This window comes from Chitinophaga sp. MM2321 (assembly GCF_964033635.1).
Lineage (GTDB): Bacteria > Bacteroidota > Bacteroidia > Chitinophagales > Chitinophagaceae > Chitinophaga.
In genome coordinates this window covers 461372-519042 of record NZ_OZ035533.1, presented here as the reverse complement: position 1 = coordinate 519042, position 57671 = coordinate 461372, and the positions used below count along the sequence as shown (strand labels likewise).

Here is a 57671-nt window from a genome sequence, read left to right as displayed (position 1 = left end):
TATTATCAGTTGCTCACCCACCGCTTCCCATCCCTCAAAATGCTGGAAGTAGGCACTACAGACGCCGGATTCCCCTTACACCTCGTTATTTATTCCCCGCAGCGGGATTTTGACTTTAATAGTCTGCATAAGAAAAACAAACGCATTATATTAATAAATAATGGTATACATCCCGGCGAGCCGGACGGCATTGATGCCAGCATGATGCTGCTGCGCGATCTGGCCCAGGGCAAAATCACCCTCCCGGATAACATCATATTAGCCGTTATCCCCGTTTATAACATTGGTGGCATGCTCAACCGCTCCCCCTGGTACCGGGTTGATCAGAACGGCCCTGACGCCTTTGGCTCGCGTGGAAATGCACAGAACCTGGACCTCAACCGCGATTTTATCAAAGCCGACTCCAGAAACGCCCGGGCATTTCAACAAATCTATCACCTCACCGACCCCGACGTATTTGTGGATAACCATGTCAGCAACGGCGCCGACTACCAGCATATCATGACCCTCCTCAGTACGCAGCACAATAAACTGGGCGGCGCCATGGGTGAATTTATGCACAATACCTTTGAACCCGGACTATACACGCTCATGAAAGCAAAAGGATACGACCTCGTACCCTATGTGAACCATTTTGGCGAAACACCCGACAGCGGCTGGGTGGAATTTTCTGATGTACCCCGCTACTCTTCCGGCTACACTACCCTGTTTCATACTTTCGGTTTTGTACCGGAAACACATATGTTAAAACCTTATCCGCAACGTGTAAAAGCAACCTATGCCCTCCTGCAATCTTTTATACAATTCACCAGTGAACATAGTGAGCAGATAAAACAATTACGTGCGCAGGCTAAACAAGCTGCTATCACACAAAAAAGTTTCCCGCTCTCCTGGCGTTTTGATATGAGCAAATACAGCCTGATCACTTTCAAAGGGTTTGCAGCTGGTCATAAACCCAGCACCATTTCCGGATTGCCCCGCCTTTATTACGATCGCAGCAAGCCTTATGAAAAACAGGTCAGGTTTTATAACCATGCAGATCCGGTTAACTTTGTGGATAAACCCGAAGCGTATATTATACCGCAAGGTTGGTGGGCAGTCATTGATCTGCTGAAAAATAATAAGGTCCGTATGCAACGCCTGGAAAAAGATACCACCATCCTGGTAGCAGCATATCATATTACAGACTTTCAAACGTATCCCACCCCATTCGAAAAACATTATCTGCACACGGATATTAAAGTAACCAGCAGCAAGGATTCTATACATTTCCGCAGGGGAGATTATTACATCCCCATGAATCAGACAGCCAACCGATTTCTCATGGAAACACTGGAACCTACAGCAGGTGATTCTTACTTTGCATGGAACTTTTTTGACGCCATCCTCGGACAAAAAGAAGGATATTCTCCCTATGTTTTTGAAGATACCGGCGCTGAATATTTAAAAACGCACCCCTCATTACAGGCATTACTCGAAAAGAAAAAAACAACAGATACCGCCTTCGCTAATAGTGCCAGCGCACAACTGAATTTTATATTTAAGAACTCACCATTTGCAGAGCCCGAATACAGAAGATACCCGGTGTATAGGGTGGTGAAAGACTAACTGATATTTAATAGTTATTATAGCGGAGATATAAGCGGAGCTTGTGTTTCCGCTTTTTTTATAAAGATGATCAAAGCTGCTTCGCGTACAAGGAAATCAGGCCTTCACATTTTGTGAATGAAACTGAATAGCGAAAAGTACAATGGATAAAATGGATAAGCATAATTAAGGTATCTCCGTTATATATTTGCGTTTTAATTGTTTCGCCCCGCCTATAACCCTTTACCAACAAAGATTTCATTTCAATATTAATCATATCAAAATGATATGAGATCATAAAAGATGTAATTATTTATTAGCAATGATCACTCTAGGTCGATAAGATTTAAAAAGCATCATTTATAATTTGGCAGTCAGTGACTGCCAAATTATAAATGATTGATAATGAATTAATTATATAAAAAGTATTCGGATTTTTTGTGTAAAAATTTATTCACTTTATTTTAGAATTTAAATAAAATGGAAACAACTATTTCTTACAAAGAACTTGTACTTGATATTAAACAGCGTATTATACGAAGCAGATACATCGCTTCAAGATTAGCCAATCAGGAGCAACTGATCCTTTATTTCCAATTGGGACAGATGATTTCTGTAAAAACGGCTGAAGAAAATTGGGGTATAACTGTAATTGATCAAATAGCAAATGATCTCCAACATGAGCTGCCAGGATTAAAGGGATTCTCTTCCAGGAACCTGAGGAACATGCGTCAATTTTATGATTCTTACCGTACTCTCCCAATTGGGCCGTCAGTGACGGCCCAATTACAACACTCCTTTTATGGCATCAGTTTCACACACCACATACTGATATTAAACAAATGTGAAAAAGAAGCCGAACGCCTCTTCTACATCTCCGAAGCCGCAACTCAATTCTGGTCTGTACGGCAACTGGAGCATCACATTCATGCACAACTCTTCCTGCACCAGGGAAAAATGCCCAATAACTTCAATAAAACCTTACCGGAAAAAATACAGGCAAAAGCGTTAGAAGTTTTCAAGGATCAATACCTGCTGGATTTTGTGGTATTGGAAGAAGATGAAGATGAGCACCTACTCGAGGCCGGAATAGTCAATAATATCAGGAAGTTCATCATGAGCATGGGTAAAGGATATTCCTTCATTGGCAATCAATACAAACTAGTGATAAATACGCAGGACTTTTATGTCGACCTGCTTTTTTTCAACCGTCATCTGCAATGTCTTGTTGCAATTGAGCTTAAAAGAAAAAAGTTCAAACCTGCGTATGCCGGGCAACTTAATTTTTATCTGAATGTACTGGATGACATGGTGAAATTACCGCATGAAAATCCCAGCATTGGTATTGTATTGTGTAAAGAGAAAGATAATATGGTAGTTGATTATGCCATCAGATCTATTGATAGCGCCATGAGCGTTGGCACTTATACACATTCCAAAGAAGTACCCAAAGAAATGAAAGATATTTTACCTGATGCGGATACTTTGTCAAAAATGCTGGAGACCGAAGTGGGATTAAAAAATAACAATATATAAATTGGGCAGTCAGTGACTGCCCAATTACAAATAATTAATAATCAATAAATTAAGATGCAATAACCCTTAAACCCGTTCCAGCAATATCATGGCATGTTGCTCACCATAAAAGTGGTTGTACAACAGAATAGAATTGATATGCACAGGCACTTGCTGTAGCATGGGAAACCACTGTGTCGGCACCTGTTGCGCCTTTAAAATATGCGCCGCCAGCCATAACCCAAAAGCACCCGCTGTATCATACTCCCCACAAAGATGTTTGAATGGAAGCTGCGGGGTATCGGGAAAAAGCTGGTCCACTTCCGCATAATAATGCTCATGGGTACTATCCCCATTCCGGCCTGTAATAATGAGATCAACACCAGTGGTAAAAGCCCGCAATGCTGCCGAAAGCTTTCCCGGAACAGGTTTATACAACATTTTAAAGCCGGCAATGGCGGCATAACTATTTCGTGTGGGCGTAGCCGTTAGCGTAAAAAAAGTAGCGCCTTCTCCTGCTATAGTACCGGGCGATAGCTCGTCATACAAAGCACGACTGTCTGTAGCTACTGATTTCCAGTAACCGATGCGGCTCTTGATATAAAAATGTTCGGCTGTAATCTCTTCAAAAGCTCCTGTAAGCGTATTGGTGGCCCCTTCTGCCAGTAGCATCATACTATCCAGCAGCGCGTTTTCAAAAGAGAAGCCACGATGAACAAAGGTATTGTTGTAAGCGGTACACTTCTGCTGTAAAGCAATCAGACCGTTTACTGAATTATAAGTGGACTGGATAAATGGTGTGGGATTCAGCGCCGTTTCTTTATACTGTTCTATCTCCCTGATAAATTTCTCGGTATCCTGCAAACTCCCTTTACCGGTGCCGGTAACAATAGGGCCGGGAATATCTACCGCGCTTTCCTGTATGCATTTAAGTGCAGTGGCTAATCCCATTTTTAGCACCCGTGTCATACGACGCAGACTGTTGCCAGGGATAAACGGCTTGTAATCAGGTTCTATACAGGCAAGCAGATTACTATCTGTATGTACCAGCGGTGCAGAAAAAATATCCCCCTCAAATGATTGTTGCGGGGAAATAGCCGCCATTCCTTGTATGTAACACTTATCCTTCATATTTGCTGATCACCAGGGATGCATTATTGCCCCCAAAGCCAAATGAGTTTGAAATAACATTATTTACCGGATGGCCTTCCATCAGTGCTGTTACCGGCGTGATGTTCAGTTCTTCCATTTTCTCTGTGAAATTGAGATTCGGAAATATCAGTCCATGTTGTATCGCCAATACAGAAAAGATAGCTTCAATGGCGCCGGCCGCCGCTAAGGTATGCCCCGTAAAGGGCTTGGTAGAGCTGAATAAGGGAACATGCTCCCCAAACAACCGTTCCAGTGCTTTCCCTTCGGATACATCATTATTTAAAGTAGCTGTACCATGTACATTGATGTAGTCCACTTCTTCCAGCGTCCTGCCACTCATGGCCAATGCCGCTTTCATGGCTTCATACGCCCCATCTCCTTCAGGGGATGGCGAGGTAGGATGAAATGCCTCGTTGGTATTGCAGTAACCGCTTAACTCCGCCAGGATCCGGCTGTTGTTGGCCCTGGCAAAAGATTCACCTTCCAGTACCAGGAAAGCCGCGCCTTCTCCCAGGTTCAGCCCCGTACGCTGCTGATCGAATGGACGGCAAAACTGCTTATCCACATTCTTCAGTGAGTTGAAACCATTGAGGGTAAACCGTGTCAGTGCTTCCGTACCACCACAAACCATCCGCGGCAAAATGCCTTGTTTGATCATTCGTGCACCAAACATCATGGCGTTGGCAGAGGAAGAACAGGCCGTACTGATGGTCGCAATATGTTCACTGAATCCTACGATGTCGGCTATACGTTGTGTACAATCTGCACAATCCAGCGTATCTATATATTGTAGAAATGAGCCCGTTTTTTCGGGATTAATGATATCAAAATATATTTTCTCTGTATCGCACATACCGCCTACCGTGCTGGCATTGATAAAGCCGGTGGGCGCTGATTGTACAGTGGTAATGCCTGCCTGTTGTAATGCTTCCCGCATGGCTATCATCCCCAGCAATGTGGTACGTGTATACCCTTCCTGTACGGGAATGTCTGCCATGGCAAACAAAGAATGACTGCTATGCTTTACTTCAGCTACGGGCAATACATGCTTGTAAATGGTATCAATGTAACTGGTGTAACCAAGTCCACTGTGCTGTAACCGCAGATTTTGCAGATTTCCGGCTACGTCATCACCTATGGCGGTGATCATTCCCATCCCTGTTATAAACACTCTTTCCGCCATGCAACCTATTTACTTATGCCGGTTGTTTGGATTGGATATAGGCTGCCATAGACTCAACACTCTGAAGGATCTTACGACCTTCCCGCGGATCTTCTACTTTAATCTGATACTGTCTTTCCAGCAGTACCATCAATTCCAGTGAATCTATGCTATCGAGTCCCAGTCCTTCCCCAAATAACGGCGCATTGTCGTCGATGTCTTCCGGTTTGGTATCCTGCAGATTCAAAGCCTCGATGATCTGCACTTTCAGTTTCTTTTTTAATTCTTCCATAATGTTGTAGGTTTATCACCTGTTGCTCACAGCAGGCGAACGCCCTTGTGGGGAGTAAAAATACAGCTTTACTATTGTTTTGAAAACATTTATCAGTTCATTCTTCTTTTTTCGACCCACCCTGCTATAGCCAGCATGGCCAGCCCTGTAAGGACCAACCGTAACACGTTCTTCCACACATAACCAATGGCGCCGTTTCGTAAATAAATATCATTGATGGCATCCAGTCCCCAGCTGAGTGGGGATAAATGTCCTACGGCCTGCATATTGGCCGGCATCACTTCCAGCGGAATCCAGATACCGCCGATGGCCGACAGGATAACAATGGAAATAGCGCCGAAATTCAATGCCTGGTTGGGGGTCTTGAAAACTGTGCCGATAAGTATCCCATATGCCGTGGCCGCCAGCCCTATACCTGCTGCTACCAGCAAAGTGGCGCCCTGGTGATGTCCCATCACCAGCTGCGGCAAGTCCATCCAAGGCATTACATATATCCCCACCAGCATCATCAGGTAAAACTGTAAGATACAGATCCCTACAAAAAACAGCATCTTACCGGCCAGGATAGCCAGGTAAGACCCCGGTATCAGCTTCATCCGCAACAAACTGCCATCTTCCCTTTCACGGATCATATTACCTGCTATCGGGATCACAATAAAGAACATGGCAAAAATGCTCCACGCGGGCACATTATGCTGCACAGAGTTGGAAATCACATCCAGTTGCTTCCCGGTGCCGGTACTATGTTCTTTCAACCCCACCGCCTGCAGGCGGATAGCCAGCGTATCTGTACTGGCTTCCGGTACATCCTTGTTACGCAACTGCTGCCGGATCCTGTCCAGCAACATATCCGTTTCCACCTGCGTCAGGAAGTTATCCAGCGCCTGGTGTATGGCGCCTTTAAATGCTTTTTTTGCCGCCGGATCAAAATAGATGATCACATTCAGCGAATCATTGTTCTTTTTCACAGGCAGGGAAACCGTCATCCCCATCCGGTGCGTAATATCATTCACAATCCGGTTGGCATTGCTCACAATCGCTGCGGTAGCGCCTGCCGGCACAATGATACTGATCTTGTACCTGCCTTCATTTACCAGCTGCTTCGCCTTCTCTGCAGTTACCGGCTTACCATCCAGCGAGTCAATGATATTAAATTGTCCACCTGTCTCCAACCCTTCTTTGATATGGCGGCCCAGTCGTCCATGGTCATTATCTACCGTTAAAATATCAAACCTGATTTCCTGGTAATCTTTAAAGGGCGCATCCTGGATCAATGCCATCACGGTAATTAATACCACGGGCATCACAAACAGCAGGATTAATCCCATCTTGTCACGTAACAGCAGTTGCCATTCTTTTCTTATGGTAGCCAATAATCTTAGCATAGCTGTTGGCAGTTCGCTTTTAGTATTTTATGTGTTATTAATCAGCTAATCTCTTAACGCATGCCCTGTAAAATGTAAAAAAACATCCTCCAGGTTGCGGCAGTCGGGGTGTTGCCGGATCAGTTCCAGCGGCTGTCCCTGCACAATCATTTGTCCTTCGTCCATAATCACCACCTCTTCGCAGATGGACTGCGCCTCTTCCAGAAGGTGAGAGGTATACAGGATACTGGCGCCCTGGCGGTTATAGTCGCGCAGGAACTGGAGGATCATACTGCGTGACTGTACATCCACACCGGCAGTAGGTTCATCCAGTATTAATAACCTGGGGTCATGCAGGATCCCGGCAATAATGTTGGCGCGTCTTTTCATCCCCCCGGAATATTTATAGATCTCTTTATGTGCACTCTTTTCCAGGCCAAATAACTCCAGGTAACGCATGATCTTCTGTTGCAATGCTTTGCCCCTGAAGCCATACAGGTTACCAAAGTAGGTAAGGTTTTCCACTGCCGATAACTGCGGATACAATGCTATCTGCTGCGGCACAATACCGATCATCTGCTTGATATCTTCCCGGTGCGCAGCATCCTGCAACTGGTTGTGAATCCTCACTTCCCCGCTGTCTGACTTTACCAGTCCGCACAAAATAGAGATGGTCGTTGTTTTACCTGCACCGTTAGGCCCCAGCAAGCCGGCAATCTTACCTTCAGAAAATACGAATGACAGCCCCTTTAAAGTAGGCGCTTCGGATCCCCTGTAGGTCTTATACAATTCGTTCACAGATATGCTGGCCATAATAATATTTTGTCATTTTATGATGTAGAGATGTAGTTATTTGGTTACCGATGAAAATACTTATCTGTAACTAAATAACTACATCTCTACATCATAAAATGCTTAAATTTTTGTCAGTGCCAGTTTGCGGAAAAATGCTTCTTCCGAAGCCGCGCATTCCAGCAGCATTTCACTGAGTTCTTTGTAAGATATATTATCTGCTGACCTGCTTTTACAAACGCGGCCTGCTGCGAAAGCAAAGTTGCGCCACAGATCGCCGGTTTTTGTGAGATCACCAGCCAGTTTGCTCAGTTCGTCTTTTTGCAATACTGCAGCAGCTTCCTGTAAAAAGGCGGCATACACAAACCGGAAGCCTGCGCCACCGGTGCCTATCTCTTCCTGCATGCGGATAATATTACCGAGATATAATGCGGATTTACGTTCGCCTACTTTTTCCGGGTAGTTCTTCACCCTGTTGGATAAATAACGGATACCGCTTACCCCAAACATAGGGAAAGGTACTTTCAGCATATAATGACATGCCTGCTGAATCCCCTCTTTGATGGGCCGGTGCAGCGAAACTTTGTCCGGTACATGCACGGGATAATACATTTTCCCTTTGGGAGCCGGAAACCCTTTCGCAAAACGCGCCTGCGCCAGACTTTCGGGGTCTATTTCCGTTACCACATCCATCACCGGATCGCTTACCAGGTACTGACCATCCCGCTTTCCATAAACGACCAGGTTGTGGGCATTAAAGTGAAAACGATAGGAAGGAGGAAAATAGGGCAGGTAATAAACACTGGAAAGTAATCCTACAGGCGTACCTGCTGCAATTACCTGGTCCAGTGCTGCCATTCCTTTTTCGGGAGAAGAAAATTTTGCTGATTCCATTTTCACACCGAGACGCTTGCATACCCGCTGGAATATAGCGCCCGGCCATATCCTGTAGGTGGTACCTGGTACGCCATTCACCTTCACAAAAGGAAGATGTGCAAAGAAAATACCCGCACCAATACCGAAAGCCATTGGTTCACTGATCTGCAAACCGTAGTGCCCCAGCAGATTTGAGATGACGCCACTCTCACAATGTGCAGTTTGCGTGTGATGGAATTGATGATCGCTCATAATATTTTATAGTAGCTGCCCGCAAAGGCGCCTTCGTGGGTCTATTTTATATGCAGTAAGTTGTCTATGCTGATCTTGAATGCCTCCGCATAACGTTGCAGCATTTTTTCATTCAGGCGTTTAAATACACCCGGCTTCATATGCCGTTTTACCTGCCATTGGAATTTGCCTACATAACTTGCCAGCAGTGGCAGGTCCATCAGGTTTTTTTCCATATAATAGGCTACAGGGCTTATCTCTCCCGCTTCCACACGGGCGCGGGCTGTTTTCACTTTTTCATTTACTTCTTCCCAGGCTTGTCCCAGGGCAATATTTTCCGGTTCCCATCCTGCACTTTGCACCTGCACATAATTGCCGGAATTATCCACCGCATACATAATCTGCCTGAACGTACCTTCGTGCAGGTTATCTCCATCCTGGGGTACTTCATCTTGTTTCATAGCAGCAGTTTTTAGAAGTTAACGGATAGTTATACTACCGTGATTTGTGCATATGCATAAGAAAAACGCGCGCTCTCCGGAACCATCATAATAACTTTCTGTCCTTTCTTAAAGCGGCCGCTGTTCATCAGCTCTTCCAGCATCAGGTAAGGCGACGCCGTGCCTACGTTGCCTACACTTGCCAGATTGGTGAACCATTTTTCCAAAGGAATAGGTACGCCCAACCGGGTAATTTCTTCGTCTATCTTCAAGCGGAAAAATTCAGATGACAGATGTGGCAGGAAAAAATCTATTTCGTCCAGGTTTACCTGGTGGCGTTCCACCAGTTCTTTCCACATTTGTGCGCCGGAGGGAACTATATTTTTACCCAGGAGGCGGGTATCCTGTTTGAAAGAAAATACACTATGCTGTGCCCATTCTTCCGGCGTCATATCAATCCAGCCAATGGTGCTGCCATCGGGTTGTTTGATAGCGCCTGCATACATACAGGTGTCCAGCTCATTGGCATAAGATAAAATCTCTACCCAGTCTACACGCAGCGATAAGCCGTCTTCATTGGGTTTATCCTGGAATAGTGCAGCACTGGCGCCATCAGATAGCATCCAACGGAGAAAATCTTTTTCAAAAGCGATGATCGGATTTTCATCCAGACTTTTCAGGTTCTCTGCTTCCGGTTGAAATTTTTGTGCGAGCATCCAGGCAGAGAATTTCTCTGAACCGGTACTCACGGCGTTGGTTGTGTTACCACAACGGATAGACATCCACGCATATTTAAAAGCCTGCATACCTGCTGCACAAGCGCCCGTAGCCGCAATAAGCTCTACAGGCTGGCATTTCAGGATGCCATGTACCATAGCAGCATGGTTAGGCAACAACTGATCCGGAGAAGTAGTGCCGCAAGCCAGTAATTGTAATTTGCTGATAGGAAATTTCTCGTCAAACAATTCCCTCACGGCTGTTGCAGTCATCTCTGCATTGGAGTGCGTGGATTTCCCTTCTTTATCTAAAGAGTAATAACGCGTTGTGATCTTGTTATTGCCCAGGATCTTTAACCTCGCACGGGAAGCTTTTCCATCTACCATTCCGAGGATGCTCTCCATTTCATCATTTTCAACAGGCTTGTTGGGTAAAAATTTAGACAGCCTGGTAATATAAACTTCGTTCATTTGAGAATAATTCGTCTAATATTTACAATTATCACGCCACCGGAAGACCGGTATTTGTAATTCCTGCAAAGCTACCTACTATTGCCGGAATTAATAGGTTCAACGCAAGGTTATCCCCTTATAGTATTCCACTTCACGCTGTAGCTGATTTTTTTTCAGGTTTAGTTTTATGAGAGAAGATATAAGCGTAATGGGTGTCAAAACAAAAATCCCTACCAATAGCAGGCCCCTGTACATAAACACGCGGCCCTGACGGGCAGGTGCGCCTGGTCCGCCTTTGGCGCTGATGAATTTAGCCCAGAAACGGAATGCGCTGATGCCATTCCCTTCCAGTACAACCAGGTTAGGAATAAGTTCCACTGCATTCAGGGAAAGCAACTGCGGTTGCAGCTCATTCCATTGCTTTTCTGCCAGCGCCTTTTCTATGGGTGCGGCAAAACGGGCGGCTGTTACAATTTCATTTTCCTGTACACCCGCCTGTGGCAGAAACCTAGTGGCTTCCTTCTTTCCCTTGAATGCCCAGCGCAGAATGGTGATCAGTGAAACCAGGTTGGGCGATTTATCTACCAACACAATATTACCTACCAGTTTAGCGCCGGCTTTCTCCAGGTACCCTTTTACTTTTTCCTGTGCATTGAGCCACATATTACGGCTGCCCAATAAGGTCAGTACCGGCTTATCTTTCAATAAACGCGCAGCTGCTTCACTTTGCAGAAAAGCGGCTGTTGGTTGTGAAGGAGATAAAAACCAGGGCTGATAAGCCAGGATAACCAGGTCGAAAGGGGTGTTCACATCCACTTTCAGGGGCTGAATACCGCGCGGGGTACCCTGTACCGTTTCCGGCATTGTATCGTAAAACTGCTGCTTTCCCCATGGGAAAGGAAATGGCGTTACCGGTACCAGCTGCTCGAATGTTATATCAACCTTGCCCTCCAGGGGAGCCAGCACATGATCAATAATCCTTTTCAGTTGCCCGGTTTGCGTAAAATATACAACCAGGATCTTCCGTCTTTCGTTCATAAAAGGAATAGGAGTTCAACAATTCAAACCGTAAACATACAAAAAAAGAAGAATCATTCATGTCATTTAATGATAATTTGACATGGGTAGTGGGGAGAAGAGAAGAAAATCAGGAGGGATAAAAATTTGTGCCCCAGCCAGATACTGCCTCAGCCGGCTTTGTGTGCTGTGGCAGTATCTGGTCAAAAGGACTTGTGTTTTTAAAAACCAATCTATTAACAGATAAAGTGGCCTTTATGTGATAAAAAAAGTGTTAAAAATTTGTAAATATTCTGGTTAATCTTTTTTAACAGAACCGGAACCCGCCACTGAACTGGATATCTGCGGATTACCCTTATATTTAACATCACCGGAGCCGGCAATCTTAGCATCCAGCTTTACACTGGCATGTACGCTGGCATCACCGCTACCGGCAATACTCACGGCTACATTTTCCGCCAGCAGGTCATCACCATCAAAATTACCGCTGCCGGCAATAGAAAGACTAACATCTTTCGTTTCTCCTTTCAGGTCCATATTACCGGAGCCGGAAATAGCCGCTTTCACCGCAGGAGCATTGATACTACCTTCTATATTACCAGAACCGGATAAGCTGAGCTTTATATCCTGCTTCGCATTAAATTTACCGTTCATCTTCAGATCACCGGAGCCGGACAGGCTCAGTTCATCCACTTCCGGCGTGGTTAAATATACTTTTACATCTTTATGGGTAGAAACAGAGGTGTTTCTTTTGTAACGTACTTTCAGCTGGTCACCTTCCATCAGGATCTCAATCACCGGAATGATATTATCTTCTGCCTCAATAACGGCGGCCTTTGCAGGCCCCTGCGACAGGTATACATCCATGCTCCCTTCTACTTTCAGCTGATGAAACGGTGGTATTGATCTTTCTTCGGTAATAACATTACCACTCCCTTTAATACGATTTTGGCCGATTACATTGCAGGCGTCAAAAAAACAAATGGTGGCCACTGCCAACGCAGCACTACATAGGAATTTTCTGGTTTGCATAAGTTTAGATTGTATAAGAAAGATACGATTAGATTTTCAATTTTCGAATTTCAGAATCCGAATTTGACGGAAGGACTTTATCTTTGCACCACCATGACAGAAAAGATACTTATTCTCGATTTCGGTTCCCAGTACACACAGCTGATTGCACGCAGCATCCGGGAACTGAATGTTTATTGCGAAATTAAACCTTGTCTTCAGCCCATTGCCTGGGACGAAACTATCAAGGGCGTTATTTTATCCGGCAGCCCCTGCTCCGTCAACGACGAAAAGGCACCTAACATAGACATCGCCGCCATAGCTGCGAAAGTACCCGTACTGGGCATCTGCTACGGCGCTCAGATGATGGCCAAAAATTTTGGCGGAGAAGTGGCTAAAAGCAATATCCGTGAATACGGTCGCGCTTTTATGGAACACAATGACAAAGAAGAAAAATTATTATACGATATCTCCGGCAAAAGCCAGGTATGGATGAGCCATTCCGATACCATCAAACATATTCCGGAAAGCTTTGATATCATTGCTACAACAGAAAACATCCCGGTTGCTGCCTTCAAAAGCACTACCGTAGCGGCTAACCCTATCTTTGGTTTGCAATTCCACCCGGAAGTAACCCACTCCATCGAAGGCAAGCAGATCATGCGTAACTTCCTGGTACACATCTGCGGTTGCGCCCAGGACTGGACACCGGCAGCATTTGTTCAGGAAACGGTTGAAAAAATCAAAGCACTGGTAGGCGATAAAAGAGTAGTAATGGCCCTCAGCGGCGGTGTAGACTCTACCGTGGCAGCAGAGCTGGTGCATAAAGCTATCGGCAAAAATCTCTTCTGCATCTTCGTTGATAACGGCCTGTTACGTAAAGATGAATATGCCACCGTACTGGAATCCTATAAACATATGGGCCTGAACGTGAAAGGCGTGAATGCAAAGGATATGTTCTTCAGCGAGCTGGAAGGCGTTTCCGATCCTGAACAGAAACGCAAGATCATCGGCCGCCTGTTTATCGAAGTATTCCAACAGGAATCCACACAGTTAACCGATATTTCTTTCCTGGGTCAGGGTACCATCTATCCCGATGTAATTGAATCCGTTTCTGTTAACGGTCCTTCTGTTACAATAAAATCACATCATAATGTAGGCGGGTTACCGGAGAAGATGAATATGCAACTGGTAGAACCATTGCGTTTCCTCTTTAAAGATGAAGTACGCCGCGTAGGCCGCGAAATAGGCATCAGCGAAATATTCCTGGGCCGTCATCCTTTCCCCGGACCGGGCCTCGCTATCAGGATACTCGGCGCTATCACCCCGGAAAAAGTGACTATGCTCCAGGAAGCAGATGCGGTTTATATAGATGGATTACGGGAAGCCGGCTTATACGACAAAGTATGGCAGGCCGGTACCATTCTCCTCCCCGTGCAAAGCGTTGGGGTTATGGGCGATGAACGTACCTATGAATTTACCGTAGCACTCCGCGCAGTGACTTCTACTGACGGTATGACCGCCGACTGGGCGCATCTGCCTTATGAATTCCTGGCCAAAATGTCTAACGACATTATTAACAGGGTGAAAGGCATCAACCGGGTAGTATATGATATAAGTTCCAAACCACCTGCTACTATTGAGTGGGAATAATATAAAGGAATAACCAATTAATAAATTACGGAGTTGTGGATAGCTATAAGCGAGGATCAATCGCTCTTATCTACCTGCAACTCCGTAATTTATTAATTGGTAATCTGCCATTCATATTTGAAATCTTCCTCATCGGAATGATTTTTGTAAATTAGCGCAAGTTATGAGCCACTTAGTTTCAATAAAGTATCTGTTTGCGGGGATAGCTATAGCTGTAGTGATCAGTGCCTGTTCATCATCCAAGAAGTCAGCCGGTCGTGTAGATGGTCCTCCGCCCGCTCTCAGCAAACCTAAGCCGGAAAAGAAACCGGAAGACAAGAAAGAAGCTGCTAAAGCACCCTTCAATGTGCCGGCATTCGGAAAAGAAGTAAAGAAATCTACCTACAATATTGCACTCCTGGCACCATTGTACCTCGATTCCGTATTCGCCAACTCTTCAGATATTCCCGGCCGCACCATGCCCCGGTATGTACTACCCGGACTTGAATTTTATGAAGGCGCACAACTGGCACTGGACACCCTGCAACAACAGGGCTACAACCTGAAAGTAACCGTTTACGACAGCAAAGCCAGGCAAAATGTAAGTACCCTGATCCATAATAAAACACTGGAAGGTACCGACCTCATCATCGGCGCTGTCAGCAATCCGGAACTGAAAGAACTCAGCGATTTTGCAAAAGAGAAAGAAATAAATTTTGTATCGGCTACTTTTCCAAATGATGCCGGCATCAACGACAACCCTTTCCTCTTTATCTCCAACAGTACGCTGAAAACACATTGCGAAGCCCTGCAACAATATGTACAGGAAGCATTCGCCACCAAAAATATTGTTCTCTTCCGCAGGAATACCGCCTTTGAAAGCCGCCTGGCAGCGGATTTCAAAACATCCTACGACAAGATGGAGAGCGACAAAAAATCAAGAATCAGGGAAGTGGTGTGGAACGATGCTACCACCCCGGAAGAAATTTCAAAATACCTGCTCACCGACCGTCCAAACGTGATCATCATCACTGCACTCGATGAAACCGGCGCCAAAAGCCTGCTGCGTAAACTCAGCATCTCTGCGGTTACCTATCCGTTACAGATCTTCGGTATGCCTACCTGGGATATATTCAAACTGAAAGATCCCGAGTTTAAAGGCTTACAGGTGTATTATTCATCTCCCTATTTCAATGATAAAACAGATGTATACAGCCGTTACGTAAATGATTACTTCCGCAAAACCTATAGAGCACGCCCGTCTGACATGGCTTTTAAAGGCTTTGATCTGACCTACTACTTTACCCGGTTACTGCAAACAAACGGTGTATATTTCAACGGTGAAGTGAGTGCATCTCCCAAAGTGATCACCAACTTCAACTTCCAGCCGGTATACTTGAAAGAAGGAGAACAAACACCCTCCTACTTTGAAAACAAAAACATCTTCATCATTCAAAAAGGTGATAGCGTAGATATAAAAATGAACAGATAATTTATACTGCATCAACTAACTGATCGTGCCGTGGCGTTTGCTATGGCACGATTTTTTTTTGCGTAAATTCATTTTATGAGTGTGCTACAATTTACCGATAACGGCATTTATTGTGCAGCCGGCGATTTCTATATAGATCCCTGGAAACCAGTACAGCGCGCTGTTATCACGCACGCACACTCAGATCATGCCCGATGGGGAAGCCGGCACTACCTCTGTGAAAAAAGCGGAGTCCCTATACTTCAATTAAGATTAGGCAATGATATACAGGTGCAGGGCGCCGCTTACGGAGAAACGATCTATTTCAATGGCGTAAAAGTATCCCTGCATCCTGCAGGTCATATCATCGGTTCCGCCCAGGTAAGCGTGGAGCAAGCCGGCGAAGTGTGGGTAGCCAGCGGTGATTATAAACTGGAAAATGATGGTTTATCCACCCCCTTTGAACCGGTACGCTGCCATACTTTTATTACCGAATCAACGTTTGGATTGCCCATCTACCGCTGGGAACCCCAACAACAACTGGCAGACAACATCGCCCGTTGGATCGCCGCCAATCAGCAGGCCGGCAAAGCCAGTGTATTGCTGGCTTACAGCCTGGGTAAAGCACAACGGCTTATCTATCTGCTGAAAGATAAAGTAGATCACTTTCTCGCACATGGCGCCATCTTCACCGTGCATGAAGTTTTACGTAAACAGGGATATCCATTACCCACCATTGAAAGGATTACGCCTGATACGCCCAAAGCAGCTTTTAAAAATGCCGTGATCATTGCCCCGCCATCTGCTGCCGACTCCATATGGATGCGTAAATTTTTGCCTTATGCGTTGGGTATCTGCAGTGGCTGGATGCAGGTGCGTGGAAACATGCGCAGGCGCAATGCGGACGCCGGCTTCGCATTATCTGATCATGCCGACTGGCCCGGTTTATTACAGGCAGTGGCAGCTACCGGCGCACAACAGGTATATGCCACACATGGCTTCAGCAGCGTGTTTGCGCGGTATCTCAATGAAACAGGAACTGCCGCAAAAGAAGTAACAACCGCATACGGAGAAGGAGAAGAAGAAAACATTATTAACACTGAACCTTAAAGCCCGTGCAGCAATTCGCCCAACTGGTCAGGCTGTTAAGTAACAGCACTAAAACCACGGAGAAACTCGAAGCTCTCAGCCAATACTTTGCCACCGCACCGGCGAAAGATAAAACCTGGGTGCTGGCATTATTTTCAGGACGACGACCAAAGCGCACGGTCAATAGCACTCAGCTGAAGAATTGGTGTATCCAAGCCACCGGTTTACAGGAATGGTTATTTGAAGAATGCTATCATACTGTAGGAGATCTGGCAGAAACCATTTCCCTCCTATTACCTCCACCACATGAGCCGGTGGCGGCTCCGCTTCACTATTGGCTGGAACAACTGCAACGCCTGGAAAAAACAGATGAAGCCACCAAACAACAATTCATCCTGCAATCATGGAATACACTCAGCGATAGTGAACGGTTTGTATTCAACAAACTTATCACGGGCGGTTTTCGTATAGGCGTGTCACAAAAAATGATGGTGAATGCGCTGGCGAAAACATATAATATTCCTGCTGCCACCCTCTCCCATATGATCAGTGGTTCCTGGGACCCCGGAAAGGTTACCATCGAAGAACTGCTGCATCAAAGCACTACCGGCGCTGATGCTTCCCGCCCCTATCCTTTTTATCTCGCGTATCCCCTGGAAGGCGCGCCTGCATTGCTTGGCGCCATCACCGACTGGCAGGCGGAATGGAAATGGGATGGAATCCGCGGACAAATCATCAAGCGCGAAGGACAACTGTTTGTATGGTCGCGCGGGGAAGAACTGATCACAGATAAATTCCCTGAATTTACTCCGCTGCTCGCAGCACTGCCGGATGGTACCGTTATCGATGGAGAAATCCTCACATTTGCCAACGGCCTCCCACTACCTTTTCAAACACTACAGACACGCATTGGCAGAAAAAATGTTACACGCAAACAACTGCTTGAAGCCCCCGTTATATTCCTGGGTTACGACCTACTGGAATGGGAAGGCGCTGATATCAGGGAACAACCGCTGATAGTACGCAGGGCGTTGCTGGAGCAACTGGTGGTCACTGTTCAACAGCCAACATTGCAGCTGTCGCCGGAAATAATTTTCGACTCATGGGAGCAGCTGACCGCACTCCGTTTACAATCCCGCGAAAAGGTCAGTGAAGGACTGATGCTGAAGCAACGCAATGCCACCTACCAGGTAGGACGCAAACGCGGTAGCTGGTGGAAATGGAAAGTAGATCCGTATACAATTGACGCCGTTATGCTGTATGCGCAGAAAGGACATGGCCGTCGTGCTGATCTCTATACTGATTATACCTTTGCGGTGCGTGATGGCGACTTACTGGTGCCCTTTACAAAGGCCTACTCCGGGCTTACAGACAAAGAAATTGCGGAAGTGGATAATTGGATTAAACGTCATTCCCTGGAGAAATTCGGCCCTGTAAGGACCGTAGAACCCGTGCTTGTATTTGAAATCGCATTTGAAGGCATCGCTGCCTCCAACCGCCACAAATCAGGTGTAGCCTTACGTTTCCCACGGATCAACCGCTGGCGGAAAGATAAACCGGTAACAGAGATCAATACCCTGGAAGATCTGAAGATCCTGTTACAGTTAAGCAGCAACCTGGGAGAAAAGCCCGCGCAATAGCCTGACAAATAAGTGCAATCGCCGCAAAAGATATTTCTCACTACATTTTACTACCAAAGCCTATAAATAAAGAATATTTCTTGTCTAAATTTAATATTTTTGGAAAATACAACTATCAATTATCTCTCTAAAAGATATTATTTCTAAAGATATAGTGAAATGATACAGAAAAAAGAAAATACGGCGGATGTGCAATTGTCGCTCGATGAAAAAGATATGGGCATTCTGAAGCTGTTGCAAAAAGATGCCAAGATGACCATCCGTGATATAGCCGGCCAATTGAATCTCAGTACGACCCCTGTATACGAGCGTATCCGCAAAATGGAACAGGCCGGGGTAATCAAACAATACGCTGCCATCGTAGATCCACGGAAAATAAATAAAGGACTCACAGTACTGTGCTATATAACGTTGAAAGAACACAATAAAAAATGTGGTAAAAAGTTTATCCAGGAAATCATCTCTTTTACAGAGGTAACAGAATGCCTGAACATCTCCGGTGAATTTGATTTTATGATTAAGGTACAGGTAAAAGACATGGATGAATACCGAGAATTTTATGTCAATAAACTGGGTGAATTGGATAACCTGAGCCATACACAAAGCATCTTTGTTATCTCTGTCATCAAAGCCACCCACCAGGTTGTGTACTAGTACACAGCACATTTTATACAATACTTCGTGTTCTCAACTTATCACCGACGTTAAAGAAATTTTAAAAAAGCTTTCTAAGGATTTCCTTAACATTTACCCACCTATTTTTACACCAGCAACGTATTACTACGGTAACCTATAAACGTATTTTTCAAAGCACAATTATCACAGCATGGGAAATGCTATTTGTATGGCTGCTAACAGAAAACAGCCGGCCTTCATCCATTCATCCCCACTACAGTCCATCAGGGAATAAATTCCCTGGTGGGCTGATAATTTTACTTTGATCCCATAGCGCGTTTGCCAAATAATGCTTACTTTAATTGCATGAACCGCAAGCATTTCCTGTCATCCATACTTACTGCGGGCGCAGGTTTACCCGCCCTGCAAAGTCTTGCTGCTATAGGCGCTGCTGCTGCACCGGCAGCTAAAGAACCTTTGGTACCACCCTATCTCAGACCCGGCGATACCATCGGTATTACCTGTCCCGCCGGATATATAAAGAGAGATGAAATTCAGGCGGCCATCCGTATCATGGAACGCTGGGGGTTTAATATTCGTATAGGCAAAACCGTAGGCGCCCGTGATTACAGCTTCGGCGGCACCGATACAGAAAGATGGCAGGACATGCAGGCCATGCTGGATGACAATAACATCAAAGCCATTATGTGTGGCCGTGGTGGCTATGGTACAGCAAGGATCATCGACAAACTCGATTTCTCAAAATTCAGGAATAAACCCAAATGGGTGATCGGTTTCAGCGATGCAACCGTATTGCATTGCCACATCAGCAGGCACTTTGGCATCGCCTCCCTGCATTCAAAAATGTGCAACAGTTTCCCGGATGATTTCAACAAATCAGAACCAATCGTGCAGGATACGATCATGTCTATCTACCAGGCACTCACCGGTAAAAAGATGCAGTACAGCGCCGCACCCGATCCCAACAACCGCAAAGGCACTGCCCGCGGCGTACTCACAGGCGGTAATCTTTCTATCATCCAGAGTATGTCTGCTACAGATTCAGAAATAGATACCAACGGCAAAATATTATTTCTCGAAGAAGTGGGCGAATACCTGTATAGCCTGGATCGTATGTTGGGCACCTTACAACGTTCCCATAAACTGGACAACCTCGCAGGCCTCATCATTGGCGGGTTTAACAGGATCAAGCCCGATGATCCGGGTGAAGAATTTGGCAAATCGGTGTACGATCTCGTACTGGAAAAAGTGAAAGACTTCCGGTATCCTGTATGCTTTAATTTTCCGGTAGGGCATCAGAAAAATAACTACGCCCTCAAATGCGGTATGATGCACACGTTGAGCGTAGATGATAATAACGTCTCTTTAAAAGAATAATTATTTTACCAGGAATGTAACGATAAATAATCCTGCCAATACATACATCACAGGACTGATCGTTTTGTACTGTCCTGTTAATACTTTCAGGAGTACGTAGGACAACATCCCAAATACAATCCCTTCTGCAATGCTGTAAGTGTACGGCATCATTACAATGGCGAGGAAAGCCGGTATGGCTTCCGTCACATCATTGAAATCTATTTTGGTAACAGCCCCCATCATCAACATACCGACTATGATCAAAGCCGGTGCGGTAGCCGCTTGGGGGATCATGGCAAATACCGGTGCAAAGAATAATGCCAGTAAGAACATGATGGCAACTGTCAGAGAGGTGAGCCCTGTTTTACCACCGGCGGCAATGCCACTCGCACTTTCCACGTAGGCAGTCACTACGCTGGTGCCCAGCAAACCCGCAGCGGTAGTGCCTACCGCATCAGCCATAAGCGCCTGCTTGGCACGTGGCAAACACCCGTTTGCATCCAGTAATCCCGCCTTGTTACATAAGCCGATCAAAGTACCAACGGTATCAAACAGGTTTACCATCAACAGGGTGAATAAGATCACCACCATATCCAGCGTAAAGATCCGGTTGAATTCCAGCTTGAAAGCTATCGGCGCCAGGGAAGGCGGCAAACTGATAAGATGTCCTGCCGGCAGATGCGTGATACCCATAGGAATACCGATCAATGTAGCTGCCAGAATGCCTATCAGCAAAGCTGCATTTACTTTCCGGTACATCAATACGGCGCTTACAATCAATCCTGTTAAAGCAATCATGGGGCCCATGCTGGTAATGTCGCCCATTTTCAGGATCACACCATCCAGCCTGCCATCGCCCACATGGTGCATACCCGTTTCTATAATGCCTGCATTGGCCATCCCAATCAGTGCGATCAGCAATCCTATGCCCACAGAGATGGCATGCTTCAGGTTTTCAGGAATACTATTAATGATCGCTTCCCGGATCCGGAAAAGTGATAGGAATATAAAGATGATCCCTTCCAGGAAAACCGCCGTGAGTGCAAATTGCCAGCTATATCCCATAGATGCAACAATGGTATAGGCAAAGAAAGCATTCAATCCCATGCCCGGCGCTACCCCTATCGGGAGCTTCGCATACAGCGCCATCACCAGCGTACCAATAGCGGCTGCCAATGCAGTGGCGGTGATCAGCGCATTAAAATCCATTCCTGTCCGGGATAATATACTGGGGTTTACCGCCAGGATATAAGCCATCGTAGAGAAGGTGGTCAAACCTGCCAATACCTCTTTCTTAACGGTGGTATTATGCGCTGAAAGCTGAAAGAATTTTGCGAGCATGCCACAAAAATAAACGATTCAGCATTTTGTCCTAATTTCAATACTATGCAACAACGCTCTCAGGGCTGGAAAGTGGTTATCAAATGGCTGGCTGACAAAGAACAAAAGCCTTTCAAATTCCAGGAAGATGCCTGGAAGGCTTATCTGCAGGGACAATCAGGACTCGTGAATGCACCCACCGGCTTCGGCAAAACGTTCTCTCTTTTCCTGGGTGCGGTGATTGCATGGATCGACGCCCACCCAAAAGACTATCACCATAAAACAAAAAACGGCTTACAATTACTGTGGATCACGCCGCTGCGTGCGCTGGCAAAAGACCTGGGAAGGGCAATGGAAGCCGTTTTACAGGAGCTGGATATCGCCTGGCAGGTAGGCATCCGTAGCGGGGATACGCCGGTAGCTACCCGAGCGCAACAAAAAAAGCAGATGCCGGAAGTACTGATCATCACCCCGGAAAGCCTGCACCTGCTGCTGGCACAGAAAGAATATCCCACTGTATTCAAACACCTGCACACCGTAGTCGTAGATGAATGGCATGAGCTGATAGGCAGCAAACGCGGCGTGATGACCGAACTGGGACTGAGCCGTCTCAAAGGATTAACGCTGCAGGCAGGCAGACCGCCATTAAAAATATGGGGGATTTCTGCTACCATCGGCAACCTCGACGAAGCCCTGGAAGTGTTGCTGGGCCCCTCTCACAATAACGGTATTATCATCCGTTCAAAACTAAAAAAGAACATCGTTCTTAAAAGCGTGATTCCGCATGAAATGGAAAACTATCCATGGGCCGGGCATCTCGGCACTAAAATGTTGCCGCAGGCATTGCCTATCATCGAGGCTAGTCAGACCACGCTCATCTTTACCAATACACGCTCCCAGTCTGAAATATGGTACCAGTCGCTCCTGCGGGAAGACCCCATGCTGGCTGGCGTACTGGCTTTACACCATGGCTCCATCGATATGGAGCTGCGGATCTGGGTGGAAGAAGCATTGCATAACGGCATTCTCAAAGCGGTGGTGTGTACGGCCAGCCTGGATCTGGGCGTGGATTTCAGGCCGGTAGATAATGTGATCCAGGTGGGCAGCCCCAAAGGAGTGGCGCGTTTTCTTCAACGGGCAGGGCGCAGCGGTCATCAGCCCGGCGCCGTCAGCAGGATCTTTTTCCTGCCTACGCATGCGCTGGAGCTGGTAGAAGCAGCCGCCCTGAAAGCAGCAATGGAAGAGGACCTTGTAGAAAGCCGCATGCCGGTTTTGCTTGCTTACGATGTGTTGTTGCAATACCTGATGTCACTCGCCGTATCTGATGGTTTTCATGCACCGCAGATCTGGGAAGAAGTACGCCATACCTTTTGCTACCAGGCTATTACAGCAGACGACTGGCAATGGATACTCTCCTTTTTAACAACCGGCGGCGATGCACTGGCCGTCTACGATGAGTTTAAAAAGCTGGAACGCGAAGGTGACTTTTATATTTGCAGAAGCCGCATGCTGGCCATGCGCCACCGTTTGCATATAGGCACCATCGTTAGTGATGCCATGCTCAAAGTAAAATTCATGACAGGTGGTTACATCGGTGTGATCGAAGAAAGCTTCATCTCCCGCCTGCAACCCGGCGACAGCTTCACACTCGCCGGCCGTAACCTGGAATTTGTGCTGATCAAAGACATGACGGTACTGGTACGGAAGTCCAACGCCAAACGTACCATTGTACCCAGTTACCAGGGAGGCCGCATTCCGCTGTCATCCAACCTGGGTAGAATGTTGCGGCAGAAATTCAATGAGGCGCTGTCCGGGGTAACAACTGATCCGGAGCTGATTGCGTTACAGCCCTTATTCAACCGGCAGAAAGAGCTCTCGCATATTCCAAAAGATGATGAACTGCTGATAGAAGAAATACAGACAAAAGACGGCTTCCATCTTTTCGTATATCCGTTCGAAGGCAGGCTGGTACACGAAGTAATGGCGGCGCTGCTGGCCTACCGGATCAGCCGTATACAGCCCATCACCTTCTCTATTGCGATGAATGATTATGGTTTTGAATTGTTGTCTGATCAGCCGATTCCCGTTACCGACGACAATGTGCAGGCATTGTTCTCTACAGATAACCTGCTGCTGGAATTACAGACCAGTGTCAACGCCACGGAAATGGCCCGCCGCAAATTCCGCGACATTGCGGTGATTGCAGGGCTGATCTTCCAGGGCTATCCCGGCAAACACAAGGCCAACAGGCACTTGCAGTCGTCATCATCACTGTTGTTCAATGTATTCAAAGATTATGATCCGCAAAACCTGTTACTGAAACAGGCGTTCAACGAAGCCTTCTTTTACCAGATGGAAGAAGCCCGGCTTCGTGAAACCCTGGAGCGGATCGGACAAAGTAAAATTGTAATCACATCTCCCAAAAAACTTACGCCTTTCTGTTTCCCTATCAAAGTAGACAGCCTGCGGGATACCATGACCAGCGAAAAGCTGGAAGACCGGATTAAAAAATTGATTGCGGTCAACGGCTAAGAATTAATAATTTGCAGCTCAATTAAAAACAGTAGATGTAGTGGTGGCGGAAATATTTCATTTTCAGGAGCAGCATTGGCATTTGTTGCCCGAGCGGGCAATTTTCTGGGAAGAAGAAAAAGCATTGATCCTTTCAGATCTGCATCTGGGAAAGGCTGCTCATTTCCGCAAAGCCGGCATTGCTGTACCAGCGGGTATTGTACAGGAAGATCTTTTCCGGCTGCAACAGCTGATTACCCGCTTCCTGCCAGCCAGGATCATTATTGTAGGCGATATGTTTCACAGCAGGGAGAACAACGAAGTGCAGTATTTCAGGCTGTGGCGCGGACAATTCCCGCACATCCGGATAGACCTCGTAAAAGGCAACCATGATATTATGCCGGAAGATGTGTATGGGGAGATCGGAATAAACACCCATGCCACCCTTACTGTAAAGGGCATCCACTTCATTCATGAGCCTTGCGGGGAAGATAACGGGTATCGATATACGTTTTCCGGGCACCTGCACCCCGGCATTATCATGGAAGGGGTTGCCAGGCAAAGGCTTCGGCTACCCTGCTTTTATTTTGGCCGGCATTGCGGCATTTTACCCGCTTTCGGGCACTTTACCGGCCTGGCCACACTTCACCCCTCCCCCCAGGAGCCGGTGTTTGTAATCGCCGGGAAATCGATTATACGCGCACAATGAATTTTTTTGATTTTATCAACAAATCATATCTCCGCTGCATTTCAAATTCCTAAATACGTAAATCAAAAAATCCCTAAATAATCTTCCCGTCTTTCATCAGGAGTTGCCGGTCGCTGAGCGGGGCCAGTTCTTCGTTATGGGTAACGATGATAAAGGTTTGCTGAAATTTGTCGCGCAGTTCCAGGAACAGGTTATGCAGTTCCCGGGCGTTGCGGGAGTCCAGGTTACCGGTTGGTTCGTCTGCCATCACTACATCGGGATTATTGATCAGGGCGCGGGCCACGGCTACACGCTGCTGCTCTCCGCCGGAGAGGGCATTGGGTTTATGCTCCATCCGGTCCTGCAGGCCGAGCGTTTCCAGCAGGAAGATGGCTTTTTCCTTTACATCCTTTTTTTTGGTACCGGCAATATAACCGGGGATACTGATATTTTCGAGTGCGGAAAATTCCGGTAACAGGTGATGGAACTGGAAAATGAAGCCAATATGACGGTTCCTGAAATCGGCGAGGGTATTACCCTTTAAACCGGTCAGATTGACATCATTCAGCCAAACTTCGCCCGTAGTGGGCATATCCAGGGTTCCGAGTATATGCAACAAGGTGCTTTTGCCGGCGCCTGACGATCCAACGATGGTGACAATTTCCCCTTTACTGACAGTAATGTCGACCCCCTTTAAAATAGGTAAGTTGGAATAATTTTTGGTAACATTGCGAGCGGTTAGCATAACCCAAAGAAAAGTAATTAACCGATAAAAATAGTAAAAGTTGTTTATTTCAAATTAAATAATACTTTTGCGGAAAATTAAAAAGTAAAAATTTTAATAAGATGTACTGGACATTAGAATTAGCTTCATACCTGGAGGACGCTCCATGGCCAGCTACGAAAGATGAACTCATTGATTACGCTATTCGTTCCGGTGCACCGATCGAAGTAATCGAGAACTTACAGGAGCTGGAAGACGAGGGAGAAATTTATGAGGGGATTGAAGATATCTGGTCTGATTATCCGTCTCAGGACGACTTCTTCTTCAACGAAGACGAATATTAGCCCGATTGCAGGCTGCCTGCCATCCCAGGCATCCTATGCCTGATAAAAAAATTAAGCCGTTACCAACAACTGGTAACGGCCTTTTTATTTAGTCATTTAATTATTTAGAGATGTAGCTATTTTGTTTCAAAGGATGATATACCACTGAAACAAAATAGCTACATCTCTAAATAATTAAATGACTAAATGGTTATTATTTGTCCATCTGATCAATCACTGGCTTGGATACGCCGGTAAATGAGAAGCCGCCATCATGGAACAGGTTCTGCATGGTCACCATTTTGGTGAGGTCAGAGAACATGGCCACGGCGTAGTTGGCACATTCATCGGTAGTAGCATTGCCTAATGGGCTCATCTTGTCTGCATAAGCCATAAAGCCGTCAAAACCTTTCACACCACCACCAGCAGTAGTTTTTACCGGAGACTGAGAGATCGTGTTTACACGTACTTTCTTGTGGGTACCATAGTGGTAGCCGAAGCTGCGGGCAATAGATTCCAGCAGTGCTTTGGCATCCGCCATTTCGCCGTAGTCAGGGAATACCCTCTGTGAGGCAATGTATGACAGCGCAATTACAGACGCCCACTCGTTCAGCGCATCCAGCTTGTAAGCTGTTTGCAATACCCGGTGCAGCGACATTGCGGAGATATCGAATGTTTTATGATTGAAATCGTAATCCAGGTCGGTATAGCTTCTGCCTTTACGGATATTCATACCCATTGCCACGGAATGCAGTACAAAGTCCACTTTGCCACCAAAATGTTCCATGGATTTGTTGAACAGGTTAGCCAGATCATCCATATTGGTAACATCCGCCGGAATAACCGGTGCCTTACACGTTTCAGCAAGTTTGTTGATCTCACCCATACGCAGGGCAATAGGAGCATTGGTAAGCACAATTTCAGCGCCTTCTTCCACACAACGCAGTGCAGTTCTCCAAGCTATAGACTTTTCGTCCAGTGCGCCAAAGATGATACCTTTCTTCCCTTTTAATAAGTTATGAGCCATGTGGTCAAAATTAATTTCGGCAAAAATAGTCGTTATAGTTGAAAAAAAAAGTTATTAAGTAGGGCTTTTGGCCCTGCCCACTGGTAAGATACACTAAAGGATGGCTAAAAGCCACTATTAATCGTCTTATCTGACCATTTCCCGGGCGTTTTCCAGGGCAGCGGCGGTAGGCTTCTCCCCACTCAGCATCTGCGCTATTTTGTCGATCCGCTCTTCCTGCGACAACAAACGTACGCTGGTAGTTACTTTATCTGCCTTGGCATCTTTATATACAAAGTAGTGCGCATCCGCTTTCCCCGCTATCTGCGGCTGATGAGTGATACAGATGATCTGGTGCGCTTTGGCCAGATCTTTCAGGATAATTCCTACCTGCCGGGCCGCTTCACCGGAAATACCGGTATCTATCTCATCAAAGATCAGCGTAGGAAGGGCTACCGACTTTGCCACCAGCGATTTGATGCACAACATCAGCCGGCTCAATTCCCCGCCGGAAGCTACTTTCCCCACCGGTGCAAACTGGTTGCTCTTATTGGCATCAAACAGAAATTCGATGGTATCATGCCCGTAGGGGTTCAGTTCTCCCTCCGTAAGGGCTACTTTCAGCCTGGCATTTGGCATCCCTACCTGGGCCAGCAGGGTATTTACCTTTTTCTCAAAAGGCGCCGCCTGCGCCTGTCTTTCTGCGGAAATAACGATGGCTGCTTTCAGCAGGGTTTCGTGCAATTGCGCCTGTTCCTGTTCCAGCAATAAAAGTTGTTCATCAAGATTCAGCACATTGTCTACCCTGGCGGTCAGCTCCTCTTTTAAAGCCAGCAGTTCACCGCTCGTATGCAACCCATGCTTCTTTAAAAGGCGGTAACCCAGCGCCATCCGCTCATTAACGAGTTCTATGCGCACACCATCATATTGTACCTGGTCGTTAATATTTTCTACTTCTCCTGCAATGTCCTGTAGTTCGAGATAGGAAGATAATAACCGTGCTGCTACGCCCGGCACATCTTTATGGAAAGCGGATAACCCCTGCAGGGAAGATTGTAACTGTTTTATCTGTTGCAGGATGGGCTGCTCGTCTTCTTTCAGCTGGAAGAAAACACGGTTCAGCGTATTCTTTATTTCTTCGGCGTGGGTCAGGAGTTGCAGCTCACTGTCCAGGTCTTCAATTTCGTTGGGACCAAAGCCTGCTTCCGACAGTTCATCGAGCAGGAATTTATTGTAGTCAAGTTCTTTGTTGGCGTGGTCGCGGCTATCGTGCAGCTGTTTGTATTTCTTCTGTACCTGCGCATATTGCAGGTAAACCTGGTGATATTGCTGTAGTCCGGCTGGTTTGTTTACGAGGGCGTCTATTACTTCCCGCTGAAAATCGGCGTTGCCCAGGTCCAGTGTATCAAACTGCTGGTGGAGGTCAACCAGGTGGCTGCTTAGCTCCGACAGCTGGGAAATATTTACAGGCGTATCATTTACAAAGGCCCTCGATTTACCGGCAGCACTGATTTCGCGGCGAATGATCAGTTGATCTTCCAGGTCCAGCTCATGACGCTGGAAGAAGGCGGCTACCTGTGACTTTTTCACTTTGAAGATGCCTTCTATAACGCATTTACGGGTTTTATCAAATAGTACGCCCGGGTCTGCCCGCTCTCCCAGGATAAGGGAGAGTGCGCCCAACAGGATAGATTTACCGGCACCTGTTTCCCCGGTGATTACATTAAGGTTGCCTGAGAAATCAATTTCCAGGTTTTCAATAATGGCGTAATTCTTAATGATGAGTCGCTGTAACATAAGTCAGGAAATAACTTTTAAAGAATTCCTTGTCAGGTTCCGTTCACACGCTGTATACCTGCTTTAGCCCGCTGGTCCAGGGAATTTTTATAATCGTGGCCTTTCATGTTCAGACATTGCTGATAACATTGAATGGCTTTACTCTTTTCATGCCGCTTTTCGTAAATATAACCCATTTGAAGGGATGCCCTGGCCGCATAATATTCCGGCCTGTTAGCGCCTACTTTGATGGTGATGTCATACATAGCGATTGCTTTATCGTCCTGCCCTAGTTCATCATAGATACGGCCCAGGCGGTAAGCGTATTCTAGCTTTTCTTCCATTGAATGGAAATCGGCCGCCTTTTTTGTCAACAGCAACTTCAGGGCTTCATTCAGGTAGCCGCCATCACTCAGCAAACGTACCCGCAGTAAAAACGGGTCCGGCCATTTACCGCCTTCCGCCTCTTTCAGGGCCTGTTTGTCTGCATCCGTTTCTGTGCCGCCACGGGTCAGGATCATCGCCCGGTACTTGTTAGCCGCCGCCTGATTCCCTTCCAGGTAATAGAACCAGCTTAACCGCTGCAAACATTCTTTTACATAGAACTTACCTTTGAAATTGTTGATAAACCTTTCCAGGTACACATGTGCATCAGGGTCCAGTCTTGTCAGTTTCAACAGTCCCATTACATAGTTGTAATACTGGATGTCCGCATACTCCGCGCTATCGTCCCGTTCCTGCAATACTTTCAGTCCTATAGCCGCTTTCTGGTTATTGAGCGAGAGGTTTGCCACCATCAATGCAAAAAGATAATTATTCTTTGTATCCAGCTGCTTACGTTGTAAAAACTCCCAGGTATCTTCCGGTTTGTTGACAATAAAGAGCATCAGGTAACAATAGTAGTAATAGGATTCTTCCCGGAACAATCTCGCTTCCGGCGCATTGCTCTCGATAAAGGCATTCACATTTTCCATCCCCTGTTTGATACTTCCTTTCATACCCAGGATGTTGGTAATCCATTTGTATCCGTCGGGGATTGTACCAAATACCGTCTGCATGGCACCCAGCAACAGTTTATTCGGAACGAAGTCCGGAAACCTGCGCTGGTTCTCTTTCAGGGTGATATAAGCTTTTCTTATTTCCCAGGTGGCATCCCATTTTTCATTGAACTTTATTTTTACCATCGCCCACTGGAACTTGATGGCGGCCTGTGTGTAGAGATAATAGGGGGAATCGGGAGAACCTTCTGCCATCTTATTCAGCCGGAACAACCGCATGCTTCTTTTGCGGGAATATTCCGCCGGATCTTCATTAAAGAAGAGTGGAAAAAAATCAGCGTAATTATCCAAAAAATAAGGAACCAGGTTATCCGGGTTCTCTTTCTTTTCTGTTTCCAACAACGCTTTCCCTGCGTTTAGCCGTAGTTGCATAATAGCTTCATAGGCTTGTTCACAGCGATTGTTAAAATCATATACTTTCTGTTGTGCATTACCTGTCAACCCTACACTCAGTAAAAGAACGATAGAAAAAATAATACGCATAAGGGCAAAATTCCTGAAATAAAGGCCAAATCTCACATAACCAATTCACAAATCCCAATAAACAATCACATTTTTAAAGTTGCAATGCCCATCCAAATTCCTGCCACAAATTAAAGGAACTACTACGCATACTACCTGCGCAAGGGTGTTGGCGGCAAAGCTAATATAATTAGTAAAACAAAACTAAATAAATTAGTATATTTTTATATTACGGGGAGGCATACACGAAAAAAGGACATCCGCAGATGTCCTTTTCCCAATCTTTTTATTAGCTGACCAATCCGGATCAGATAGTAATCGTTGCTTCGAGATCGTTATCCACGAGGATACGGCCACAATGTTCGCAAACGATGATTTTCTTGTGCTGACGGATTTCCGCCTGACGCTGAGGAGGGATTGCATTGTAGCAACCACCGCAGGAGTCGCGTTCAACAGTTACTACAGCCAGACCGTTACGATAGTTCTTGCGGATCTTTTCGTAAGCAGACAGTAAACGGGGGTCTACTTTGGTACGGGCATCTTCACTTTCCTTGCGGAACGCTTTCTCTTCCTTATCAGTTTCGCCAACGATTTTTTCCAGTTCGCCTTTCTTGTGCTTCAGATTCGTTTCTTTGTCAGCAACTGCCTTCTTAGCCACTTCCAGCGTACGGGATTTTTCTTTTACTTCTTCGTTAGCGTCCTTGATATGCTTTTCAGCCAGTTTGATTTCAAGTGCCTGCATTTCCATTTCCTTGGTAATGGCTTCAAACTCGCGGTTGTTCTTCACATTGTCCTGCTGCTTCTCGTACTTCTTTATCAACGCTTCCGCGTCTTTAATAGCAGCTTTCTTGCTGGCAACAAAGTCCTGGATACCCTTGATTTCATTCTCGATATGTGACTGACGGGTATTCAACCCTTCGATCTCATCTTCCAGGTCCTTTACTTCCATCGGCAACTCCCCTTTCAGCACCTGGATCCCATCCAGTTTGGAATCAATCTTCTGTAACTTGAGCACAGACGCTAATTTTTCCTCAACGGAGTATTCTTTTACGGTAGCCATGTATTATAAATAATTTACCGGGTTTGTTTTAATCGTAGATTTAAGAGGCGCAAAATTACGGAATTTTTCAGTCAATATATGATAAAATAATTCCACTGTAAACTGCTCGCTCTCAAAATGTCCGATATCTGCAATAACTAATTGATTCTCAGCATCAAAAAATTCATGATATTTAAAATCCGATGATATGTAGACGTCTGCTCCGGCACTGATTGCCCTTTTTAACAGGAAACTGCCCGAACCGCCACATAACGCCACTTTTTTAACCTCCTTACCCCGCAAAGGCGTATACTTCACACAACCTGCCCCGAACTGCTGCTTCACATAATGCAGGAAATCCATCTCATCCATTGCCTGGGGTAAGTTACCCACCAGCCCTGAACCTACCTGCTGGTAAGCGTTATCCAGACTTACCACATCATAGGCCACCTCCTCATAAGGATGACTATTCAGTAATGCCTGAATAATCCGGGATTCCAAATATACCGGAAAAATTACTTCCAACTTGATTTCTGTCTCAAAATGTCTTTCCCCCGGCGTACCTACGTAAGGATCTGCGCCTTGTTCGCCTTTGAAAGTGCCCTGCCCTGTTGCATTAAAGCTGCATTCGCTATATTTCCCGATTTCCCCGGCGCCGGCAGCAAACAAGGCCGCACGCACCATCTCAATATCTGCCAGCGGCACAAAAGTGAATAACTTCTTCAGCAACCCGGTCTTCGGCTGTAATACCCTGCATGACTCCAATCCCAGCCGTGACGCCATCTGCGCACAAACGCCATTGCGTACATTGTCAAGGTTGGTATGCGCTGCATATACCGCCACCTCATGCCGGATCGCCTTAATAGCCACCCGCTCCACATAAGTGTTCCCGGTAATTTTTTTAAGCCCCCCGAAAACAATCGGGTGATGCGCCACCACCAGGTTACATCCCCTGGCAATCGCCTCGTCTATCACTTCTTCGGTGGCATCCAGGGTCAGGAGAACATTGGTCACCTCACGGCCGGCATCTCCGAAAATAAGCCCCGCATTATCATAACTCTCCTGGTATTGCAAAGGCGCAAACTGTTCAAGCGCCTGTATGACCTCTTTTATTTTCATATCCAAAGAAATTAATGGTTCATTCCCGTCATCTGCTAAATTTGCAAAAAACAATGTTATGCCAGGAAACAAATCTACAGCAGAACTATATGACGAATACAAATTAAAGATGCAAAAAATTGCGGACGTAAGAAATACGATGGCAGTTTTAGGCTGGGACCAGGAAACATACCTGCCCGAAAAAGGCGCCGGTTTCAGAGGACAACAACTCACCACCCTCAGCAGCATTGCGCATGAACTGTTTACGGCGCCCGAACTGGGCGATATCCTCCGGGAACTGCAAACCCGCAACGAACTGGATGCTGTACAACAAAAAAATATCTCCCTGTCTACAGAAGATTATGAAAAGAATAAAAAATATCCGGCAGCCTTTGTAGCCGAAATGTCCCGTGCCACCAACGAATCCTATCATGCCTGGATCAAAGCCCGCAAAGCCAACGACTACAGCATCTTTGCACCGGCACTGTCTAAAATGATTGAACTGAAAAAAGAGGAAACGGCCATCCTGGGATATGAAGGTCACCCCTACAATGCCCTGCTCAATGAATATGAAAAAGGCGCCAATACCGGCATGCTAGACACCATCTTCAACGATGTAAAACAGGCGTTATCTCCTTTGCTGGCGCAGATAGAAAAGCAACCCGCTGCTAAAAAGGACTTCCTCCTCCAACACTATAACCGCGATAAACAATGGCAACTCGGCATAGACCTCCTCAAAGCAATGGGCTATGACCTCAAAGCCGGCCGCCAGGATATTTCAGAACATCCTTTCACCACCAGCTTCAACCCGCTGGATGTAAGGGTTACTACCCGCATCGACGAAAATGACTTCGGCAACATGACCTGGAGCTGCATCCACGAAGGCGGACACGCCCTCTACGAACAGGGACTCCCCACTGAACAATACGGCCTTCCCTGCGGAGAAGCCACCAGCCTCGGCATCCACGAGTCACAATCCAGGTTGTGGGAAAATAATGTAGGCCGCAGCCGCTCTTTCTGGCAGCACCACTACCCGCAACTGCAACAGCTGTTCCCCGAAAACCTCGGCGCTGTAAGTCTTGCAAACTTCTACAAAGCTATCAATCACGTACAGCCATCACTGATCCGTACGGAAGCCGACGAGCTTACCTATCATTTTCATATCATGATCCGCTACGAAATTGAAAAAGGATTAATGGACGGCAGCATCGCGGCCAAAGACCTGAAACACACCTGGAATGAATACTACCGTCAATACCTGCACGTAACCGTGCCTGATGATGTACAGGGCGTACTACAGGACATTCACTGGTCACACGGCAGCTTTGGCTATTTCCCCACCTATTCCCTGGGCAGCTTTTATGCCGCACAGCTTTTCAGCGCCGCACAACAACAGGTACCCGGTCTTGATGCCAGTATCACCACCGGCGACTACCACCCGCTGCTGGAATGGTTGCGCACAAACATTCATCCCTTCGGCAGATTTTATACTTCCAATGAATTGTGTAAAAAGGTAACCGGAAAAGAATTGCAGTTCGGATACTTTCTGGATTATGCGAAAAACAAATTCCAAAACATGTAGGGATTTTTTGATTTACGAATGTAGGAGTTTGAAATACGGGGGAGATGATCAATTAGATTTCCGCTGCATTTCAAATTCCTACATTCGTAAATCAAAAAATCCCTAAATGTTTTCTACAGCTTTTTCCAACGCTTCCCGCTCCACTACACCCTTGTGGCGCCATACTTCTTTTCCGTTTTTGTAAAGGATGAGTGTGGGCAATGCTTTTGCATCAATAGCTTTCATGACGTCTGTATCATTACCACCATCAACGTTTACGCGGGTGATGTTTTTATGTGCCTGCAGGAATTTTTTCAGGGTGGGTTCCAGCTGTTTGCAGGGAGGACACCAGGCGGCGCCTACGTCTGTGAGTACTAATCCTTTTGCGGCTACTGCTTTATTGTAGGCCGCTATGGTCATTTGCGCTTTTTTGTCTGCAACGCCTGCCAGTGGTTTGCCGGCCTGCTTCCAGGCGTTGATGCCTCCTTCCAGTTCTACCACATCGGAGAAACCGTTTTCACGCATCCATTTGGCGGCGGCGGCGCTGCGACCACCACTCAGACAATAAACATATACCGGCTTTTGTTTGTCGAGATATTGAACCCTTTCATAAAATTCATCCTTTTTGGTGTAGTCTGCCTGCAATGCATCGGGCAGGTGGCCGGTATTAAATTCGCCGGCAGTGCGTACATCAAATACCTGTACCCCTGGTTGCCGGATATCTTTTGCAAATGCTTCCGCATCTTCCGATGGCTGCTGTTGTGCCATCAATGTACTGCCGGTAAATAGCAGCAGTACGGCTAATAAGAGTCTATACATGTTCGGTTATTTCGGTATAAAATTAAGAAACAACTCCTTTCCCTGCCTGGCAGGATGGGAATTGTAACAGGTTTCCAATGTTTTTATATGAAAGTACGGCGAAAATAATGCCCGGTATTCCTCCTCCGTAGCAGTAAATGGTGGGCCCGGCTGATCAAAACCGCGATCAAAGAAAACACCGGCAAGATGTCCGCCGGGTTTGATGAGAGACTGCATCTTCCGCACATAATCTTTTCTTAATAACGGATCCAGGGCACAGAAAAATGTTTGTTCCAATACCAGGTCATAGCTGCCGGTATGGGCAAAAAAATCTTCTTCCAATACCGTTACACCAGTACCCGTAAAAGATTGCTGTAACCGCTCCACCACTGATGGCGCAATGTCCAGCACTGTTACGTCGCTGAAACCCTCCTGATGAAGATACGATGCTTCATAGCTGTTACCACCACCGGGAATGAGTATACGAAGATGAGGGCCGGGTAATTGATCAATATATTCCTTTAACGGAAGCGATACGTATCCCATATCCCAGCCGGTGTTGCCGGTGAGATACCGCTCGTTCCAATATTGACTATCCAGTTTTTCCATAACTACATAATTTATATAATCACCATGCTAAGTTACGGCCATTCAACCACATAGATAAAAGGCCGTTATTTACAAACATAATTGTTATTTTTATACTTTGAATACACCTATGACCAAGGCCTTTAACAAAAAAAGGCCATACTATACCAGATGAAAAGCCTGCGAGATTATCCCTTGATTACCTGCAAATGCATGATCAGCTGCCTGCTGCTCATCTTTACCTGTTTCTTCTCCGCCTATGCGCAGCATGTTACGGTATCTGCTGATAAAACCAGTGGCTGCCCGCCCTTTTCTGTTGCCTTCACCGCCACAGCAGACAATGGCTATACCAGCTATAACTGGGACTTTGGCGTTGGCGCCAACGTAAGCAATACCTTGACGCCATCCAGAATTTTCCAGTCGCCGGGAGTGTACCCTGTTACGCTTACCATCATTTACCCCGGTAATGTAAAAATCGTCAGAAATGTTGCTATCACCGTTTATGAAAAGCCAGTTGCCGCCTTCACGACCAGTACTTCCAGCGGATGTACTCCTTACAATGCAACCTTTGCGGATAAATCCTTACCCGGTGATGGTGCAATACAAAGTATTATCTGGGATTTTGGCGATGGCGGAGGCGCTACCGGCGCCAATGCTACACATCAATTTACAAAAGCCGGCACCTATAATGTGATCAGTATTGTAACCAATACCCAGGGATGTAAAAGCAATAGCGATCCGTTGCCGGTTGCCATACAGGAAGCGCCCAAGCCTTCTTTTACAGCAGATAAAACACAAAGCTGTACGGCGCCGCTCACCGTTCAGTTTTTCAATACCACCGTTAATAACACCGCTGATCCTGTCACCTATCTTTGGGATTATGGTGATGGTACCACCGGTACGGGTGATACGCATACCTATACACAGGAAGGCAGGTATACCGTAACGCTGACCGGTACCACTACGGGTGGTTGCGCCGGTTCATTACCGAAAACTGACTACATCGTTATTCAAAAAATAAAACCGGCCTTTACCATCAGTACCCCCTGTGCAGGACAGGACATCATTTTTACAAACACCACACAACCCGCACCCACATCCGTGATCTGGGCCTTCCCCGACGGAAGCACGCAAAACGGCATAGATGCGATGAAGCAGTTCGCTGCCGGGGATTATACGATAAAAATGCAGGCATCGCTGGATGGCTGCATGGAGGAGATACAACAAACCATTCATGTAAACCCTTCTCCGAAAATCAACCCCGTGGCTGATCCGGCAAACGCCTGCGCCGTACCGTTTACCACCACTTTCAACGCACAGTCGCAGGATGCCTCCCAATGGACCTGGGATTTCGGCGATGGCGCCACTTCCACACTGGAAAATCCAGGGCATACCTATACTAACATTGGCGACTATACGATAAAATTAACTGCTACTAACGTTTACGGTTGTACGATAACAGAAAACAGGATCGATTATATCAGTATCAGGAATCCTCAACTCGACATCCTGCCTTCTTCCATTTCAGGATGCGTACCGCTGTCAGTCGATTTCAATACACAACTGAGTGTTACGGACCCTGTTACCAGCTACGAGTGGGATTTCGGGGATGGTACTATGGCCACCACCGCCACCCCACAACATATCTTTACCCGGGAGGGAGCTTTTACGGTTACACTGCGTATCAAAACTGCCAGTGGATGTATCGCTACAGCAACAACACTCATCCTGACGGGTATCAAACCGGTAGTGGATTTTGACGCCACGCCCAGGAAATCATGTGCGATAGATCCTGTTCAATTCACCAACATGTCCACACCCGCCGGAACTGCCTGGCTATGGATCTTTCCACAGGATAACAGTACCAGCACAGCTGAAAATCCGGATCACCAGTTTGGCGAGATCGGTAATCATGATGTAACACTGATCGTAGACAATAACGGCTGCCAGGTGCAGCTGACCAAACCCAATTTTATACAGATCCTGCCACCGGTCGCAAGATTCAATACTGCACCGGATTGTACAGATCCATACCACCGGAAATTTACAGATGGGTCCGACTTTGGCCCCGATCCCACACTCCCGAAAAGCTGGGAATGGGATTTTGGAGAACCCGGCGCTACCTCCACAGACCAACATCCGGATTATCAATATAAAACCACCGGCATTAAACAGGTAACGCTGACCATCGACAACGGCATCTGTAAATCAACCGTGACGCATTCCGTTAATATCATCGACGAAAAACCAGTCGTACATGCCAATAAAACCGCCATCTGTGCCAGCGAGCAGGTCAACATACAGCTGGACCCGCTGAACGCTGACAACATCAATGAGTATAACTGGGACTGGGGAGATAATACCATAGAATCATTCCCCGGATACACCTTTGACCCGTCAGCCGGGATCTCGCACTTCTACGGGCGTACCGGCTCATTTACGATCCAGCTGACCATCACGGACAAAAACGGCTGTACAATAGCAGCGCCGCCACTCACAGTTACCGTCAACGGTCCTGAGCCTGATTTCGATTTTTCAGGTAAACAATGTAAGGATGAAATCATCACATTCCACGACAAATCGACCGCCAATACAGGCAATCAGATCGTGGAATGGACCTGGGATTTCGGCGATGGCAGCACGCCGGCAACGTACACTACACAGCCACTGAACATACAGCACACCTATACTAACGCTAACGTATACAGGGTATCGCTGCGCGTTACCGACAAATTCGGCTGCGCGGTTACCGTCCCTCAGGATATCCGCTTTGAAAAGGTACAAGCCGACTTCATGATGCCAGCAAATATTGCCTGCCTGGATCTGCCTTTTACTTTTGTGGATCAGTCATCCGGCACCATTGTAAATTATGCCTGGGATTTTGGCGACAACACCACCGGTGCCGGTAACCAGCCTGTTAAAACATATACCGGTCCGGGTACCTACAATGTAAAGCTGGAAATCACCACTGCAGCTGGTTGTAAGGATGTAGTCACTAAGCCGAATGTCATCCGCGTGCCCGATCCAAAAGCAGCTTTCACGATCCCATCCAACCCGGATCTGTGTCCCCCGGTGAGTATATTATTTACCAATAACTCTACTGATTATGAAAGTGCCAACTGGGATTTTGGAGATAATGGTACTTCTACCAAGAATGATCCGGATGAACATATTTACGTCCGCCCCAAAACATACCAGGTAACCCTCACCGTTTATTCGGAAGGGGGATGTACGAATACTACGTCGTTACCATTCACCATCAAAGGACCGGATGGTACCATGAACGCCACGCCGACAGAAGGCTGCGTACCGCTACAGATAGGCATTTCAGCAAACGCCATAAAAACGACCCGGTATATGTGGGATTTTGACGATGGTGAAGTTACCACTACCACCACCCCTGCTTCGCCACAACATACCTACACCAAAGCGGGGATCTATTATCCGCGTGTATCGCTGATAGATGAAGAAGGATGCGCTGTTCCGGCGCTTGGCAATGATAAGATCATTGTGGATGAAGCACTGGCAGATTTTGTGATAGACAACCCGCAGGCTTGCGGTGGTGGCATAGTCACCTTTACGAATAATAGTAAAACGCTGACTAAAGATCAACTCGCACTCGATTACACCAGCAGCTGGAACTATGGACAGCCGGGCCTTCCAGGCAATACTGCTACGGACGCTAATGGATCATTCAACTATACACAGCCCGGAACATTTAGTGTAAACCTAGTGGTGACCAGCGCCTACGGATGCACCAATGATAAGACGCTGGAGCTTACAGTTCCGCCGCAACCGGAACCTGTGATTGCACCCATATTGCCATTGTGTGTATCCGGTAAGATACAACTCAGCGGCAGCGACAACAAAAACCTTCCAGGTACCAGGTGGCAGTGGAAAGTGGCTACCGGAGAGCAATTCGATATGCCCACGCCGCCTGAAATTGAAGTGCAGCAGGCAGGAACGATCCCCATGGAATTGACCATCACCAATGCAGATGGCTCCTGTCCGGGAGTGGCTACCACCAATATCCTCGTTCATCCGGCGCCGGCACTGGCCCCTTCTCCGCTGAATGCCAACATTTGCCGGGGCGCCACCTTGCAGTTACTCGCTAATACCACCTCCAATGTGACGGTTAACTGGACGGATTACAACATCTCTGATTTATCCAGCCAATCGCCACAGGTAAGCCCTGTTATCGATACGGTGTATAAGATCAGTGCTACTAACGAATACGGCTGTACGCAGGAAGGCGAAGTACGTGTCTCCGTTACGCAGCCTTTCCGTATCTATGCCCAGGATGCTGAAATATGCGCCGGCAAAAGCGTACAACTATTGGCAGGCGGTGCGCTGCGCTACCAGTGGATTCCGGCCCGTGGCCTGGATCATTCCGATGTCGCCGAACCGGTAGCTACCCCTGATGGTAATATCACCTACCAGGTAGTTGGGTACGATAACAAAGGCTGCTTTACAGATACCGCCATCGCTCGTGTTTACGTGCGTCCTGCGCCGGAAGTAAATGCAGGCCCGGATATGGTGATTCCTACCGGCTCCGTGATAACTCTACCGGCTAATGGCAGCGATGATATTATACAAATAGACTGGACGCCGCAAACCGGCCTCAGTTGCTTCAGTTGCCTTACACCCGTGACCACGCCAAGAGACAATATCACTTACCGCGTTACGGTAGCCAATCAATTTGGTTGTACGGGTTCAGATGAGGTACAAATCAAGGTAGTTTGCAATGAAGAAGGAGTGTTTATTCCCAACTCCTTCTCCCCTAACGGCGACGGGCAGAATGATATTTTCTATATCCGTGGCAGGGGAATGCAGACCGTTCGTGTTTTCAGGATCTTTAACCGTTGGGGGCAGCTGGTATTTGAGCGGGCAGGTTTCTCTGCAGAAAAATCCTTCCTTTGGTTGGGATGGCCGCTTTAAGGGCGCGCAGCTCAACCCGGACGTATTTGTGTACTATGCGGAACTGGTGTGCGATAAGGGGCAGCCGTTTATATTGAAAGGGAATGTTACGCTGATCAGATGAGGACCGGTGCTGCACAAAGCAACTGCCGGAAACAGATCAGGATAAAAATACAAAATCAAAAATTTAAATATATATAAATTTCGTTAATTTGTGGTATGCATCCTATGAAATACCTACAGGCAAAGTGTCTATGGGCAATATTGCTCCTGATATTCCTACTGCAAGGAAATGCGTTACTGGGCCAGCAGGCCAACTTTAGCTATACAGCCGATCCGGCCAATAGTTGTACGCCTGTAACACTCACCTTTCAGAATAGTACCACGGGTACGCCTATTGCCTATAACTGGGATTTCGGGGACGGCAGAACTTCACATGATAAGCATCCACAGATAACATACATCACCTCCGGTCCCAAAAAGGTTACCCTGGAAGTGGAATATAGCAATAGTACAAGCACCTACTGGAAAGAATTTGTGGTAGGCGCAACCCCGGAGGTCGCATTTACCTCAGATGCAACCAGCAACTGTAAGCTTTACACTGCAAACTTCACCGACGCCACCCCCAATGCCGTCAGCCGCACCTGGGATTTTGGCGATGGCAGCGCACCGGTGGTTACCGGTAATGCCTTCATGGCCCATGCGTATACCAAAGCCGGCAAATTTGATGTAACACTCACCGTTACTAACAGCAACGGCTGTACGTCTACCCTGAAGAAAGCAGCATACATCACTATTTCCTTACCGGAAATTACCCTCAGTACACCAGCAACCGGCTGTGTACCTTATTCAGCAGCACTTTCAGCCGCTTCGGTCAATGAAATCAATGATCCGGTTTCTTCCTGGGCCTGGAATTTCGGAGATGGCAATACACAAACCACCAGCAGCGGTTTTGTATCGCACGACTATACGCAAACCGGCACCTACAAGGTGGATATAACCATTACCACGCAAAGCGGTTGCACCATCACTACATCATTTGATGAACAGATACGCACCGGCAATCCCCCATCCGGCGTGAGTTTCAGCGCAACGCCAGCCAATACCTGCGTAGGCAGCCCTGTGAGATTACTGGCCACTGCACAAAACGCAGATAGCTACCGCTGGGATTTTGGCGACGGGCAAACAGAAGAAAGCAGCGACTTTGACATCAGGCATTCTTTTGTCACCAATGGTACGCTCACGGTACAAATGCAAGCCGGCAACAACGGTTGCTACACTGCTGCTACACCAGCTACCGTAACGGTAACCGGTCCTGTATCTTCCTTTTCCGTACTGCGTGACTGTACAGACAAAAACAAATTCATTTTTACCAATACAGCCATTGGAACCAATCCCAATTCCACTTTTGAATGGGACTTTGGAGATAACTCCCCGGTTGTACATACAAAGGATGCCGTACACAGCTATGCCGCGCCCGATAACTATACTGTGCGCCTGACCGTAGGAGAAAACGGCAACAGCTGTAACCACAGCAGCTATCAGGTGGTGTATTCGTTCAGTGCAGACTTTTCAACCGGCGTCAGTTCCATCTGCCGGGGCAGTAAAGCCACCTACGAAGTGCTGAATGTACCGGTAACACTGGTAGACAGCTACACCTGGCAACTGGGCGACGGTACGGTATATACCACTACAGATCAGTTCTATGTTAAAACCTGGGCCACCACCGGTACATTTGATGACATGCTCACTATTCATTATAAAGATCCCGCTTACTGTGATGACATTGTAATGAAAACGGCCAACATCAATATCCTGGCGCCACAGGCAGATTTCACTACCGGCTCGGCCACCTGTGCAGGACAGGATGTTACCTTTATTAACTTAACAGCCACATCTCCCAATATCCCTGTCGCTACCTGGCAATGGGATCTTGGTAACGGACAGTCGTCCGCTGCACAAACACCCGTTGCTTCCCGCTATTCGGCCTCCGGTGGATACCCGGTAAAGCTGGTAGTAACAGATGCCCGCAACTGTCAGGATTCCATTACAAAAAATATCAACATAGATCCCACGCCTTTTGTACACGCATCTGTACAGCAACCAAAAATATGTGAAGGCAGCAGTGTGGCGTTACACGCCCAATCCGACGGCAATGTGCAATGGCTGTCATCCAATAATCTTAGCTGTATGTTCTGCAATGATCCGGTAGCCTCTCCACTGAGTGATGCCCGCTACCTGGTACAGGCGACTAACGTTTACGGCTGTACGGTACTTGACTCTGTAGATATTGCCGTAGTACCCAAAGTAAACCTGACCGTCAGCAACGACACCATCGTTTGCTATGGCAGCTCCGTAAAACTACAGGCCAGCGGCGCCGCCATCTATAGCTGGACGCCACTGACGGGCCTTACAAACAACACCATTGCCGGTCCCGTAAGCACGCCTACAGAGGATATTACCTACCAGGTAGCCGGCACCAACGATGCTTTATGCCCTGCCAGTGCACCGCTATCAGTAAAAATAGCAGTAAAACAAAACCCCGAAGTAAATGCCGGTAAAGATCAGACCGTGATGGTGGGTGATGTGGTAAAACTAAGCGCCAGCGGCAGTGTAGACGTTGTAAAATGGGAATGGACTCCCACAGACTATCTTGACGCGCCTAATTCTCCCTTTGTAACAGCGGCTGTACGGAAGCCCATCACTTATAGCATTACAGGCACTAACCAATACGGATGTACGAAAAGTGATGTGGTGAATATAGACCTCGTTTGCAATACAGATGTGGTATTCGTCCCTAATACCTTCAGTCCCAATGGTGACGGGCAGAACGACATCTTTTATCCACGCGGCAGAGGGGTGAGCTATATTAAATCTTTCCGCATTTTTAACCGCTGGGGACAGGAAGTATTTCACCGCGAACGCATTAACATAGAAGATATAAACGCAGGATGGAACGGCAATTTCAACGGTAAGCCACAGCCTTCGGATGTATATATTTATTTCATAGAAGCTTACTGTGATACCAATGATTTTTTTCAGCTGAAAGGCAACGTAACATTACTCAGATAATTATTTTAACCTGGCCAACATGAAAACCGTATACAGCATATTACTGGCGATAGTTTGCATAACAGGAGCTCCGCAACTGTTTGCACAGGATATCCACCTGTCGCAGTTCTATGAAACACCCATTCTCCGGAACCCTGCCCTCATAGGCATTTTCAACGGAGACGTGCGTGTACAGGCGGTGTACCGCAACCAGTGGAATAGTGTTACCATTCCGTACCAGACAGGTACGGTGAGCGGTGAAATCAAATTCCCGGTAGGCAACAGCAATGACTATCTTACTACGGGGCTACAGGTTACTTACGACCGGGCTGGCACTTCCAGGCTACAGTCTACACAGATCTTTCCCGCTATCAACTACCACAAATCCCTGAATGAAGATAAAAGCAGTTTCTTGTCACTCGGCTTCATGGGCGGATTTGTGCAGCGGCAGTTTGATCCTACCAACATGACCTTCAACAACCAGTATACCGGTGGCAGATTTGATCCGGCGGCAGCTACCGGCGAGGAAGGTAAACTGGCTCTCAAAGGTTACAGCTACCTCGATGCAGGTGTAGGTATCAGTTATAACAGTGTGATCGGGGAAGATGTGAATTACTTCATCGGCGCAGGCTATTTCCATTTCAACAAGGCTAAAATATCTTTCTACAACGATAAAAATATTGAACTGGCGCCAAAAATGACTTTTAACGCCGGCATTACCATCCCGCTGGATGAAAGGGTGAAATTAATTGCTCATTACAACCAGTTGCACCAGGGCACCTATTCAGAATATATCGGGGGGGCGCTGATCGGTTATGGTTTGATGAATGAAGGGCTGGAATCTACCCGCGCTATTTATGGCGGACTCTTCCTTCGCTGGAATGATGCGATCATCCCGACCATCAAAATAGATATGGACAAATACGAAATAGCGATGAGCTACGACACGAATATTTCCCAGCTGAGAACAGCGAGCCAGAGCTTTGGCGGCTTCGAAATATCGCTGGTTTTCAAAGGATTCCTGAATAGCCGGAATAGTACTTTAGAAAGCGTGAATTGTCCCAGATTTTAAACAATTGATTATCATCTACTTATAAAAAATTATTAACAAGCGTTAAATTTTTTATAAAAAAATGAGACATCCTAACAAAATGGCCTGTAGTTTGTTATTTTTATATAAGAGGAAGATGGAAAAAGTGTCGCTATTAACAAACAAAAAATAGGAAATATTTGAAAAAAACTTTATTTTTATAATACTATGTGGAAAACCTCTACCCTCATTCTCATAACAGTTTTCAGCCTGTTATCCTTCACTGGAAAGGCTCAAGGCGATAAACCCCTGCCGAATACGGAGGAGGGTAGCAAAATTGTTAAACTTTATCCGAACCCAGCTACTACTACTATTTACTTTGAAATTCAACAACATAATAACGATCATGTTTACGATCTTATTGTATATAATTTTCTGGGAAAGAAAATTGAGCAATTAAAAGGCGTAAGTAACAGGACTTCTGTAAGCCTGGATAATTATTATAACGGACTTTATATTTTCCAATTGCGCGATCAGCGTGGGAATCTCGTAGAATCCGGGAAATTCAATGTCGTAAAATAAAAATATTTCTCATCTGGCATCTTCATAAAAGAAAAAGTCACGATTTACATCGTGACTTTTTCTTTTATAGCTTCTTTTACTATCAGGAAACTTCTACAATCAGGAATTTCAGGTACGTTGTATTTTCGATATTACGCAAAATAGGATGATCCTGGGCCTGTGTCTGGAAAGTTACCTGCCGCAGTTTCTTTTTAGCATCCCGGGCCGCTGCATCAATTGTTTCGAGGAACAAGGAAGGCGATACCAGGTTTGTACAGGAAGCTGTAACCAGGAATCCACCGGGTTTCAGCAGCTTCATGCCACGCAGGTTGATTTCCTTGTAGCCTACCACTGCTTTCTGAATACTCTCGCGGCTTTTGGTGAAAGCAGGCGGATCCAGGATCACCACGTCAAACTTGCGTTCGTCGCGGGTAAACTGTTTCAGTTGGTCAAAAGCGTTCACGGCTTCAAACTTACAGATGTCCTGGAGGTTATTCTGCTCCGCATTTTTGCGGGCAGTTTCTACAGCATGTGCTGAAATATCCAGTCCCATGACGCTTTTAGCACCATAATGCCCGGCATGACAGGAGAAAGTACCGGTGTAGCAGAATGCTTCCAGTACGTCCGCATCTTTTACGATATGCTTGATTTCACGGCGGTTATTCTGTTGATCCAGGAAATAGCCTGTTTTCTGGCCATTTTCTATATCTACATGGAATTTCAGCCCGTTTTCATTAATAATAAGGTTCGTATCGAATGGGGCGCTGAGAAAACCTTTTTGTTGGGTCATGCCCTCCAGTTCCCTTACGGGCACATCATTCCTTTCATAGATCCCTTTGGGTGAAAAAATCTGGTTAAGCGCCGCTACGATGGCATCTTTCCATTTCTCCATTCCCAATGCCAGTGTTTGCAGTACGAAGTAGTCATTGAATTTATCGATAACGAGCGCAGGCAGTTCATCGGCTTCTCCGAAAACCAGGCGACAGTTTTCCACATATCCCAGTTTTTGCCGGTATTCCCAGCATTTCAGGATCCGGCGATAAAAGAACCCGGCATTGATTTCCTCGTTCTTATCGCGGGTGAGCAGGCGTACCAGTATCTGTGATTGCGGATTAATGTACCCACGGCCCAGGAAAAAGCCCTTATGCGTGTATACATCTACAATATCACCGGCATTTACATCCCCTTTTATTTCAGCCACTTCATTTCCAAAAATCCAGGGATGCCCGTTTAATACCCGGTTCTGTATCTGCTTCTTTAAAAAAACTTTAGTCATTACTTAATGTATTTCGAGGAGCAAAGGTAACCAGGATTACCAGGATTATAATCGATTAACCGGATGGGAGTGAAAGATTAAAGTGGATATAAAAAGCGGATATAAGCGAACTGTTCGTTCCTATCTTCTTCACCCATCCGGTTAATCGATGATAATCCCGGTAATCTTGGTCCGGTCCTGTCTTTTTGTCGCGCAAACCCGTATTGGCAAAATAATTGACTGCTTATCTTTGCAGATAATCATTACTATTATGACAGAAAAAGAACAAGACATGCAGACAAACGGGCAGGCAAACAATGCTGACGGAAATGAGAATAGCATGCCGGATAGCAATGCTGACGAAAATATTAACAATACTTCAGATATAACTAACGAAGCAGAAGAAGTAGCAGAAATAGGAGATATGGAGAAGAAAGAACAGGAACTGAATGAGTTACGCGATAAATATCTTCGTCTGCAGGCTGAGTTTGACAACTACCGTAAACGTACTGCAAGAGAAAGGATAGAGCTGATGCAAACAGCCAGTAAAGAAGTTATCATATCTTTGCTGGATGTACTGGACGATAGCGAAAGGGCGACCAAACAGATGGAAGTCGCCACAGATGTGGATGCCTTGAAAGATGGTGTGATGCTGGTATTTAATAAGTTAAAAACCACCCTCCAGGCCAAAGGTCTGAAACCCATGGAGACGATCCATACATCGTTTGATCCCGATCTGCACGATGCTATTACTGAAATACCCGCTCCTACACCGGATTTACAGGGTAAAGTAGTGGATGTATTACAAGAAGGATATTACCTGAATGACAAATTGATCCGTCACGCCAAGGTAATAGTGGGCAAATAAAATGACGATGTGGCATAACCTGCAACGATTGCCTATGCTGAAAGCTGACGTAAAGCAATATTTTTTACCGAAACAAATACCCGTGGTTTCCACTGGTAATAAGTAATTTTTATAATGTCTACCAAAAGAGATTATTACGAGATACTGGTTGTTGCCAAATCCGCCTCCCAGGATGAAATCAAGAAGGCTTACCGCAAGGTGGCTATGCAGTTTCACCCTGACCGCAACCCGAATAACAAAGAAGCCGAAGACCATTTCAAAGAAGCTGCCGAAGCCTACGAAGTACTGAGCGATCCTGATAAAAGGGCGCAATACGACCGTTTCGGACATGCCGGTATGAATGGTAACCGCGGCGGTGGATACGGTGGCGGTGGTATGAATATGGACGACATATTCTCCAACTTCGGTGACATTTTCGGTAACGATGATATTTTCGGCAGCTTCTTCGGAGGTGGCCGGAGTGGTGGTGGCGGAAACCGCCGTGGACGTGGAACACGTGGTTCTAACCTGCGTGTGAAGATCCGTCTTACCTATGAAGAAATCGCCAAAGGCGCCAACAAAAAGATCAAAGTAAAGAAATATGTTCCCTGCCAGCACTGCGGTGGCCTGGGTGCTAAAGATAAAAATGCATTTCAGACCTGTAATACCTGCGGCGGTTCCGGCCAGGTAAGAAAAGTAACCCAGACTTTCCTGGGACAAATGCAAACCGTTACCACCTGCCCTACCTGTCATGGTGAAGGCCAGATCGTTACCAGCAAATGCGGCCACTGTAAAGGAGAAGGCCGTATGTATGGCGAGGAAATGGTGAGCATCGATATCCCGGCAGGCGTACAGGAAGGCATGCAACTGAGCATGAGCGGAAAAGGTAACGCCGGCGAAAGAGGCGGCGCTCCCGGTGATCTCCTCATCCTGATAGAAGAAGAACCACATGCAGAACTGCAACGCGACGGACTTAACGTAGCGTACGACCTGCACATCTCCTTCCCGGATGCCGTGTATGGTACACACATAGAAGTGCCTACCATCGACGGTAAAGCCAAAATAAAGATCCCCGCCGGCACACAGAGCGGCAAGATCTTCCGCCTCAAAGGCAAAGGCTTCCCTTCCGTTAACTCCTACGAAAAAGGGGATCAGCTGATCCACGTAAACGTATGGACACCGCAAAATATAACCGCGGAAGAAAAAGAAATGCTCGATAAATTACAATCATCCGATAACTTCAAACCCAACCCGGAAAAATCTGAAAAAGGATTTTTTGAAAAGGTGCGGGATATATTCAGTTGATTTTTTGATTTTCGGATTTTGGAATTTTGGAATTTAAAAATGCAGTGGAGATGATTTAATAACAAAAAATCATCTCCACTGCATTTTTAAATTCCAACATCAAAAAATATCAAAATCCGAAAATATTGTTGCTATGGAATCGAAACTGCAAATGTTTGAAAACCGGCTTACCAAAGTATTCCGGCATATTGTGAAGTTGGCCAGGCGTCAGCATATTACCTGTTACCGGGTGTATGATGATGATATTCCTGAATTTCCTTTCAGCATAGAAATGTATGAAGACCATGTGTATATAGCGGAATACAACCGCCGTCACGGGATGGAAGAAGATGCACATGAAGCATGGCTGGATACCTGCCTGGAACTCATCAGCAAAGTGCTGCATGTAGCGCCGGAAAATATCTGGGTAAAACAACGGCAACGTAAAGAAAACAGGAAAGGACAATACGAAAAACTCAGCCTGGAAAGCCATGAAATGACCGTGCTGGAAGCCGGATTAAAGTTTAAAGTAAACCTGTCTGATTACCTGGACACGGGGCTATTCCTGGATCACCGTATTACCCGCAGCATGGTACGGGAAGAAGTGAAAGATAAAAAAGTGCTGAACCTTTTCTGCTATACCGGCTCATTCTCTGTATATGCAGCTGCCGGCGGCGCCGCAGAAGTGACCTCTGTAGATCTCTCTAAAACATATCTCGCCTGGGCAGAAGAAAATATGCGGCTCAATGGCTTCGATACCACCAGGCATCCCTTTGTACATGCGGATGTATTACAATACCTCGATACCCTCAAATTAAATACCTACGACCTGGTTATTATGGACCCGCCCACCTTCTCCAACAGCAAGCGGATGAAGGATTTCCTGGATATTCAGCGGGATCATGCGGAACTATTGAACAAAGTATTGCTGGCTACAAAAAAAGACGGGGTGGTATATTTCAGTAATAATTACCGTCGTTTTATCCTGGAAGAAGAAAAGATCAACGCCACCAGTATCAAAGATATTACCAACCAGACACTCCCTTTTGATTTCCAGCAGAAGATGATCAGGAAATGCTACCGGTTAACAAAATAACGGTTCAGCGTTTTGCCTTGCGCACCATTTTTATCATCTTCAAAAACTCTCCGCGATAGCCTCCTTTGTCGGGGCCCAGCGACTTACGGGCAATCTGCATCACCATGTCTGTATTACCACAACCCCGGTAGGCGGAATTCCGCAATACCAGGCCCAGTAAGGCTACAGAAGCCGCGAAGCGGTAATCATCCGGCGCCTTTTCAAAAGTGGTAAAATCTGCCGGTATAGTACCTGGCAAAGACCGCATGGTGGTATCCAGCGGATCACGGTAAATAATTTTTACATCCGCCAGTAAACTGTCCGCCACACCCGGTGTTTCCTGTGGTATAATTTCATAAAGTGCTACCGAACAATGCCCGCTGCCGATAATGCCACCACAGCATTTATCATCCGATGATGTATCTGTTTCAAATACTTTGTTCTCATAACCAATAAGCCTATACGATTTTACTACAGCAGGGTTAAACTGCACCTCTGTTTGCACATCCCGCGCAACGGTAAAGAGGGTGCTGCCAAATTCACGGGCAAATATTTTATTGGCTTCTTCCAGGTCATCTATATAGGCGAAGTTGCCATTTCCCATACTGGATAAGGATTGTAGCTTGGAGTCTTTATAATTTTTCATACCAAAACCAAGACAGGTAAGCAACACACCGCTTTCCTTTTTCTCGGTAATCAATCCTTCCATTTCTGCATCACTGGTAAGCCCTACGTTGAAGTCGCCGTCGGTAGCCAGGATTACCCGGTTATTTCCTTCGGGGATGAATTGTTCTACTGCAATCTGGTAAGCCATTCTGATAGCTGCCTCACCTGCGGTTGCGCCACCGGCGCTGAGGTTATCAATTGCATTCAGGATCTTTTCTTTCTGATCGCCGGGAGTAGCTGGTAGCAGCACGCCGGGCGTGCCCGCATAAGCTACGATAGCTACCTTGTCAGCCGGACGGAGATTATTGACGAGGATCCGGAAGGCCGCCTGTAACAGGGGTAATTTATTGGGCGTACCCATGGAGCCGGAAACATCTATCAGGAAAACGAGGTTACTGGCGGGCAGGCTGTCCATATCAATGGCTTTTGCCCGCAAAACAATCTGTAACAGGTTGTGTGAAGGTTCCCACGGGCAATTGGTGTAATGGCTGTAAAGCGCCATGGTATTGCCTGGTGGCGGCAATGGATAACTATAGTGAAAATAATTAACCATTTCTTCTATACGAACGGCATCTACCGGCACCTTCTCTTTCAGGCGCAGGAAACGACGGATATTACTATAGGCGGCCCTGTCTACATCCACGGCGAATGTGGATACCGGATGCGCCTTTGCCCGGATAAACCTGTTTTCGTAAATGGCGCCATATGTTTCATTGTAAAAGGTATGGATGCCCATGCCTACGTTTCCGTAGTTGGGGTTACTGTATTGCCGCACGCGGGCGCTGGCTTTAGCCAATGCTATTGCATCCGGTGCTTTACGTATAGGCGACAACGTTATTAGCAGGCGATCAGTTTTTTTAACGGCTACAACCTGGGAGTTATAGCCTTCCTGTGCAAGCAGTAATTGTGCAGTATCGGCAGGGATCGCAATTTTAAAGAGGCCGAAAGCATTCGTCAGCACCCTTGTTGTGTCATTCATAACGCTCACGGCTACACCGGAAATCGGACTGTGTGAAACACTATCCTCTACTGCTCCCGATACCCAGATAGTTTGTGCTTGTATGCTTCCACCCCATAATAATAAGAGTAAAAGGAACTCTCGCATACATTAAGTTAGTGAATTTTTCACGCAAATGCCCTATGGGGTTTCTTTTGCGTGAATTTTCCTACTCAACCAGCTGGTAAATCTCAGGCAGGTTCCGGCCTAAACCGTCGTAATCAAGTCCGTAGCCCAGCAGGAATTTATCAGGAACAGAAAAACCCAGGTAGTCTATTTTTATGGGATGTACCATGGCCTCCGGCTTCGTGAGGAGAGAAGCCACCATCATTCTTTTTGGCTGCTGATGCTCCAGTTGCGGCAGGAACTGGCTCAGTGTTTTACCGGTATCCACAATATCCTCGAGGATCACCACCGTGCGGCCAAACAGGTCTTCATCCAGCCCGATAGCCTGTACTATATTACCGGTAGATTTGGTTCCCTTGTAGGAAGCCAGTTTAATAAAAGAGATTTCCGCCTCAATATTGAGGTATTTGAATATGTCTGCGGCAAACATAAAAGAACCGTTGAGGATTGCGATAAACAAAGGACGTTCTCCTTTCAGATCCCTGTTAATGTCCTCCGCCATCTCTTTGACGCGTTGCTGCAGTTCTGTTGCACCGATATAGGGCTGGAATTTCTTGTCATGCACCTGGATTACCGACATAATACTACTTCATTTCCTTATTTAACAATTGCAAGCGGAAAAAGATCACTACTTACTTATTCACCAGCAGACGCTGTCCTATTTTAATATCAAAGCCCTGCAAGTTATTCCATTGCTGTAACTGGGTTACAGATTTATTATACATTTTAGCAATACCATATAGTGTTTCTTTCGGCTGTACATCGTGGTATTTTACACTGGCTTTCTGCACGGGAGCAGGTTTGTAAACCGGTTGCTTCGGGGTGGCTGTTCCGGAGGCCGGTGCAGGGCTGGTGGTTACATCGCCTACTTTTTGCAGGTCTTCCACCATGGCTACCGGTACTCCGCCCTGTTGCCTGGGCGCTGCTGCCGGTGCTGTTTGCGTTGTCTCTACCGGTTCGGCAGGCGTGCTGGCAGCAGCAGTAGTTTTAGCGATTTCTTCTTTTGCGTCTTCAATAACTTTACGGGGAGAAAAATCGGATGGTGGTTCTTTGTCCTCCTCTTTCAGTACGCGCGTATTTTTGGCCAGCCGGGGCGCTGCATTTGCAAAACCGGTAAGTGTCAAACGCTGACCTGCTGCGGGCTCCTCGCCTTCATGCATTTTATTGCGGCGACGCAGCCATCTTAAACGCAGCCCTTCTGCCTGTGCTACATCGTGTATGGATTCACCACTGGCTACAGTATGAAATTCCTTATTTCCTTTCTTCCCTTTCTTCTCCAGGAAAATGAACATATCTTTTTTCGGCGGACTATCATCTTCCAGATCATTATAACGTACCAGTCTGCTCAAACGGATATTCCGTTCGCTGGCCAGTTGTATCAGGGAAGTACCGGCACTTACAAACAGCACTTTGCTGCCGTTTATTTCAAATACGCCTTTGGGATAATTGCCGGCTACCGGTTTATTATAACCCGTACTGTTGTTATTATTTTTTGAGGGAGATGTTTTAGTTCCCTGGTTAGCAGTGTTGGCTGCATATGCAGGCGCGTCGTCACCGGTTTCAGGTGCTGCCTTGCCCATAGCGATCAGCGTGTACCGCTGCAGGTTATTGTCTTCAATTATTTTGATCAGTTGTTGCGGATAAGTTGGACTGGTTGCATATCCTGCCTGTTTAAGCCCGTACGCCCAGGATTTATAGTCGTCTGCATCAAATTGGAAGAGGAAAGAGTAGCGTGGATTGCTACGCAAAAAATCGGAGTGATCGCGGTAGGACTCAAGGGCGGATTCATATACCCGGAAACATTCCTGGCTGGCATCATCATCGTATTTAATGGTTTTGCCGGTCCAGGTATTTTTGCACTTAATCCCGAAGTGGTTGTTGGACTGAAGGCACAAGGTACCGTTGCCAGACCTTGTTTCCAGGATGCCCTGCGCCAGTTTGATAGCCGCAGGAACGCCACTACGCTGCATTTCCTCCATGGCGATCTTTTTATAGGTAGTAATATATTGCTGGGTAGACATATTCTGTGCCTTCAGCAAAGGCATGCAGCCAATAAGAAAACTGACTACCAATAAAAATTTCCTTACTTGCATGTATTGTCGAATTTAATGGGCATGGTTGAGGTACTGTTTTATTTCTTCCTGATCATCAGTACACCGTCACGGATAGTAAGTAATACCTGTTCTGCACGATCATCTGCCAGTACTTTCTCGCAAAACCTGATCATCGCTTTTGCCTGGCTCCCCTGCTCACTTTCCGGCAATACTACCTGTCCGTGATACAGTACATTATCCGCAAGGATAAAGCCGCCGGGTTTTAATTTCTCCCAAACCTGGTCGTAATAATGTACATAGCCGGCCTTGTCTGCATCAATAAATATGAGATCAAACTCCTCATCCAGCTGTGCAATAATATCTGTTGCTTTGCCAATGTGCATTTTAATTTTATCACTATATCCTGCCTCCTCAAAATATTGCCTGCAAAGTGTTTCCAGCTCTTCATTCACATCTGCTGTGTGCAATACACCATCATCCGTCAGGCCGGCAGCCAGGCAGATGGCAGAATAGCCCGTAAAAGTTCCCAGCTCCAGGATGCGGCGGGGCCGTATCATGTAGCTGATCATGCGCAGGAATTGTCCCTGTACATGACCACTCAGCATATGCGGCAATTCTACTTTGAGGTGTGTTTCCCGGTTCAGGTTATACAGCACTCCGCTTTCCGGACTGGTATATTTTTCAGAAAATGCCTCTACTGCCGCCGGTATAAGCTCCATATATAAAATTTCTGCAAAGCTAATGAAAAAGCATTAAGCGATCAGCATCTGACTTTATAACGGAATATTTACGATTTAGTTATTTAGGAATTTAGTTATTTTAAATGCAGCGAAGATCTCCTGGCAGATCTCCGCCGCATTTAAAATAACTAAATCAAAAAATAACTAAATCCCTAAATATTTTTAGAAGTTCGGACGCAGTTTATTGGTGGTATAAAATACGCGGAAGTATTCCACTACTTCATCTGCTGTATCAAATAATTTCAGCAGTCCCAGATCCTGTGGATTGATATTACTTTCTTTTTCCATCATTGTGGTGCGGATCCAGTCCAGCAGACCACTCCAGTATTCACGGCCTACGAGTACCATGGGGGTTTCTTCCATCTTCTTTGTCTGTATGAGGGTGGCCACTTCAAAAAATTCATCCATGGTACCAAAACCGCCGGGCATCATTACAAAGCCTTGTGAATATTTGGTAAACATCACTTTGCGGACAAAGAAATAGTCGAAATTGAGCCGTTTATCGGGGTCAATAAAATTATTGGGATTCTGTTCATGCGGGAGGGTAATATTGGCGCCAACCGATTTGCCGTTCGCCGCCTGTGCACCTTTATTGGCCGCTTCCATTACGCCGGGGCCACCACCGGTAATAATACCGAATCCTTCTTCTGCCAGCCTGGTAGCGATCTCCTGCGTCAGATCATAATAACGGTTACCGGGTTTTGTACGTGCCGAACCAAATATGGATATACAGGGACCTATCTTTGCCAGGGATTCAAAGCCATCTACAAATTCCGCCATGATCTTGAATATCTGCCAGCTGGAATGTGCCCTCGTTTCCGTCCAATCTCTTTCTTTGAGATTTTTTAAACTATCATTCATGCGATTGCTATTTATTTGCTGTTTAAACAAGCCCACATTACATCCATGGGGTATGATGTAATTTATGTAATTATTGGCTTACAGCGATACAAAGTCAAAAAAGCAGGTAACTTAAAAGAAACCTGCTTTTCATTTAACACGTTATGAACATGCGGCCATGTTTATAAACCTGGCCGCAGAAACGTTGCTAAAGCTGGATATACTAGTTGAATTTTTTGCTAAATACAGGAGGGCAATAATCGCGTGACCGATAATTGTTTCCATAACGTTTAATCTGCATTTAATTTATTAATTATTTAAGCAAAAACCTAATTTAAATTTATCATGTTTACACTAAGTGGCTGTCTTACACAGGACAAAAAAAATGCAGGTATTTGTTAAATACCTGCATGCACGCATCCGCGTAAATATATTGTATACCCGGTCAGAAACCAAGACCAGCGCCTATTCTATAGATCACATTGTTGCGATAAGGAGATCTGTTGTCCTGTAAAATATCATACAAAACAGTGATCCCAACACCTACCCTGCCGCCTACACTCTGCGTATAACCGGCGCCTACCAACATACTGGGTACGCCATAATTGCTTTTAATAATCTGTTTGGGATTAGTATCGTAATAGGTAGATTTCTGACTGATGAAATTATATTCCGGCTGGATATGCACAAACAGCATAGGGAGCGGATATACACGTCCCCAGATACCACCGCCAAAGATGGTGTACTGATCGCGCTGAAGCGTGTTGCCTCCGTAATCACGCGACCTGAAATTGCCATATTGCGCATTCACATTCACACCGGCAGCGATATAGTCGTTGAAACGGTAACCCACCAACGGAGAGATTTCCAGATTTGTATAATCCCCGAATACCATTCCGAATGATCCACCCAAAATAAGCCGGGAAGGATCCAGTCCTTTACGTGTAGCCGTATCCGTTTTATAATACTGTGCCTGTGCAAACTGTGCACTAACCAGGAAAAATAAGCCTATCAATACTCCTTTCATAATTGATTTGTTGCGTTATACTAAAATGATGGACAGATGGTGGACCTTTTTGCATTATTAAAGCTCCGGTCGGAATATAAACCACTGAATACAATGCCAATTTCATAGGCGCCGCGGCGGCTGTTGGCAGTAGACAGCGTTGATGTGGTTACATCATAACTGAACATCATCTTTATATTACTGATCTGATAACCAACCAGGAACACAGCTGCATCACTTAAACGATAATACACACCTCCGTACACCTGCTTCTCCCCATCGCCGGATAAATTATAAGCAGCATTCAATCCGCCCACCACTTCATGTGTACCGGCCTGCTGTGAATAATAACCACCGGGATTGATGATAACCTGGTCGCTCAGTTTAATACTGGCATTCAGGAACCCGATGTAACGACGCGGCACCACATTGTTGCCGCTATAAAAAGTTTCTCTCGGCGTATTTACGTGCTGCACAGAAAAACCGGCATTTACATACAGGTTCTCTGTGGGAAAATAAGCATAATTCATCCCTACCTGTAAATCAAAGTAACTGATACTCGATTGTGTAATCGGTTCTGATGTTGACATCTGCGAATCAAAGAATTTACCATTCCACTGATCACCAAAAGTAAGCTTGGTAATATCCACGCGCTTATTGGCGGTACCGGCATTAAAGCCCAGGGATAAGAGACTGCTTTCTCCCAGAAGCTGGTGATACGCAATAGAGCCGTATGCTTTGGTAGAAGTAAGGTTGCCGCTACCTGCCACATCGCGCAGGATAACGCCGCCTATACCTACCCAGCCGTAAGTGAGCTTATCGCGGAACAACTGAAAATCACCATAAGCAGACATCGTTCTGTAAGGCACAGGAATGCTTGCCCACTGATCGCGGAAGTTAATACCTACCCGGAAATTTCCATCAGGAATAAACCCGGTATTAGCAGGGTTGGTGGTTAACGGTGAGTTGAAATACTGCGAAAAGTGCAGGTCCTGTGCGTACCCGCTCAGTGCAGTAATGAGCAACATTACCAAACCTGTTGAAAATTTAACAATCTGCTTCTTCATGGCTCATCATCTTAACAAGGTTACACTGCCCGACTTATTGGCCTTTGTGCCATCTGTAAACTCCAGGTTTACAATATAGGCATAAGCATCCATCGCCTGAATGGTGCCTTTAAAGGTACCATCCCAGCCTATTCTGGGGTCATTACTTTCAAATACCAGCTGCCCCCAGCGGTTAAAAATTTTAAGATTGAACTTGGCCGCGCCAAAACTCTTCACATTGAATATGTCATTCTTGCCGTCGTTGTTCGGCGAGAAAGCAGAGGGTACATCAAACAACGGCACTACGATAGCACTGATGGGTTTACAAACAGTTTCCGTACAGCCTTCCAGGTTAGCAGCGGTAAGACAAACATTATACGTACCTGTTTTGAGATACTGATGTTGCGGATCTCTCACAGAGGTAGTATCACCATCTCCAAAGTTCCACAGGTAATGTGTGGCATTCTGGGAGAGGTTAGTAAAGGTTGCCGGTGTATTTTCTGTGGGCTTGAGTGGGGAATAGTCAAAATCCGCTTTCGGCAGATCTGCTACCAGTATCACTTTGGTGATACTGTCTTTCTCGTTACAGGTATTCTGATCAATAGCCACCAGTTTTACTTCCCACGAACCCGCTGTATTAAAGGTATGTAACGGATAAGGATCGGAGGAATAAGAGTTATCATCTTCAAACCACCACAGGAAGCTTTCACCACCCAGCGTAGCATTATCCATCTGCAGTTGAGTACCTACACAGATAGTATCCGGCGAATTAAACAACGCGGTAACGTC

At 46.3% G+C, this 57671-nt stretch carries 47 protein-coding genes (2 of these 47 running past the window's edge); 19 read left to right on the top strand and 28 right to left on the bottom strand.

Annotation, left to right across the window (positions count from 1 at the left end):
• Positions 1 to 1608, top strand: the 3' portion of a protein-coding gene (locus ABQ275_RS02010) for a M14 family metallopeptidase (protein ID WP_349316595.1). Its footprint begins 123 nt before the window's first position; 1608 of the gene's 1731 nt are visible here — the last part of the coding sequence; its start codon lies off the left edge, out of view; the stop codon is at positions 1606 to 1608.
• 459 nt (positions 1609 to 2067) lie between these two features.
• The gene (locus ABQ275_RS02005; RefSeq protein ID WP_349316594.1) at positions 2068 to 3123 is read left to right on the top strand and encodes a PDDEXK nuclease domain-containing protein; all 1056 of its coding nucleotides are present in this window, start codon (positions 2068 to 2070) and stop codon (positions 3121 to 3123) included.
• A 66-nt stretch (positions 3124 to 3189) separates the two neighbouring features.
• On the opposite strand, the gene ABQ275_RS02000 is transcribed toward ABQ275_RS02005, so the two are convergent.
• The 10 genes from ABQ275_RS02000 to ABQ275_RS01955 form a co-directional block, all read right to left on the bottom strand.
• Entirely contained in the window at positions 3190 to 4233 is a 1044-nt protein-coding gene (locus tag ABQ275_RS02000) for a beta-ketoacyl synthase chain length factor (protein ID WP_349316593.1), read from the bottom strand.
• Positions 4223 to 5437, bottom strand: coding sequence for a beta-ketoacyl-[acyl-carrier-protein] synthase family protein (locus ABQ275_RS01995; RefSeq protein ID WP_349316592.1), 1215 nt, complete (start codon positions 5435 to 5437; stop codon positions 4223 to 4225). Before ABQ275_RS01995 ends, ABQ275_RS02000 begins: the two co-directional genes overlap by 11 nt.
• A 13-nt stretch (positions 5438 to 5450) precedes the next feature.
• Positions 5451 to 5708 (bottom strand): phosphopantetheine-binding protein, encoded by a 258-nt coding sequence (locus tag ABQ275_RS01990; RefSeq protein WP_349316591.1) that lies wholly within the window; start codon positions 5706 to 5708, stop codon positions 5451 to 5453.
• 92 nt (positions 5709 to 5800) lie between these two features.
• Positions 5801 to 7093: an ABC transporter permease gene (locus tag ABQ275_RS01985; RefSeq protein ID WP_349316590.1), complete on the bottom strand. Its 1293-nt coding sequence runs from the start codon at positions 7091 to 7093 to the stop codon at positions 5801 to 5803.
• A gap of 45 nt (positions 7094 to 7138) precedes the next feature.
• Positions 7139 to 7885, bottom strand: a complete 747-nt coding sequence (locus tag ABQ275_RS01980; RefSeq protein ID WP_349316589.1) for an ABC transporter ATP-binding protein — start codon at positions 7883 to 7885, stop codon at positions 7139 to 7141.
• 102 nt (positions 7886 to 7987) lie between these two features.
• Positions 7988 to 8992 (bottom strand): BtrH N-terminal domain-containing protein, encoded by a 1005-nt coding sequence (locus ABQ275_RS01975; protein ID WP_349316588.1) that lies wholly within the window; start codon positions 8990 to 8992, stop codon positions 7988 to 7990.
• 41 nt (positions 8993 to 9033) lie between these two features.
• Positions 9034 to 9432 carry a hypothetical protein gene (locus ABQ275_RS01970; RefSeq protein WP_349316587.1) on the bottom strand — a complete coding sequence of 133 codons (399 nt, stop codon included), beginning with the start codon at positions 9430 to 9432 and terminating at the stop codon, positions 9034 to 9036.
• 29 nt (positions 9433 to 9461) lie between these two features.
• Entirely contained in the window at positions 9462 to 10598 is a 1137-nt protein-coding gene (locus tag ABQ275_RS01965; RefSeq protein WP_349316586.1) for a beta-ketoacyl-ACP synthase III, read from the bottom strand.
• Positions 10599 to 10697: 99 nt separating this feature from the next.
• On the bottom strand, positions 10698 to 11618 hold the full coding sequence (locus ABQ275_RS01960; RefSeq protein ID WP_349316585.1) for a hypothetical protein: 921 nt from the start codon (positions 11616 to 11618) through the stop codon (positions 10698 to 10700).
• A gap of 276 nt (positions 11619 to 11894) precedes the next feature.
• Positions 11895 to 12629 carry a head GIN domain-containing protein gene (locus tag ABQ275_RS01955; RefSeq protein ID WP_349316584.1) on the bottom strand — a complete coding sequence of 245 codons (735 nt, stop codon included), beginning with the start codon at positions 12627 to 12629 and terminating at the stop codon, positions 11895 to 11897.
• A 93-nt stretch (positions 12630 to 12722) separates the two neighbouring features.
• Between ABQ275_RS01955 and guaA the strand changes: the two genes are divergently transcribed.
• The 6 genes from guaA (at position 12723) to ABQ275_RS01925 (ending at position 20453) form a co-directional block, all read left to right on the top strand.
• Complete coding sequence (guaA, locus tag ABQ275_RS01950) at positions 12723 to 14261, top strand: glutamine-hydrolyzing GMP synthase (protein ID WP_349316583.1); 1539 nt, start codon at positions 12723 to 12725, stop codon at positions 14259 to 14261.
• A 163-nt stretch (positions 14262 to 14424) separates the two neighbouring features.
• Entirely contained in the window at positions 14425 to 15732 is a 1308-nt protein-coding gene (locus tag ABQ275_RS01945) for an ABC transporter substrate-binding protein (protein WP_349316582.1), read from the top strand.
• Positions 15733 to 15807: 75 nt separating this feature from the next.
• Positions 15808 to 16821: a ligase-associated DNA damage response exonuclease gene (locus ABQ275_RS01940; protein ID WP_349316581.1), complete on the top strand. Its 1014-nt coding sequence runs from the start codon at positions 15808 to 15810 to the stop codon at positions 16819 to 16821.
• Between the two features lie 5 nt (positions 16822 to 16826).
• The gene (locus ABQ275_RS01935; protein WP_349316580.1) at positions 16827 to 18440 is read left to right on the top strand and encodes an ATP-dependent DNA ligase; all 1614 of its coding nucleotides are present in this window, start codon (positions 16827 to 16829) and stop codon (positions 18438 to 18440) included.
• 159 nt (positions 18441 to 18599) lie between these two features.
• Positions 18600 to 19094, top strand: coding sequence for an Lrp/AsnC family transcriptional regulator (locus tag ABQ275_RS01930; RefSeq protein ID WP_349316579.1), 495 nt, complete (start codon positions 18600 to 18602; stop codon positions 19092 to 19094).
• 327 nt (positions 19095 to 19421) lie between these two features.
• On the top strand, positions 19422 to 20453 hold the full coding sequence (locus ABQ275_RS01925) for an LD-carboxypeptidase (RefSeq protein WP_349316578.1): 1032 nt from the start codon (positions 19422 to 19424) through the stop codon (positions 20451 to 20453).
• Here the strand turns inward: ABQ275_RS01925 and ABQ275_RS01920 are convergent, their stop codons facing one another.
• Entirely contained in the window at positions 20454 to 21776 is a 1323-nt protein-coding gene (locus ABQ275_RS01920; protein ID WP_349316577.1) for an NCS2 family permease, read from the bottom strand.
• Between the two features lie 45 nt (positions 21777 to 21821).
• Here ABQ275_RS01920 and ABQ275_RS01915 point away from each other — a divergent pair, with 45 nt between their 5' ends.
• Together ABQ275_RS01915 and pdeM are read left to right on the top strand one after the other, a co-directional pair.
• Complete coding sequence (locus ABQ275_RS01915) at positions 21822 to 24287, top strand: ligase-associated DNA damage response DEXH box helicase (RefSeq protein WP_349316576.1); 2466 nt, start codon at positions 21822 to 21824, stop codon at positions 24285 to 24287.
• A 43-nt stretch (positions 24288 to 24330) separates the two neighbouring features.
• On the top strand, positions 24331 to 24975 hold the full coding sequence (pdeM, locus tag ABQ275_RS01910) for a ligase-associated DNA damage response endonuclease PdeM (RefSeq protein ID WP_349316575.1): 645 nt from the start codon (positions 24331 to 24333) through the stop codon (positions 24973 to 24975).
• Between the two features lie 73 nt (positions 24976 to 25048).
• Here pdeM and ABQ275_RS01905 read toward each other — a convergent pair whose 3' ends face one another.
• Positions 25049 to 25699, bottom strand: a complete 651-nt coding sequence (locus ABQ275_RS01905; RefSeq protein ID WP_349316574.1) for an ABC transporter ATP-binding protein — start codon at positions 25697 to 25699, stop codon at positions 25049 to 25051.
• 101 nt (positions 25700 to 25800) lie between these two features.
• Here ABQ275_RS01905 and ABQ275_RS01900 point away from each other — a divergent pair, with 101 nt between their 5' ends.
• Positions 25801 to 26022: a DUF2795 domain-containing protein gene (locus ABQ275_RS01900; RefSeq protein ID WP_012794455.1), complete on the top strand. Its 222-nt coding sequence runs from the start codon at positions 25801 to 25803 to the stop codon at positions 26020 to 26022.
• A gap of 193 nt (positions 26023 to 26215) precedes the next feature.
• Here ABQ275_RS01900 and ABQ275_RS01895 read toward each other — a convergent pair whose 3' ends face one another.
• From ABQ275_RS01895 to ABQ275_RS01875, 5 genes are all read right to left on the bottom strand, one after another.
• Complete coding sequence (locus tag ABQ275_RS01895; RefSeq protein WP_349316573.1) at positions 26216 to 27028, bottom strand: SDR family oxidoreductase; 813 nt, start codon at positions 27026 to 27028, stop codon at positions 26216 to 26218.
• Positions 27029 to 27154: 126 nt separating this feature from the next.
• Entirely contained in the window at positions 27155 to 28804 is a 1650-nt protein-coding gene (recN, locus tag ABQ275_RS01890) for a DNA repair protein RecN (protein ID WP_349316572.1), read from the bottom strand.
• 32 nt (positions 28805 to 28836) lie between these two features.
• Positions 28837 to 30324, bottom strand: a complete 1488-nt coding sequence (locus ABQ275_RS01885) for a tetratricopeptide repeat protein (protein WP_349316571.1) — start codon at positions 30322 to 30324, stop codon at positions 28837 to 28839.
• A 286-nt stretch (positions 30325 to 30610) separates the two neighbouring features.
• Entirely contained in the window at positions 30611 to 31318 is a 708-nt protein-coding gene (locus ABQ275_RS01880; protein ID WP_349316570.1) for a C4-type zinc ribbon domain-containing protein, read from the bottom strand.
• A 48-nt stretch (positions 31319 to 31366) separates the two neighbouring features.
• Positions 31367 to 32461, bottom strand: a complete 1095-nt coding sequence (locus ABQ275_RS01875) for a Nif3-like dinuclear metal center hexameric protein (RefSeq protein ID WP_349316569.1) — start codon at positions 32459 to 32461, stop codon at positions 31367 to 31369.
• 58 nt (positions 32462 to 32519) lie between these two features.
• Between ABQ275_RS01875 and ABQ275_RS01870 the strand changes: the two genes are divergently transcribed.
• Positions 32520 to 34022 (top strand): carboxypeptidase M32, encoded by a 1503-nt coding sequence (locus tag ABQ275_RS01870; protein ID WP_349316568.1) that lies wholly within the window; start codon positions 32520 to 32522, stop codon positions 34020 to 34022.
• A gap of 102 nt (positions 34023 to 34124) precedes the next feature.
• Here ABQ275_RS01870 and ABQ275_RS01865 read toward each other — a convergent pair whose 3' ends face one another.
• Together ABQ275_RS01865 and ABQ275_RS01860 are read right to left on the bottom strand one after the other, a co-directional pair.
• Positions 34125 to 34820, bottom strand: a complete 696-nt coding sequence (locus tag ABQ275_RS01865; protein WP_349316567.1) for a rhodanese-like domain-containing protein — start codon at positions 34818 to 34820, stop codon at positions 34125 to 34127.
• A gap of 6 nt (positions 34821 to 34826) precedes the next feature.
• Entirely contained in the window at positions 34827 to 35408 is a 582-nt protein-coding gene (locus ABQ275_RS01860) for a methyltransferase domain-containing protein (RefSeq protein WP_349316566.1), read from the bottom strand.
• A gap of 150 nt (positions 35409 to 35558) precedes the next feature.
• On the opposite strand from ABQ275_RS01860, the gene ABQ275_RS01855 reads away from it, so the two are divergent.
• The 4 genes from ABQ275_RS01855 (at position 35559) to ABQ275_RS01840 (ending at position 44967) form a co-directional block, all read left to right on the top strand.
• Positions 35559 to 40325 (top strand): PKD domain-containing protein, encoded by a 4767-nt coding sequence (locus ABQ275_RS01855; protein ID WP_349316565.1) that lies wholly within the window; start codon positions 35559 to 35561, stop codon positions 40323 to 40325.
• A 207-nt stretch (positions 40326 to 40532) separates the two neighbouring features.
• Positions 40533 to 43376, top strand: coding sequence for a PKD domain-containing protein (locus ABQ275_RS01850; RefSeq protein ID WP_349316564.1), 2844 nt, complete (start codon positions 40533 to 40535; stop codon positions 43374 to 43376).
• 19 nt (positions 43377 to 43395) lie between these two features.
• Entirely contained in the window at positions 43396 to 44427 is a 1032-nt protein-coding gene (locus ABQ275_RS01845; protein ID WP_349316563.1) for a PorP/SprF family type IX secretion system membrane protein, read from the top strand.
• A 186-nt stretch (positions 44428 to 44613) separates the two neighbouring features.
• Positions 44614 to 44967 carry a T9SS type A sorting domain-containing protein gene (locus ABQ275_RS01840; RefSeq protein WP_349316562.1) on the top strand — a complete coding sequence of 118 codons (354 nt, stop codon included), beginning with the start codon at positions 44614 to 44616 and terminating at the stop codon, positions 44965 to 44967.
• 82 nt (positions 44968 to 45049) lie between these two features.
• On the opposite strand, the gene ABQ275_RS01835 is transcribed toward ABQ275_RS01840, so the two are convergent.
• Complete coding sequence (locus ABQ275_RS01835) at positions 45050 to 46222, bottom strand: class I SAM-dependent rRNA methyltransferase (RefSeq protein WP_349316561.1); 1173 nt, start codon at positions 46220 to 46222, stop codon at positions 45050 to 45052.
• A gap of 250 nt (positions 46223 to 46472) precedes the next feature.
• On the opposite strand from ABQ275_RS01835, the gene ABQ275_RS01830 reads away from it, so the two are divergent.
• The 3 genes from ABQ275_RS01830 to ABQ275_RS01820 all read left to right on the top strand — a co-directional run bounded on the left by ABQ275_RS01830 (position 46473) and on the right by ABQ275_RS01820 (position 49428).
• The gene (locus ABQ275_RS01830) at positions 46473 to 47069 is read left to right on the top strand and encodes a nucleotide exchange factor GrpE (protein ID WP_349316560.1); all 597 of its coding nucleotides are present in this window, start codon (positions 46473 to 46475) and stop codon (positions 47067 to 47069) included.
• Positions 47070 to 47183: 114 nt separating this feature from the next.
• Positions 47184 to 48353, top strand: a complete 1170-nt coding sequence (gene dnaJ / locus ABQ275_RS01825) for a molecular chaperone DnaJ (RefSeq protein ID WP_349316559.1) — start codon at positions 47184 to 47186, stop codon at positions 48351 to 48353.
• A 133-nt stretch (positions 48354 to 48486) separates the two neighbouring features.
• Positions 48487 to 49428, top strand: a complete 942-nt coding sequence (locus ABQ275_RS01820) for a class I SAM-dependent methyltransferase (protein WP_349316558.1) — start codon at positions 48487 to 48489, stop codon at positions 49426 to 49428.
• 4 nt (positions 49429 to 49432) lie between these two features.
• Here ABQ275_RS01820 and ABQ275_RS01815 read toward each other — a convergent pair whose 3' ends face one another.
• The 8 genes from ABQ275_RS01815 to ABQ275_RS01780 form a co-directional block, all read right to left on the bottom strand.
• Positions 49433 to 51178, bottom strand: coding sequence for a von Willebrand factor type A domain-containing protein (locus ABQ275_RS01815; protein WP_349316557.1), 1746 nt, complete (start codon positions 51176 to 51178; stop codon positions 49433 to 49435).
• A gap of 61 nt (positions 51179 to 51239) precedes the next feature.
• Entirely contained in the window at positions 51240 to 51776 is a 537-nt protein-coding gene (gene hpt, locus ABQ275_RS01810; RefSeq protein WP_349316556.1) for a hypoxanthine phosphoribosyltransferase, read from the bottom strand.
• A 52-nt stretch (positions 51777 to 51828) separates the two neighbouring features.
• Positions 51829 to 53289, bottom strand: a complete 1461-nt coding sequence (locus ABQ275_RS01805; protein WP_349316555.1) for a glucosaminidase domain-containing protein — start codon at positions 53287 to 53289, stop codon at positions 51829 to 51831.
• Between the two features lie 38 nt (positions 53290 to 53327).
• The gene (locus ABQ275_RS01800; RefSeq protein WP_349316554.1) at positions 53328 to 53969 is read right to left on the bottom strand and encodes an O-methyltransferase; all 642 of its coding nucleotides are present in this window, start codon (positions 53967 to 53969) and stop codon (positions 53328 to 53330) included.
• Between the two features lie 183 nt (positions 53970 to 54152).
• Complete coding sequence (locus tag ABQ275_RS01795; RefSeq protein ID WP_349316553.1) at positions 54153 to 54851, bottom strand: TIGR00730 family Rossman fold protein; 699 nt, start codon at positions 54849 to 54851, stop codon at positions 54153 to 54155.
• A gap of 424 nt (positions 54852 to 55275) precedes the next feature.
• The gene (locus ABQ275_RS01790; protein ID WP_349316552.1) at positions 55276 to 55857 is read right to left on the bottom strand and encodes a hypothetical protein; all 582 of its coding nucleotides are present in this window, start codon (positions 55855 to 55857) and stop codon (positions 55276 to 55278) included.
• A gap of 20 nt (positions 55858 to 55877) precedes the next feature.
• Positions 55878 to 56903 (bottom strand): PorP/SprF family type IX secretion system membrane protein, encoded by a 1026-nt coding sequence (locus tag ABQ275_RS01785; protein ID WP_349316551.1) that lies wholly within the window; start codon positions 56901 to 56903, stop codon positions 55878 to 55880.
• 6 nt (positions 56904 to 56909) lie between these two features.
• Positions 56910 to 57671 carry the 3' end of a PKD domain-containing protein gene (locus ABQ275_RS01780; RefSeq protein WP_349316550.1) on the bottom strand. It continues 2904 nt past the right edge of the window, so the window shows 762 of its 3666 coding nt (coding positions 2905–3666); its start codon lies off the right edge, out of view; its stop codon occupies positions 56910 to 56912.

What these genes read in the sequence shown, in the direction of transcription:
- ABQ275_RS01955 (WP_349316584.1), bottom strand. Translation starts at nt 12,629, where the DNA reads ATGCAAACCAGAAAATTCCTATGTAGTGCTGCGTTGGCAGTGGCCACC.
- ABQ275_RS01915 (WP_349316576.1), top strand. Translation starts at nt 21,822, where the DNA reads ATGCAACAACGCTCTCAGGGCTGGAAAGTGGTTATCAAATGGCTGGCT.
- ABQ275_RS01960 (WP_349316585.1), bottom strand. Translation starts at nt 11,618, where the DNA reads ATGAACGAAAGACGGAAGATCCTGGTTGTATATTTTACGCAAACCGGG.
- ABQ275_RS01905 (WP_349316574.1), bottom strand. Translation starts at nt 25,699, where the DNA reads ATGCTAACCGCTCGCAATGTTACCAAAAATTATTCCAACTTACCTATT.
- ABQ275_RS01930 (WP_349316579.1), top strand. Translation starts at nt 18,600, where the DNA reads ATGATACAGAAAAAAGAAAATACGGCGGATGTGCAATTGTCGCTCGAT.
- recN (WP_349316572.1), bottom strand. Translation starts at nt 28,804, where the DNA reads ATGTTACAGCGACTCATCATTAAGAATTACGCCATTATTGAAAACCTG.
- ABQ275_RS01885 (WP_349316571.1), bottom strand. Translation starts at nt 30,324, where the DNA reads ATGCGTATTATTTTTTCTATCGTTCTTTTACTGAGTGTAGGGTTGACA.
- ABQ275_RS01870 (WP_349316568.1), top strand. Translation starts at nt 32,520, where the DNA reads ATGCCAGGAAACAAATCTACAGCAGAACTATATGACGAATACAAATTA.
- ABQ275_RS01985 (WP_349316590.1), bottom strand. Translation starts at nt 7,093, where the DNA reads ATGCTAAGATTATTGGCTACCATAAGAAAAGAATGGCAACTGCTGTTA.
- ABQ275_RS01805 (WP_349316555.1), bottom strand. Translation starts at nt 53,289, where the DNA reads ATGCAAGTAAGGAAATTTTTATTGGTAGTCAGTTTTCTTATTGGCTGC.
- ABQ275_RS01820 (WP_349316558.1), top strand. Translation starts at nt 48,487, where the DNA reads ATGGAATCGAAACTGCAAATGTTTGAAAACCGGCTTACCAAAGTATTC.
- ABQ275_RS01845 (WP_349316563.1), top strand. Translation starts at nt 43,396, where the DNA reads ATGAAAACCGTATACAGCATATTACTGGCGATAGTTTGCATAACAGGA.
- ABQ275_RS01865 (WP_349316567.1), bottom strand. Translation starts at nt 34,820, where the DNA reads ATGTATAGACTCTTATTAGCCGTACTGCTGCTATTTACCGGCAGTACA.
- ABQ275_RS02005 (WP_349316594.1), top strand. Translation starts at nt 2,068, where the DNA reads ATGGAAACAACTATTTCTTACAAAGAACTTGTACTTGATATTAAACAG.
- ABQ275_RS01860 (WP_349316566.1), bottom strand. Translation starts at nt 35,408, where the DNA reads ATGGAAAAACTGGATAGTCAATATTGGAACGAGCGGTATCTCACCGGC.
- ABQ275_RS01800 (WP_349316554.1), bottom strand. Translation starts at nt 53,969, where the DNA reads ATGGAGCTTATACCGGCGGCAGTAGAGGCATTTTCTGAAAAATATACC.
- ABQ275_RS01900 (WP_012794455.1), top strand. Translation starts at nt 25,801, where the DNA reads ATGTACTGGACATTAGAATTAGCTTCATACCTGGAGGACGCTCCATGG.
- ABQ275_RS01965 (WP_349316586.1), bottom strand. Translation starts at nt 10,598, where the DNA reads ATGAACGAAGTTTATATTACCAGGCTGTCTAAATTTTTACCCAACAAG.
- ABQ275_RS01920 (WP_349316577.1), bottom strand. Translation starts at nt 21,776, where the DNA reads ATGCTCGCAAAATTCTTTCAGCTTTCAGCGCATAATACCACCGTTAAG.
- ABQ275_RS01995 (WP_349316592.1), bottom strand. Translation starts at nt 5,437, where the DNA reads ATGGCGGAAAGAGTGTTTATAACAGGGATGGGAATGATCACCGCCATA.
- ABQ275_RS01830 (WP_349316560.1), top strand. Translation starts at nt 46,473, where the DNA reads ATGACAGAAAAAGAACAAGACATGCAGACAAACGGGCAGGCAAACAAT.
- ABQ275_RS01980 (WP_349316589.1), bottom strand. Translation starts at nt 7,885, where the DNA reads ATGGCCAGCATATCTGTGAACGAATTGTATAAGACCTACAGGGGATCC.
- dnaJ (WP_349316559.1), top strand. Translation starts at nt 47,184, where the DNA reads ATGTCTACCAAAAGAGATTATTACGAGATACTGGTTGTTGCCAAATCC.
- ABQ275_RS01945 (WP_349316582.1), top strand. Translation starts at nt 14,425, where the DNA reads ATGAGCCACTTAGTTTCAATAAAGTATCTGTTTGCGGGGATAGCTATA.
- ABQ275_RS01795 (WP_349316553.1), bottom strand. Translation starts at nt 54,851, where the DNA reads ATGAATGATAGTTTAAAAAATCTCAAAGAAAGAGATTGGACGGAAACG.
- ABQ275_RS02000 (WP_349316593.1), bottom strand. Translation starts at nt 4,233, where the DNA reads ATGAAGGATAAGTGTTACATACAAGGAATGGCGGCTATTTCCCCGCAA.
- ABQ275_RS01875 (WP_349316569.1), bottom strand. Translation starts at nt 32,461, where the DNA reads ATGAAAATAAAAGAGGTCATACAGGCGCTTGAACAGTTTGCGCCTTTG.
- guaA (WP_349316583.1), top strand. Translation starts at nt 12,723, where the DNA reads ATGACAGAAAAGATACTTATTCTCGATTTCGGTTCCCAGTACACACAG.
- ABQ275_RS01970 (WP_349316587.1), bottom strand. Translation starts at nt 9,432, where the DNA reads ATGAAACAAGATGAAGTACCCCAGGATGGAGATAACCTGCACGAAGGT.
- ABQ275_RS01925 (WP_349316578.1), top strand. Translation starts at nt 19,422, where the DNA reads ATGAACCGCAAGCATTTCCTGTCATCCATACTTACTGCGGGCGCAGGT.
- ABQ275_RS01975 (WP_349316588.1), bottom strand. Translation starts at nt 8,992, where the DNA reads ATGAGCGATCATCAATTCCATCACACGCAAACTGCACATTGTGAGAGT.
- ABQ275_RS01790 (WP_349316552.1), bottom strand. Translation starts at nt 55,857, where the DNA reads ATGAAAGGAGTATTGATAGGCTTATTTTTCCTGGTTAGTGCACAGTTT.
- hpt (WP_349316556.1), bottom strand. Translation starts at nt 51,776, where the DNA reads ATGTCGGTAATCCAGGTGCATGACAAGAAATTCCAGCCCTATATCGGT.
- ABQ275_RS01815 (WP_349316557.1), bottom strand. Translation starts at nt 51,178, where the DNA reads ATGCGAGAGTTCCTTTTACTCTTATTATTATGGGGTGGAAGCATACAA.
- ABQ275_RS01850 (WP_349316564.1), top strand. Translation starts at nt 40,533, where the DNA reads ATGAAATACCTACAGGCAAAGTGTCTATGGGCAATATTGCTCCTGATA.
- ABQ275_RS01895 (WP_349316573.1), bottom strand. Translation starts at nt 27,028, where the DNA reads ATGGCTCATAACTTATTAAAAGGGAAGAAAGGTATCATCTTTGGCGCA.
- ABQ275_RS01855 (WP_349316565.1), top strand. Translation starts at nt 35,559, where the DNA reads ATGAAAAGCCTGCGAGATTATCCCTTGATTACCTGCAAATGCATGATC.
- ABQ275_RS01840 (WP_349316562.1), top strand. Translation starts at nt 44,614, where the DNA reads ATGTGGAAAACCTCTACCCTCATTCTCATAACAGTTTTCAGCCTGTTA.
- ABQ275_RS01785 (WP_349316551.1), bottom strand. Translation starts at nt 56,903, where the DNA reads ATGAAGAAGCAGATTGTTAAATTTTCAACAGGTTTGGTAATGTTGCTC.
- ABQ275_RS01835 (WP_349316561.1), bottom strand. Translation starts at nt 46,222, where the DNA reads ATGACTAAAGTTTTTTTAAAGAAGCAGATACAGAACCGGGTATTAAAC.
- ABQ275_RS01940 (WP_349316581.1), top strand. Translation starts at nt 15,808, where the DNA reads ATGAGTGTGCTACAATTTACCGATAACGGCATTTATTGTGCAGCCGGC.
- ABQ275_RS01990 (WP_349316591.1), bottom strand. Translation starts at nt 5,708, where the DNA reads ATGGAAGAATTAAAAAAGAAACTGAAAGTGCAGATCATCGAGGCTTTG.